Here is a 47,670-nt window from a genome sequence, read left to right on the forward strand (position 1 = left end):
TTTCAACAGAAGTGGTTTTCTTATGTCTCATTTTATGGAGCTAGTACCATATATCTAAGTTTTTTTATATGTTTTTTATCAATCATGGTATTCGCCGCGATCCCATTTGGCATTTTCTTCGTCAAAGATATGATTATTTTTTGCAATTTCAGGGTTTACTTCAATGACCTTGTCAATTTTTTCAATTAATTTTTGATTAGTTTTTGTTGGTTCGTATTTGGTTTCTAGAAAGACATCAACAATGTTGTTAATGAGATTTTGTCCCAGGATGCGTCCGCCGAAAGCAATGATATTGGCATTAAGCTCTTTTTTGGCATATCGTGCTGTTAAGACATCTCCAACGAGGGCAACACGTGTACCAGGAACTTTGTCGGCAGAAGCAGAAATTCCGACACCGGTTCCACAAAGAGCAATTCCAAGATCGGCATTTCCGGAAACGACATTTTCTGCGATTAGGCGACCAAAGATGGGATAATGAGTACGGTGAAAGTCATAGGTACCGACATCAATGACTTCATGTCCAAGCTCTTTTAGGTGTTCAGAGATTTTCATTTTTGTATCTGTGACAATGTGATCACAACCAAGTGCAATTTTCATAGCATTTCCCTCCTAGCACAATTTATTTAACATATCAATCCGTACTTGGTGACGACCCGCATCATAATCTGCAGTTAAATACGCATCCACGCAGGCATTGGCTAATTCTTCACCAAGAATTGCAGATCCGAGAGTGATGATACGAGTAGAATTGTGACGAATTGTCATCATGGCCGAATGTTCATCTGAAACAGCAGCACAGATAATACCTCTATGCTTATTTGCGACCATGTAAGAGCCGACAGCAAAACGGTCAAACAAAATACCACGAGTAGTATCATCTTTTCGTAATTCTTCTACAAGGGCAACTGTTGAATCTATAAAATCAACAGCCCCTTCTTGCTCATTAAGGTCTTTTATCTCATAACCGAGCTGAAGCAAATGAGTTTTCACTTTATTTTTTAACTCAAAACCATCAAGGTCTGTCCCTAGTATAACTTTCATGTTTATACCTCCTTTTTTATTTTACAACAATATTATAACGCCTGAAACAAACAATGTCAAATATAAAACAACAAAACAAAACACAATAAACTATTGACAACGCTTTCAAATAATTATATAATGATTTTGTAAACAAAATAGAACAAACAAACAGAAGGAGAAGATAAGATGGGACTTAATCATTTTTTTGATAAAGATTTAGTCTTTTGTCTGCAAGCTGACAATAAAGAGCATCTTTTTAGCCAAGTTGCGGATCTTCTTGAAAAAAGGAAGATTGTGACCTCTTCTTATAAAAAGGCTTTGATTGAGCGAGAAAAGTCATTTCCGACAGGACTTGACATGGAATTTTTGGGAAAAGATTTACCTAATGTAGCTATTCCACATACGGATATAGCACACAATTTGGCAGAAAAAGTAGTAGTGGTACGGTTAGAACAATCAGTCATCTTTCATAATATGATTGCTCCTACAAAAGAAGTGGAGGTTTCGCTCTTATTCTTTATTATCAATAATTCTAATGCGAGCCAGACCAATATTTTAGCGCAGCTAATGGATTTCTTTACAGCAGATGGAAATTTGTATGCGCTATCACAATTAAACAATTCTGAAAAAATATTTCATTATTTATCAGAAACAATCAAGGATTAAACTATTAAAAATAAAAAACGGAGGATTTTAAAATGATTAAAATTTTAGCAGCCTGTGGAGCGGGGGTAAATTCTAGCCATCAAATCAAGAGTGCTCTTGAAGAAGAACTTTCTAATCGTGGTTATGATGTCCAATGTGATGCTGTCATGGTCAAAGATGTCAATGAAGACTTGATAAAAGGTTATGATATTTTCACGCCGATAGCAGCGACAGATTTAGGCTTTGAACCAGGAATTCCTGTTATTGAAGCAGGGCCTATCTTGTTTCGGATTCCAGCTATGAGCGCGCCTGTCTATGACAATATTGAGGCAGCTATCAAAGAGCATGGTTTGCACTAAATTCTTTAATAGAGCTTAATAAAATAAAAAATACAATTCAATAAAATATGATCGGGAGGATTTATTTATGAATGTCATTATTGACTTAGCTAATAAATTTTTTAAACCCATACTAGATATGGGTGCACCAATTATTATGCTGATTGTTTTGACTGCTTTGGCTTTGCTTTTTGGAGTAAAATTTTCAAAAGCACTTGAAGGCGGTATTAAATTGGCTATTGCTCTTACTGGTATTGGAGCCATCATCGGAATGTTGAACGGTGCTTTCTCTGTTTCATTGACAAAATTTGTTGAAAATACAGGGATTAAATTGAACATTACAGATGTTGGATGGGCGCCTTTGGCAACGATTACTTGGGGTTCGGCTTGGACACTTTATTTCTTGCTCATCATGCTCATTGTAAATGTAGTTATGTTAGTTACCAAGAAAACAAATACTCTAGATGTTGATATTTTTGACATTTGGCATTTGTCAATTACTGGTCTGTTGATTAAATGGTATGCTGATAATAACGGTGTGAGTCAGGGTGTTTCTCTCTTTGTTGCCACCTCAGCGGTTGTGCTAGTCGGAGTGATGAAAATCATCAATTCAGACTTGATGAAACCAACTTTTGACGACTTGCTCAATGCACCAAGTTCTTCGCCGATGACTTCAACTCACATGAATTATATGATGAATCCAGTTATTATGGTGTTGGATAAAATTTTTGATAAATTTTTTCCATGGCTTGATAAATATGACTTTGACGCTGCAAAGCTCAATAAGAAAATCGGTTTCTGGGGTTCTAAATTTTTCATCGGTTTTATTCTCGGTATTGTTATTGGAGTGATGGGAACACCGCATCCAGTTGCAGGTGTAGAAGCAGCTAAATCATGGGAATTGGTTATCAAAAGTTGGTTATCGCTTGGTTTGACTGCTGGTGTCTGCTTGGAATTGTTCTCATTGATTGGTTCTTGGTTTATCGCAGCCGTAGAACCACTGTCGCAAGGTATTACAAATGTTGCAACGAAACGTTTGCAGGGTCGTAAATTCAACATTGGTCTTGACTGGCCATTTATCGCTGGTCGCGCTGAAATTTGGGCATGTGCTAATGTATTGGCTCCAATCATGCTCGTTGAAGCTATTCTTTTATCAAAAGTTGGAAATGGAATTTTACCGTTGGCAGGAATTATCGCTATGGGAGTCACGCCAGCCCTTCTGGTTGTCACACGCGGTAAATTGATTCGGATGATTGTTTTTGGAACCTTACTGCTTCCATTGTTCCTTCTTTCAGGAACCCTTATTGCACCATTTGTTACTGATTTAGCGAAAGGTGTAGATGCGTTCCCTAAAGGTGTAGCAAGCACACAATTAATTACTCACTCTACTCTTGAAGGACCGATTGAAAAGCTATTCGGTTGGACAATTGGAAATGCGACAACAGGTGATGTTAAAGCGATTATTGGAGTGCTTCTTTTCTTAGCATTCTATATCGGAATTTTTGCTTGGTATAGAAAGCAAATGATTAAGCGAAATGAAGAATACGCTGCAAATGCAAAATAAAATAACAATAAGCTAGGCTATTCCTTTTGAAATAGTCTGGCTTTTATGTGAAAAAGAAAGGAAAAAAGATGATTCATTTGGTTTGTCCCAATCCAGCTTTGGATCGGACTGTTTTACTTAGCCATTTTAAAGAAAATGTGGTCAATCGACCAATTCAAGTGCACGAAAATGCTGGCGGAAAAAGTTTTAATGTTGCTTATGTTTTGAATTGCGAGAAAGGCGAAGAGCAAGTGAATTTTTGTATTCACACAATGCTAGGCGGCAAAATGGGGGAATATCTTCAGCAACTAAATAAAGAAAATCAAATTCCATTAGTTGTGACAGAAGTTGATAAGAATACACGTACGTGCACGATTATGGTTGATACAGAATCAGGAAAAAACTACCTTGTGTACGAAGCAGGATTTGAGCTGAGTGAGAAATTGTTAGAACATTTTACGACAAAGCTTCTAAGCCACGTTCAATCTGGTGATAGTGTTGTTTTTTCTGGTTCTTTGATGAAAGGGATGCCGGATGATTATATCGCGCAAATTGGTCGTCTTTTGCCAGAAGATGTGAATTTAGTAGTAGATACTAGTGGTGCAGCTTTGGAAGCAGCTCTTCCAGCTAAGCCTAAAGTTGTAAAAATTAACGATGAAGAATTAGCAGAATTAACAGGGCGATCAGTTGAATCGGCAGAAGAAGCAGTGAATCTTCTCAAAGAATACGCTGAAATTCCATATTTCATTGTAACAATGGGAGAAAAGGGAGTTGTTGCGCGTTTGCAAGATGATATTTTTCAGCTCACTTTTCCAAAAATTCAAGTTAAAAATCCAATTGCTTCAGGTGATTTCTTCTTAGGTAGTCTCTGTTATTCATTAGAAAATAAAGGACTAGTTGATAGAGAAGCCGTTATTCGTGCCTGTGCTTATGCAACAGCTAACTGTTTGCAATGGACTCCCAAAGTAGAGCTAGAAGATGTGAAAAGGATTATTCAGGAAATGAAACTAACAAGTTTGTAAATTTTTAGGGAACTATATAGCACTTTACCCTAATCACAATATATAGTATCTTAAAATAAGATTTTTGTAAATTTGACAACTATACTTTGTAGTTGTGTAAACAGGTATATAATTCCCTAAATTTAAATGGAGCAGGAGAAAAAGGAATGTCTATTTATGCATTAAAAGGTATTTGCGAGTATAAATTTGATGTGGATATTCCAAGAATAGATTGGGATTGGCTAATTTACCCTAAAGGTCTTTATGATATGATTATGCGTATTGTTAAAGATTATCTAATTATAAGAAAATTTACATCACAGAAAATGGTTTAGGCTATAAAGATGAGTTTGTAGATAATATGGTTTATGATGATGCTCGGATTGACTATGTTAAGAAACATTTGGAAGTTTTAGCTGATGCTATTGCGGACGGCGTCAATGTAAAAGGCTACTTCTTATGGTCGCTGATGGATGTATTTTCTCGGTCCAACGGTTATGAAAAATGCTACGCTCTTTTCTATGTTAACTTTGAAACTCAAGAGCGTTATCCTAAAAAGAGTGCTTGCTGGTGCAAAAAAATAGTGCAAACACGAGAAATTCGTTAACTAAGTTGTTTTTATATTGGGTGACAGTTCAATAGAGCTGTCACTTTTCTATTGTCCTGCTTTGAAAGTATGATTTATGTAAAGATTTTCTAAAATCTGTATGATATTTTTTAAAAGTATTGACTCATAGAATCTTCTCTTTATATAATGAAATTAATTTTGTTTTTATAAGGAGGTCGTATGACTTTATCAGGACTCATTGTTTTAGCTGTATTTGTATTTCGATTGGTATTTTTGAAAATATCTATTAAAAATGAGAAAGCGATACTAGCAAATGGCGGTCAAGAATTTGGGGTACAAAATACCAAGTACATCACTATTCTTCATATTTTATTTTATCTTTCTTGCTTTGTTGAAGCCACAATACGTCAGGTTCGTTTTGATGCGCTCAGTAGCGTGGGGCTAGGACTATTAGTATTTTCCATGTTCATGCTTTATGTTGTGACACAGCTCTTAGGTGACATTTGGACTGTAAAATTGATGCTGGTTAAGAATCATAAATTTGTTGATCATTGGCTTTTCCGCTATGTCAAACATCCAAATTATTTCTTGAATATCATTCCAGAGTTGATTGGTTTAGCACTGCTTTGCCATGCGCTTCTTTCATTTTGTGTCTTGTTTCCTTTTTATGCTTTTGTTTTATATAATCGTATCAAGGAAGAAGAGAAACTTCTTCAAGAAGTCATTATTCCAAATGGGATTGCACAGAAGTGAGCTTTTTCAAATATGAAATGAAAGAGTTCAAAATTAAACATTATTATCATTTTGTATAATTTTTTAAAAACAAAGTAAGAAATTGAGCTTTACATTGACAAAAGAGACAGAGGTGACATTGGGAGTGACTGTGAAAGCAAATAAAGGTTCTTGGGGGACGATTGACGATTTGCTTTTAACCAAAGAAGATGTGGATAAAACAGATTTGGCAACAGCAATTTCTGCTGCAAAAGAAAAATTGACAAAAGGTACACATTATACAAAAGATTCGCTTGCTAAATTGAAAGTTCAAGTAGAAGAGGCGCAGGCTGTTTTACAAAAAAATGATACAACACAAGCAGAAGTTAATGCAGAAAGCGAAGCTTTACAGACTGCCATTCAAGCACTTGTACCACTAGAAAACCAGTCTTCTTCTACTGTTCAGCATGAAGATGGTAAAAAAATAAAGGAAAATTCTGATAACAGAGAACAAAAAGGAGGAAACTCTCATGCTGGATTGACAGATTCTGATTTGTCTAATAAAAACGAAGAGACCTCTCAAATAAATAAAACCAAAGAAACTTTGCCTACTACAAGCGACGAAAAATTAGCTAAATCCAATGAACTATTACCAAGTACCGTTACTAGCATGTCATATCTAGCTGGTATTGGCGTTGTTTTTCTAAGTGTATTTGTTGCTGTTCTCTCTAAGCAAAGTATTAAGGAAATCATTGCAAAAAAGTAGAAAGCAATAAAACTTTCTACTTTTTCTTATCTGCAATATATTCTAATTTTTGTTGTCGTGTTTTTCTTTTAAAGAGGGCTTCAGCTGACATGGCAGAAGGTTTATCAGGGAATTCTTCTTGGTACAAAAGCGTAACGGGTAATCGTGCACGTGTGTATTTGGCACCCTTTCCAGCATTGTGTATATGAAGTCGTTTTTTGATATCGGTCGTGTAACCTGTGTAGAGAGAACCGTCAGCACATTCAAGGACATACATAAAGGCTTTATTTTCCATAATAAATTTCGTGAATTTCTGGAGTATAACTGCCATCTTGATTGTGAATGAAAAGTGGTGGCAGGATTTTTAGTCCGTCGCGAGAGCCGTCTTTGATAGCTTCAATGAGAAGCATATTGGCTTTTCGATTTGCCTTTGGGTAAACAAACTGAATGCGTTTCGGAGCTAAATTGTGAGCTGTCATGGTCTCAATAATATCAAGGAAGCGTTCAGGACGATGGACCATTGTTAAACGTCCGTTTGATTTTAAAACCCGTTGAGAAATTTGACAGATTTCTTCCAAATTTGTCGCAATTTCATGACGTGCAAGCAAATAATGTCGGCTTGCATTGAGATTAGAATGTTCATCTACTTTAAAATAAGGCGGATTGCAGAGGATCATGTCTACTTTGCTACCACTGATATATCTGGTGAGATATTTCAAATCATCTTGAATGACCTGCATTTGGCTGGTTAGATTATTTAGCTCAATAGAGCGTTGGGCCATATCTGCGAGACGTTCTTGAATCTCAACAGCAATGATTTGGGCTTGCGTGCGCGTGCTTGCAAAAAGTCCAACAGCACCATTTCCGGCACAGAGATCCACGATAAGACCACGCTTAGGTAAGTTTGGAAAGCGGGAGAGGAGCACGCTATCTACTGAATAGCTAAAGACCTCTCGATTTTGGATAATTTTGACGTCAGTAGAAAAGAGCTGATTGATTCGCTCACCGTCTTTTAAAAGAATTTCTGCCATATACCCTTATTATATCATGATGTAGAGGAAAAGAAGCAATAAAAAAAAGCAGTAAGACAAAAATGTACGGTTTTTCTTACTGCTATAGGTTAAATTTTACAAATTCTGTTCCCGTTCATTCTGTCTGTGTGTCACAACAATAAAAGTAATTGTAAAGAGGAGCATCAGAATGAAATAGATTGGCAAACTGTTGCTGGTTAAGGTAGTGATTTCAATGTACTTTTGCAGGATAATGGCTGTTCCGAAGAAGCCAATGAGCGACCAGAGGATAAGTAGAATCCGCCAGAGATTGAGCGGAAGGCAGGCTCGGACAACAGATAGAAATCCGATAGAGCCTAATAAATAATAAAGCAAAGTTGAGATTTCTAGTTGTGACCAACTATGCAATCCACCGAAAATACTGACAAATAAAACGCTAAAGACGACCATTAGCCCGCTAGGTAGCGCCTTGAAAATTGCTTTTTTAAGGAAATCTTGTTCAACAGGTTTGATATTCCGCTCAAAGGTGAGGACAAAGGGCGGCAAACCTTCAACAAATTGGTCGATCAAGGTGATTTGAATGGGGATAAATGGAAAGACTAAGAGCCATTCTACTCGACCCAGTAAGATACTGGAAATACAAATGATTGTCAAAATGAACGAATAAGTTGTTTTAATGAGGAAAATTGGTGCAATGCGGGCGATATTATTAACGACGCGGCGTCCTTCAAAGAGAATTTCAGGTACATCGTTAAAATCAGAATTAAGCAACACCAGATTGGCAACTTGTCGTGTTGCAGGATCCCCTTCAGCCATGGCAATGGAGCAGTCTGCTTCCCGTAAGGCTAGAATATCATTGACTCCGTCACCAGTCATTGCTGTGGTATGCCCTGCTTTTTTCAGGGTTTGAATGATAAGTTTCTTTTGATGAGGAGAAACGCGGCCAAAGATAGCTGTCTTTTCTGTCAACTCAATCAATTCTTGATCCGTTACTTTTGAACAGTCAACATAACTTTGGTAATTTGAAAAACCAGCTTTTGCAGCAATGTTTGATACAGTAATTGGATTGTCACCTGAGATGATTTTTAAGCCCACTTCTTGTGAGCGTAAGTATTCCAAAGTATCAGCTGCTCCGTCACGAATCGGATCTGTGATTTCTAAAATAGCAATGGGTTGAATGCTACTTGGTAAGTGAATATGTTTATGGTCAATGCGTTCAGGACTAATAGCTAAAGCGAGCACACGCGAACCACGCTTTTGAGCTTCCTGTGCTAGCTCAATTTCTTCATGAAAGAGCATTTCAGGCGCACCGAGAAAGACAGTACCTAAGTCCGACATTTCCATAGCTCCCCATTTACGGTCACTCGAAAATGGAATCATATTACTTGTTTGATAGTCAGTCGGAGTAGTAAATTGCTTGCGAATGGCTTGGGCAGTTGGATTATTGTCATCGCTTGCAGTGATATAAGCACTAAGAATGTCAGAGATGGCTTGTTCTGAAAAATCTTCTGTGAGTGGGCTGAAGGTTTCAACGTGCATTTTCCCTTGTGTAATGGTACCTGTCTTATCAAGACAGAGCATATCAACACGGGCCAATGTTTCAACGGAGTACATTTCTTGTACGAGGACTTTTCGTAAGCCCAGCTTGATGACAGCTGTTAAAAGAGAAGTAATCGTTAAAAGAGCAATTCCTTTTGGTAGCATTCCCAGAAGAGCCGTTGAGGTATTGACAACTGAGTCTTTGACAGGTAAATGTTTTACAAAGAGAGCTTCTAGAAAGAGCGCAATTCCGAAAGGGATAATGATTTTTCCTGTAAAACCTGCAATCCTGTCCATGGATTTCATGATACGAGAATTGATTGGTTTGACAGTCTTAGCCTCTAGCATAAGTTTAGAAGCATAATTATCAGAGCCTACATGAGTGATTTTGGCAATAACACGCCCGCTGGCAAGAAAACTTCCTGAGAGCAATTGCTCCCCAATCTCCTTTTGAACAAGGTCACTTTCACCTGTCAACATGGCTTCGTTCACTTCTGCAAAACCGTCTAAAACAGTTGCGTCACTTGGAATCTGCTCCCCCGTAGCCAGTTGAATACAGTCATCCAAGACTAAGTCTTCTGGATTGATTTGACTAGATTTACCATCGCGAATGACCGTTATCTTTTCTTTGTTTAAAAGATTCAGTTTGTCGACCATGTGTTTAGCTCGCAATTCTGTCACGATACCAGAGAGGGCATTGAAGCAGATAACAGCAAAGAAAACCAAGTTGCTCCATGCTTGCACAGCAACAAGCGCCAGGGCAATTGCAAAATTTAGTGCATTAAATAGCGTAAAAACATTGCGCTTGATGATTTTCCAGGTGCTGGTACTCGTATTGGCTGTAAAATCATTGGTAAGTCCTTGAGCAATTTTTTCTTGGACTTGTTGGTGGGTTAATCCCGTAAATTCTTTCATGTTCATGAGGATAATCATACCATTTTTTTAGTAAAATTTCTAATAGAATCCATTCGGCTGCGACACTTTTATGACGAAAAAAGTTTGCGAGCAAGAATTGGATAAGGTATAATGGAAGAAATAAGAAGGGAGAGGTTATGTTCTACAGATATTTAAGAGGATTAGTGATGTTGATTTTATGGGCTATAAATGGTAATGCTCATTTACATCATCTGGAGAATATTCCTGACCAAGAGGAAAATTATATTTTGGTAGCACCGCACCGTACCTGGTGGGATCCTGTTTATATGGCTTTCGCTACAAGACCCAAGCAATTTATTTTTATGGCAAAAAAAGAATTATTCACGAATCGCGTTTTTGGTTGGTGGATTCGGATGTGTGGTGCTTTTCCGATTGACCGTGAAAATCCTGGAGCATCCGCTATCAAATACCCTGTAAAAATGCTGAAATCAAGCAACCGCTCGTTGATTATGTTTCCAAGTGGCAGCCGTCATTCTAAGGATGTTAAAGGAGGAGTAGCTTTGATTGCCAAAATGGCAAAGGTACGGATTCTTCCGGCCGTTTATGTCGGACCGATGAGCCTGAAAGGTTTAGCAAAAGGTGAGCGTGTGGACATGGATTTTGGCCAGCCGATTGATATTTCAGACATCAAAAAGATGAATGATGAAGGCCTAGAAGAAGTCGCCCGTCGTATTCAGACAGAATTTGATCGTTTAGATGCAGAAGTAGCAGCTCTTGAAGTGAAAAAAAGTCCGAATATATTATTGCTGTTGCCACGTTTGATTGCCCTCTTACTATCCCTTGTTGTTGGCTTGTTGACATTTGTTTTTAGTTTTATCGCAAGCTTTGTTTGGGATCCTGAAAAGCATAGAAAATCAAATCTCTTATAAAGGATGATAACTATACGCCTATCTGGATAGCAGCAATCGTACAGAATGAAATGGAATTTGTATATCTGGCAAAGCAAGTGTAGCAAACATTTGATCTATGTTTCTAAAAGGAGCCTCTATGAAAATAGCAGTTTTACTGTATCCAGCGTGCTCATTGCAGGAAATCACAACTTTGACATCCATTCTTTGTCTTTCTTTTGGGCAGTCTTTGGACTATCTTGCTTCAGAAAAGAAAATTTATACAAGTGAAGAAGGATTACAAGTTATTCCGGATTTTACTTTTAAAGAAGTTCAAGGTGTAGTGTATGATTGTATCATATTGCCAGGTACACAGGAGCCTTTTGTTAGTCTCTATGATTCTAGACTCATCTCTTTTTTGAAAAATGTAGATATCAAGCGAACAATAGTAGCTGCCATTTCTTCGTCACCTATGTTTTTGGGAAAAGCTGGTTTATTGAGAAATCGATATTATACAGGCGGTTTATATATGGAGTTAGTAGACTATTTTTCTTTTTTGGAAAAAGAAAATATGCTCCATCAGCCAGTTGTAAAAGATAAGAATGTTATCACAGCTATTGGATTTGCCTATACAATATTTTCTCAGACTGTTTTGGATACTTTAGGATTAGAATTACCGAGCGATTTCTTTTTGAGAAAAAATTTCTACAGCCCAGAGGAATTAACTTATCATTTAGAAGCAAGCGATTACCAAAAAATACTGCAAAAGATTTCACAATATGAACGATGTATCCAGGAATGATTTCCTGGTTTTTTTATTGTAAATGTTAGGACAAAAAGAACAATCAATACATAAATTATACATGAAAGCGCTTGCTAAAATAGATTTAAAATAGTATACTAAATTTAAGGTATACGGTTTTAAAAAGGTGATAAGAGTGTGCATTGCTCTTATTTATAAAAAGTTGATGTATTCAACATGCAATGATAAAAGGAGAAATATATGAAAAAATTGATTTTTCGTTTAACAATTTTATTATCTGCTCTCATTCTCTTTCCTTTCCAAGCAGTTGAAGCTTGTACAGGTTTTATTGTTGGGAAGAACTTGACAGCAGATGGTTCGACTTTGTATGGTCGTACAGAGGATTTGGAGCCTCATCATAATAAAGTCTATAAAGTCCATCCAGCTAAGGACAATAAAGCAGGTGCAAAGCTGATTGATGAAGCCAATGGTTTTGAATGGCAGTTACCTGCTCGGAGTTATAAATACACTTCGGTTTCAGACGTCACGCCAAAAGAAGGTATTTTTGACGAAGTAGGCTTCAATGAACATGGAGTATCTATATCAGCCACTGTTTCTGCAAAAGCAAATAAAGCTATTCAAAAAGTTGATCCTTATGTTGAAAAAGGCTTAGCAGAGTCTATTATGACTACAGTCGTTTTACCACATGTAAAAACGGCTCGTGAAGGTGTGGAACTCATCGCGGAGATTGTCAAAAAGCAAGGTGCTGCTGAAGGCAATATCGTGACAATTGCGGATAAGACGGGTGTTTGGTACATGGAAATCCTCTCTGGCCACCAATATGTTGCCATTAAATATCCCGATGATAAATATAGTGTTTTCCCTAATACTTTCTTCTTAGGAAGTGTTGATTTTAATGACAAGGAAAATGTCATTGCTTCAGAAAATGTGGAAAAGGTAGCGCGTGATGCTAATTCTTACAAGGAGATTGATGGTAAATTCCATATTTCCCAATCTTATAATCCACCAATGTCAGAGGCAGATCGTTCGCGTGCTTGGGCAGGTATTAAGGCTTTGAATCCAGACGCACCAGTCAATTATGATGATAAATATTTTGATTTGTTGCAATCTAGCAATAAGAAAATCAGTGTTGCAGATGTGATGCGGATGCAGCGGAACCGTTTTGAAGGAACGCAATTCAAACCACTAGACCAAATGGAATTAGACGGTAAAGGCATTCCTCAACGTGGAAAAGTAGATCCAGTCTATAAATATCCGCTTGGCAACCCAAACGTAATGGAAGCACACATTTTCCAATTGAAAGATAATATCCCTGCTAGCATGGGTGGTGGTACGATGTGGCTTTCCGTTGGAAGTCCTCGTTTCGCTCCATACCTACCATATTATGGAAATATTACCAATACGTATTCAGCTTACCAAGTTGATACAACGAAGTACGACAAAAATTCGTGGTATTGGGTTGCATCTCACATTTACGATATGGCGGCCAAACACCAAAAATTATTTGGCAATAGTGTACAGGAAAAATGGAAAGCTTTAGAAGCACAATGGATTGAAGAACAAGCTAAGGCTGACGAACAATACGCAGCTGCAGGCGGAGCTTCGTCAGAAGAAGTGACTGCAGCTAGTATGGCACGTGCGGAAAAAGTCTTTAAAGAGATGAAAGCTCTAGAAGCTGAAATGGAAGAAAAGATCAAAAATGAGCAAACACCGCCAAGTTCTAGCACAGAACCATCTTCAAGTACAAGTGAGTCATCTTCAACTTCGTCTACATCTCAATCTTCGTCAAGTACAAACGAAACTTCTACATCTAGTTCATCAGATGTTGAAAAACCAAAACCAAACGATACTTCTGATACCTTAGTGGATACAGCTACAGGTGTTCGTTTGCAAAATGCAGATTTAGTAAAGGCTAATCTCAAATTAGCAGTTAAAAAGACAATTGAAGAAAATGCAGATAGCTATGATATTACTTTGACCAATCCAAAAGGTGAAGCAGTGTCACAAGTTAGCTCCACATTAGTGACAGTACCAGTGAAACAAGGTGCTACGGTGGAATCTGTTTATGCTATGAAAGATGGTAAACAAGCAGAAAAATTTGACTTTGTTCTCAATAAAGATAAAACGATTAGCTTTAAAACAACTCACTTCTCTACTTACAAAATAAATTATAAAGTTGTAAAAGAAGCGCCAAAGCAAAACAAACGTGGTTTTCTTCCATCAACTGGTGAAAAAGTGACTTTCCTTGATTTAGTAGGGATCGTTATTTTAGGAATTGTGATCTTTATCTTAGCAAAACGTTCAAAAAAGAATAATGAATAGTTGAAGCAAGAAAGTCAATATCATCTTGAAGAATTCCTTCAAAGTTGGATACAAACTAACTTTGGGGGATTTTTATATGGATTGGATAGCTGTATACTATAAATTGAAAATGATAATATTTATTTTGATAATAATAATTGTCAAAATGACAAATATATGTTGTAATAAAATTGTGAAAGGAGAATATGGTATGAAGTTGAGAAATCGGCTCAAGGAACTTCGAGCAAGAGATAGGCTCAATCAAACAGAACTAGCAGAAAAGCAGGAATTTCTCGACAAACCGTCAGTTTAATCGAACGGGGAGAGTATGCTCCATCTGTTATTATTGCCTTAAAGATTGCTCATATTTTTGGAGAAAACGTAGAAAATGTAGTTTATCTAGAGGAGAATAGTAATGAAAAAATGGATGAAAATTAGTGATTTGATGATAGTCAGTGTTTTGATGGGAATTTTTGTAGCCAATAGCTGACTCGAAACTTTCCATTTTCCAACTTTTTTAAATAGTACACTTTTAGGATGGATTATTCGTTTGCTCAATCTGATTTTATTCTGCACGATGATTTATTTACTATCTTCTAGTCGGAAAATTCAGAAACAATCGGAATCAAGAAAAGAAAATGAGTTAATTGAGCAGCTTTACCAGAAGATGTTTAAAAATCTGGAATACGGCACCATTTCCCTAGATGTGATGACAATTTTGGTAATTTTTGATATACTAACTTCACTTAGTTTAGCTATCACTAAAAATAGTTTTTCACTTAGAATCAGTTTGTTTTCTTATTTAACCTTGTCTTTCGTCATATATGGGCAATATTACCTCTAAAAAACAATTGAGCAGGTTTGGCATTTTAAACTACCAACGTTTGCATTTCCTGAAGACATTTCAATATTTATGAAAACTTATGATGAAGCAGAACGAGAAGCGTATTATAAGCAGAACTTTAAAATCCTTTTTCAGTTAAATCAGTTTATTTTGCCAGTACTTTACGTTTTCGTCTTTGTCATCTCGCTTAGCTTACGTGAGATTCAATATCTTCCCATTGCAATTGTAGTATTTATCCACTATACGTCAATGTGATGAACTTTTCTATGGTGAAAAATAATTTTAAATAAGCCGTAAACACTGTAAAATAACTAGTGAGAAAGGGAGAATCTTTAATGAAAAAAATAGCCCATATAGGACTTGGAATTTTAAAATTATTGGGATTAATTGTTTTAGTTATGGTCATCAATGGCATTCCTATGTTATTCTTAGCAAAAGGACAAAATCTACCAATATATACAGAAATTTTACTGGTTTTAGCCTACCTTGTGCTCGTGTTTTTTGCTATCCGCACTTTATGGAGAAGATACCAAACACATATCTCAAAAGACGTCAAAGTTCTGTCGTTTTCTTGGGGAGATTTTGGAAAAGCCTTGTTATTCTTTTTAGTGGCGAGAGTGGTAGCAGTAGTTGGAACTTATCTAAATATTCTGTCAACAGGGCAAAGTACAACCAGCAACGATAACGCTTTACAAAATCTAGGAAAAATTATGTCAGTTGATCACATCTTTTTTGCTCTGTTATATGTGATGACGGTTGCAGTGATAGCTCCGATAATTGAAGAACTGGTGTTCCGCGGTTTTGCGACAATCTTTTTCTTTGAAAAAGATCAAAAAATAGTGGCAGCGCTCATAACATCTATCATTTTTGCACTTCCTCATATTTCAAAATGGACAGAATTTCCATTATATTTTGCAATGGGATTAGTGCTTTATGCCGCATTTGCACGTCGGGGAAATCTGAAAGATTCAATCGCTGTACATATCTTAAACAATACACCAGCAGCTATAATCATGCTGATTGCGATGTTTCAATAGTGATCTAAAAATAGTGCAATCATTACAATAAAAACACGAATGGAATTTTGGTTCCAGCTATTTGCTGGTGTTACCTCATTCGTGTTTTTATGTTATCAAATGTTATTTTAATGAGCAGGTGTTTTATAATCCATAATTGTAATCGTCATCTTGCATGGCTTCAACTTCACCAAGAAGATAACCATTTCCAACTTGAGAAAAGAAATCGTGGTTAGAAGTTCCAGTTGAGATACCATTCATGATAATCGGATTGACATCGTCAGCTGTGTCAGGGAAAAGTGGATCTTGTCCGAGATTCATGAGCGCCTTATTAGCATTGTAGCGCAAGAACGTCATAACTTCATCTGTCCATCCTATGGCGTCATAGAGTGTTTTTGTATAGAGTTCTTCATTTTCGTAGAGGGTGTATAGCAGGTCGTACATCCATTCTCGGAATGTTTCTTGTTCTTCTTCTGACAATTCGTTGAAACCAAGTTGAAACTTGTAGCCGATATAAGTACCGTGAACGGATTCGTCACGGATAATCAATTTGATGATTTCAGCGACATTGGCTAATTTGTTATTCCCAAGATAGTAAAGAGGTGTGAAAAAACCAGAGTAGAAAAGAAAGGTTTCAAGGAAAGTTGAAGCGACTTTTTTTTGGAGTGCATTTCCATTGAGGTAAATCTCATTGATGATCTCAGCTTTCTTTTGTAAATAAGGATTGGTATTGGTCCATTCAAAGATTTCGTCAATTTCTGATTTTGTGTTAAGAGTCGAAAAAATAGATGAATAGGACTTAGCATGAACAGACTCCATGAATTGGATATTGTTTAGCACAGCTTCTTCATGAGGCGTGCGAATATCTCCTCGAATAGCTTCCACACCAGATTGAGATTGCATGGTATCAAGAAGTGTCAGCCCACCAAAGACTTTACCAACAAGGTCTTTTTCTTTAGCTGATAATTTTCTCCAATCATCTAAATCGTTGGAAAGAGGGATTCGTGTGTCGAGCCAGAATTGCTCGGTTAGTTTTTCCCAAGTAGATTTGTCAATGACATCTTCGATGGCATTCCAGTTAATGGCTTTGTAGTAGGTTGACATATTTTTCTCCTGATTAAAATATTATCACTAACATCAATTGTTAGAATGAGGATAAGGCATTTCCCAATTTTTATTGTTAAAACGATTATAAATATAAGATTGTTGAGTAATATCAAACTTGTTTGTTGATATTATATAGTAATTAGCAGTATTTATTGTTGCCTTGTTGACATATTGAATTTTATCGAGCGTCATTTGAACCAATAAATTGTTTGAACTATTAATATCATCATTTTGAAATTCTAAGCAAAAATTGGGACTGATAGGAAATATTATTTGAAATCCATTTGGTTTATTTTGAGGTCCAAAAGTAGAAATAACAGGATTATCACTTGTAATAAATCCATCACCGATAGCAATATGGAAATGCATAGAATTTGGCTTTTTAAAATATTTCAAAAGATCTTCTAAGTTATTTTTTTCTTTAAAGATTTTGTTGAATTTTTGTATTTTCTCTTTATGATTTTCAATCTCATTTAGCTCAATAGGAGATTTTCTAGGTTTTGAAAAATTGTTTTCGAAATTCGTAATAATTCGGACTCTTCCAGAGTTTGTCATAATCTCTTGTAAAAACAGATATGTCCAAACAATCTTTATTTCTTCATCAGATATAGAAATTTTATCTATCTCTGTGTCTAAAATCTTTGAAACAACTTTGGAAATTTTTCCTTCATAATGGCTCAATTTTTCTTCGAGAATATTATCAGTTTTCCGTTGACCTTTTGTGTCTATTTCTTCATAAGTGTAGTTTTGATAACAAATATTTTCATAATGAACATACTGTTCTTTGTTTGCTTTGTGATTATAGACATATAATTTATTATCATTATTGGCAAAATGTTTTAGTAATGTTCTTGGATAATAATGTTGCTTTTTTGTAACCACAAAAAATTAAATCACACAACTTTCACACTGATTGGCTCCGACTTCACCGCCGTCATCTGTAAAGGTGCGGACATAATAGATAGATTTGATCCCCTTGTTAAAGGCATAGTTGCGCAGAATAGAAAGGTCGCGGGTGGTCTGTTTGCTCTCGGTTTTCCATTCATAGAGACCTTGAGGAATATCGCTGCGTAGAAAGAGAGTCAGAGAAAGCCCTTGGTCCACGTGCTCAGTGGCTGCAGCGTAGACATCAATGACCTTACGCATATCCATGTCATAGGCGCTGGTGTAGTAAGGAATAGTTTCAGTTGACAGACCTGCTGCTGGATAGTAAATTTTTCCGATTTTCTTTTCTTGACGTTCTTCAATGCGTTGGGTAATCGGGTGAATCGAAGCAGATACATCATTGATATAGCTGATAGATCCGTTTGGCGCAACAGCTAAGCGATTTTGATGATAAAGACCGTCTGTCATGACTTTCTCACGCAGCTCAGTCCAATCTTTGGCAGACGGAATAAAGATATTTTGAAAGAGTTTTTTCACTCGATCAGATTTCGGTACAAATTCGCCAGTCACATATTTGTCAAAGTATGAACCGCTTGCGTAGTCAGACTTTTCAAAGTTATGGAAGGTCATACCACGCTCATGGGCAATATTATTGGATTCAACAAGGGTCCAATAATTCATGAGCATAAAGTAAATACTAGTAAACTCAACAGATTCAGCTGAGCCATATTCTATCAATTGCTGAGCTAGGTAACTGTGCAAGCCCATGGCGCCTAGCCCAAAAGTATGAGCTAAGCTGTTGCCATGATCAATGGTTGGAACAGCTTTGATGTGAGAACTATCTGTAACGAAAGTCAGAGCACGAGTCATGGTTCGGATAGACTTACCAAAGTCTGGTGAAGTCATCATATTAACCACATTGGTAGAACCGAGATTGCAAGAAACATCCGTTCCCAGTTTGATAAATTCTTGCGCATCATTCAACAATGAAGGTTCTTGTACTTGTAAGATTTCAGAGCAGAGGTTGCTCATGATAATCTTACCATTCACTGGATTTGCACGATTAGCGGTGTCAATATTGACGACGTAAGGATAGCCAGATTCCTGCTGCAACTTGGAAATCTCGGTTTCTAAATCACGAGCTTTAATCTTTGTTTTGTTAATCTTAGGATTGGCAACCAATTCGTCATATTTTTCGGTAATATCAATATAGGCGAACGGAACGCCATATTCACGTTCGATAGAATACGGACTGAAAAGGTACATTTCTTCATTCTTGCGAGCCAATTCGTAAAATTTATCTGGAATGACAACACCTAAAGAAAGAGTTTTCACTCGCACTTTTTCATCGGCATTCTCTTTCTTGGTTGAAAGAAAAGAGATAATATCCGGATGGAAGACATTGAGATAAACTACTCCAGCCCCTTGACGCTGACCTAGTTGATTAGAGTATGAGAAACTGTCTTCAAAAAGTTTCATGACTGGCACCACTCCAGATGCGGCCTCTTCATAGCCCTTGATAGGAGCACCAGCTTCACGCAAATTACTGAGGGAAATTCCAACACCGCCGCCAATCCGAGATAGCTGCAGAGCTGAATTGATCGAGCGACCGATAGAGTTCATATCATCCGTTACTTGAATGAGGAAACAGGAGACTAGTTCTCCGCGACGAGACCGGCCGGCATTAAGGAAACTTGGAGTAGCAGGTTGATAACGTTGATGAATGATTTCATTAGCAATATCTTTGGCAATTGCTTCATCACCGTTGGCAAAATAGAGCGCATTAAAAAGAACACGCTCTTCCATGCTTTCGAGGTAATACTCGCCGTCATTTGTTTTGAGAGCATATTGATTATAGAATTTATAAGCTGCCATGAAAGACTTGAAATGGAAATCTTGCTCACGAATAAAAGCAGCCAGTTCTTCGATGTATTCAGGTTTATAAAGTTGGATAAATTCTTTTTCTAAATAGTTTTCTTGAATTAAAAAGTGAATTTTTTCAGTAATAGATGAGAATTGCTTGGTATTTGGTTCCACATTTTCTTTAAAAAATGCCTCCAAAGCTTCCTTATCTTTGTGAAGCATAATTTGTCCGTTGATTGGACGGTTGATTTCGTTATTCAGACGGAAATACGTCACGTCTTCGAGTTGTTTAAGTCCCATATTGTTCCTTTTTCTAAATAATTGAATTGTTTTACAAAAGAAAGAGCTTCTATGGTTTATAGAAGCGGCTGGATAGCTCTATGATTACAACAATTTTATGATAATTTTTTTAATTTACCTGGTTGAAAACCGGAAAATGCTTCTGTTGGAGTTTGGACAATCGGTGCAGCATTGAAACCTAAGCTTTTTACATGATCGATGTATTCAGGCTGTTCGTCCAAGTTGATTTCACGATATTCGACATGATTCGTATCTAAGAAGCGTTTTGTCATTTTGCATTGCACGCAATTATTTTTTGAGTAAATAGTTACCATAATGAACTCCTAATTTCTTTAAATTCAGTATGGATTTAGTATATCCAAAACGAGAAATTTTGTCAACTATTATATTCTAAATGTTGTGCTTATTTTTGTTTTTTGAATCCAATGATACTAGATATAGTATTTCAAAAAATGAAAAATCAAAGGGAAATCACATATTTTGTTTTGTTAAATCAAATTTTTCTCAGTGGATAATCAATTGGAAATATGTTTGTAGATTGGATAATGAAAATATCGTTTTAATAAAATTTCAGTAATTCTCATAAAAAAGGCTTGCTGAATACACATAAAATTCTTGAAAAAATTTTACAAAGATGTTATAATCTAGAATTGTAAGGGTTATCACTTATGACCCCAAAAAGATTACATTAAAGGAGAGTCCAATTATGGCTTCTAAAGATTTCCACATTGTGGCAGAAACAGGTATTCATGCACGTCCAGCAACTTTGTTGGTTCAAACTGCTAGCAAATTCGCTTCAGACATCACTCTTGAATATAAAGGTAAATCAGTAAACCTTAAATCAATCATGGGTGTTATGAGTCTTGGTGTTGGTCAAGGTGCAGATGTGACCATTACAGCTGAAGGTGCAGACGCAGATGATGCAATTGTAGCAATCGCAGAAACAATGACAAAAGAAGGATTGGCATAAAATGACAGAAATGCTTAAAGGAATCGCAGCATCTGATGGTGTTGCTGTTGCTAAGGCATATCTACTTGTTCAACCGGATTTATCATTCGAGACTGCTTCAGTCGAAGATACAAATGCAGAAGAGGCTCGTTTGGATGCAGCTCTTGAAGCTTCACAAAACGAGCTTTCTGTTATCCGTGAAAAAGCAGTAGAAACCCTTGGTGAAGAAGCAGCACAAGTATTTGATGCTCATTTAATGGTACTCTCTGACCCAGAAATGATTGGTCAGATTAAGGAAACAATCCGTGCAAAGAAAGTTAATGCAGAATCAGGCTTAAAAGAAGTCACGGATATGTTTATCACGCTTTTTGAAAATATGGAAGATAATCCATATATGCAAGAACGTGCAGCTGATATTCGTGACGTTACAAAACGTGTGCTTGCACATTTGCTTGGAGTTCGCCTACCAAATCCTGCTATGATCAATGAAGAAGTAGTAGTGATTGCACATGATTTAACACCTTCTGATACAGCTCAGTTAGATAAGAATTTTGTTAAAGCTTTTGTCACAAACATCGGTGGACGTACAAGTCACTCTGCTATTATGGCTCGTACTCTTGAAATTGCTGCAGTTCTTGGAACGAATAACATTACCGAATTAGTGAAAGACGGTGATGTGATTGCTGCAAATGGTATCACTGGGGAAGTGATTATCAATCCAACCGAAGAACAAATTGCAGATTTTAAAGCAGCTGGTGAAGCTTATGCCAAACAAAAGGCTGAATGGGATTTACTGAAAGATGCTGAAACAGTAACAGCTGACGGAAAACATTTTGAACTGGCTGCAAACATCGGTACACCAAAAGATGTTGAAGGTGTCAACGCTAATGGCGCTGAAGCTGTCGGACTTTACCGTACTGAATTTCTTTACATGGATTCCCAAGATTTCCCAACAGAAGATGAGCAATATGAAGCTTACAAAGCTGTTTTGGAAGGCATGAACGGTAAGCCAGTTGTTGTCCGTACAATGGATATTGGCGGGGACAAAGAGCTTCCTTACTTTGATCTTCCAAAAGAAATGAATCCATTCCTTGGATTCCGTGCGCTTCGTATTTCAATTTCGGAAACAGGAAATGCAATGTTCCGCACACAATTACGTGCACTTTTGCGTGCATCTGTTCATGGGCAATTGCGGATCATGTTCCCAATGGTTGCTTTGTTGACTGAATTCCGTGCCGCAAAAGGTATTTTGGAAGAGGAAAAAGCTAAATTGCTCGCGGAAGGTGTTGCAGTTGCGGACAATATTCAAGTTGGTATTATGATTGAAATTCCAGCAGCAGCTATGTTGGCTGATCAATTTGCAAAAGAAGTTGACTTCTTCTCAATTGGTACTAATGACTTGATTCAATACACAATGGCTGCAGATCGTATGAATGAACAAGTTTCTTACCTTTATCAACCATACAACCCATCTATCTTACGTTTAGTGGATCGAGTGGTCAAAGCAGCTCATGCTGAAGGCAAGTGGGCTGGTATGTGTGGTGAAATGGCGGGTGATCAAACTGCTGTTCCACTTCTAGTTGGTATTGGTCTGGATGAGTTTTCAATGAGTGCCACATCTGTTCTTCGTACACGTAGTTTGATGAAAAAATTGGATACGAAGAAGATGCAAGAACTGGCTCAACGTGCCCTTACAGAATGTGCAACGATGGAAGAAGTTCTTGAACTTGAAAAAGAATATCTTGATTTTGAATAATATCACAACAGAAACTATTGTCAACGAGGACAATTGTAGTGTTGATGATGGAAAGGCAGGGATAGTAGCATCCCTGCCTTTCTTTGTGATAGCAAAAAATTTTGATACAATAGCCAATTATTAAAAAGTAGTAGGAAAAATTGCGAAGCAAGTCAACCTTTTGTTCGTTTTGTAAATCTGGAGAAATACTCAATGAAAAAAGATTTATTCTATCTACAACCTAAAGTATACTTCTAATAACCTATTTAAACCTTGTGATAGTGAAGCTATGGGCTTAAAATTTTTAATATTTATTTGCTTGCCCTTTTCTATAGTAATCATTTAGACTTTCTGTGTTCCTTTTTACTTCCTTTTAGCTAATTTTGCTATAATGATAATTATGAACAACTTAATTAAATCAAAATTAGAGTTATTGCCGACTAGCCCAGGCTGTTATATCCACAAGGATAAAAATGGTACGATCATCTATGTAGGAAAAGCCAAGAATCTGCGCAATCGGGTGCGCTCGTATTTTCGCGGAAGTCATGATACTAAAACGGAAGCGTTAGTGTCTGAGGTTGAGGATTTTGAGTTTATTGTCACTGAGTCTAATATTGAAGCTTTGTTGCTTGAAATCAATCTGATCAAGGAAAATCAACCCAAATACAACATCATGCTTAAGGACGATAAGTCCTATCCTTTTATCAAAATTACCAATGAGACATATCCGCGGCTTATAATCACACGTCAGGTTAAGAAAGATGGTGGTTTATATTTTGGTCCGTATCCTGATGTAGGTGCTGCGAATGAAATTAAGCGCCTGCTGGATCGCATTTTTCCTTTCCGCAAGTGTACCAATCCACCTGAGAAAGTTTGCTTCTACTATCATATCGGACAGTGTCGAGCTCATACTATCTGCCATAATAATCCACATTTCTTTCAAGAGATGGCTCAAGAAGTAGCAGATTTCCTCAAAGGTCATGATAATAAGATTATTGATGAATTGAAAGGAAAAATGACTAGTGCTGCTGAAAAGATGGAATTTGAAAAAGCGGCTGAATACCGAGATTTGCTTCAAAGTATTGCGACACTTCGCACCAAGCAACGAGTGATGGCAAGGGATTTACAGAATCGGGATGTCTTTGGCTATTATGTGGACAAAGGATGGATGTGTGTGCAGGTTTTCTTTGTCCGTCAAGGAAAACTCATTGAGCGAGATGTAAATATGTTTCCTTATTACAATGACCCTGACGAGGATTTTTTGACCTATATTGGACAATTTTATCAGAATACATCTCATCTGGTGCCCAATGAAATTTTGATTCCATCTGATATTGACGAGGAATCAGTACGGGCTGTGGTGGATACAAAAATTCTCAAGCCTCAACGAGGAGAAAAGAAACAGCTGGTCAATCTGGCAATTAAGAATGCTCAAGTTAGTTTACAGCAGAAGTTTGACTTATTAGAGAAATCTGTTGAAAAAACGCAAGGAGCAATTGAAAATCTAGGCCGACTCCTCAATATTCCCACTCCAGTTCGAATTGAGTCGTTTGATAATTCCAATATTATGGGAACAAGTCCTGTTTCAGCTATGGTGGTTTTTATCAATGGCAAACCCAGCAAAAAAGATTATCGCAAGTATAAGATTAAGACAGTTATCGGTCCGGATGACTATGCCAGTATGCGGGAAGTCATCAAGCGTCGCTACAGCCGAGTTATGCGAGATGGTTTAATACCACCTGATCTGATTGTCATTGATGGTGGTCAGGGCCAAGTCAACATTGCTAAAGACGTCATTCAACATCAATTAGGTTTAGATATTCCTATCGCTGGTTTGCAAAAGAACGACAAGCATCAGACTCATGAATTACTTTTTGGTGATCCATTGGAAGTGGTCGAATTATCTCGCAATTCACAGGAATTTTTCCTTTTGCAGCGCATCCAAGATGAAGTCCACCGCTTTGCCATTACCTTCCATCGCCAGCTCCGGTCTAAGAATTCCTTCTCATCACAACTAGATGGCATTGAAGGACTGGGGCCCAAACGCAAGCAAAATCTGATGCGACATTTTAAATCTTTGGCCAATATCAAGAAAGCTAGTGTTGAGGAAATTGTCGAAGTAGGCGTACCGCGAAAAGTTGCAGAGGCTGTGCAGAGAAAATTGAGAGAGCCTAGAGTAGAACTAGAACAGTAAGAATAAAAATACTCCTTAACTGATTTTATTTTATTATTTTACAAAAATATGAAAATAATAAGAGTAAAATGCTTGACAATATATATATATATATAATAAAAAGAGACTATTTTAAGGAGAATTTTTATGAATCAAAATGATGCTTATGCTGTAGTTATACAGACAATCAATGCTGCTAGCCAACTTCCATTTGTGAAGGTAGATAGAGAAGAATTTCTACGTAAACAATTTAAAGATAGTAGATATCTTGATAGTATTTTAGAACATGGACCTCAAAAAGTTTTCACACCAGAGGCATTGAGAAAACGAGCTGAAAAAATAATCAAAGATAGCACCACTAAAACTTCTTTCACTTCTTTTGTTGCTGGATTACCTTCAAATCCGGTAACAGCTGCCGTTGCTGGGGGAGCAGATGTTGCTCAATATATGGGCTTTGCTCTAAATTTAGCTCAACAAATTGCTTACTTATTTGGAGAAGACGACTTATATGAAGGAAACTATAAGGAACTACCTGAAGAAGTACAAATACGAGTTATCTCTTACCTTGGAATAATGTTCGGTGCGAGTGGAGCGAGTGCATTGATTGCAAATGTTTCTAAGGCAGCAGGAATGAATCTTGGGAAAAAGGTGGCTCAGAAAGCATTAACTAAAACGGCTTGGTATCCTCTTGTGAAAAAAGTCGGGACAATTATTGGCGTAAACATTACAAAAAAATCAGTTGGTTCTATAATTACAAAAACAATTCCAATTATAGGAGGATTAGCTTCAGGAGGAATTACTTACATTACATTTAAACCAATGGGAGCAAGACTTGCTGATACATTTGAAAAAATATTAAATGGAGAATTTGAAGTAGAGTTTGATATTGAAGACGAGCTAAAACCAGAATTCAAAGATAGATTAAATGACAGTGAAATAATTGATGCCGAGTTTTCTGAAATCAAAGAATAAATGTTTATCTTGAATTATAATCATTCACAAACTAAGACCGTGCAAACGGTCTTTTGTGATATAACCTGCTTGAATTTCTAACTTTAAAAAATTTTTAACTAAAAGCAGAGAATTATATAGTTGTTTACACAAATACAAAGTGTAGTTGTCAAATTTACAAAAATCTTGTTTTAAAATACTACATATTGTGATTGATTTAAAGTGCTATATAATTTCCAAATATTATATTATCTGATAAGATGATAGTAAAAAAGTTTCCAAATAGAGTTTTAAAAAATTAATAAAGAAAAGTGATTATGACCTCCAAATAAAATATTTTAGTTCTCACAAAACCCCTGCAAGCTCTTCCAATTTATGGTAAAATGGAATGAGTATAATAAGAAAAGGAAAGTCCTTATGAAATTTCTTGAATTAAATAAAAAGCGTCATGCAACTAAGCATTTCAATGATAAAGCAGTTGATCCAAAAGATGTGCGAATGGCGATTGAAATTGCAACTTTAGCGCCAAGTGCTCATAATAGCCAGCCTTGGAAATTTGTAGTTGTGCGTGAGAGAAATGCAGACTTGGCTGAGATTGCCTTTAATGCTAATCAGGAGCAAATCAAAGAAGCGCCTGTGACGATTGCTCTCTTTACAGATACAGACTTGGTGCAGCGCGCTCGTAAGATTGCTCGTACTGCTGGTATAAAAAATATGTCTGAAGAAAAATTGCAATATTACATGCAAAATCTTCCGACTCAGTACAGTCATTACACTGAACAGCAAAAGAGTGATTATTTAGCTCTCAATGCTGGATTGGTAGCTATGAATTTAGTGTTGGCATTGACTGACCAGGGCATTAGTTCCAATATTATCCTTGGATTTGATAAGTCAAAAGTCAATCAAGTGTTAGATATTGATGAGCGCTTCCGTCCAGAACTTTTAATTACTGTTGGCTACACAGACGATAAACTGGATCCAAGCTATCGTTTGCCAGTGGATGAGATTATTGAAAAACGTTGATAGAAAGGAATATGATTTTATGACGATTGATTTTAAAGCAGAGGTTGAAAAACGTCGCGATGCTTTATTGGCTGACTTATTTAGTTTGTTGGAAATCAACTCCGAGCGAGATGATACGAAAGCAGATAAAGAACATCCTTTCGGGCCTGGACCTGTTAAGGCTTTGGAAAAATTCTTAGAATTAGCTGCGCGTGATGGTTATTCAACGAAGAATGTGGACAATTATGCAGGGCATTTTGAATATGGCGAAGGAGCTGAAGTTCTTGGAATTTTTGCACACATGGATGTGGTGCCGGCTGGAAGCGGTTGGGATACAGATCCTTATACACCAACAATTAAAGATGGAAAACTCTATGCGCGTGGTGCGAGTGATGACAAAGGGCCAACGATGGCTTGCTATTATGGACTGAAAATCATCAAAGAATTAGGTTTGTCGACGTCTAAGAAAGTTCGTTTTGTAGTTGGTACAGATGAAGAATCTGGTTGGGCTGATATGGACTATTATTTCAAACATGTTGGTCTTCCAGAGCCAGATTTTGGTTTTTCGCCAGATGCAGAATTTCCGATTATCAATGGTGAAAAAGGAAATATTACTGAATATCTTCATTTTGCAGGGGAAAATAGCGGAGCTGCGCGCTTGCATAGCTTTACTGGCGGACTTCGTGAAAATATGGTTCCTGAATCTGCAACAGCAGTAGTATCAGGAAATATGCCAAATCTTGTAGATAAATTGGACGAATTTGCCAAAAAACATGGACTTCGCTTTGAATACCAAGAATTACCGAATGGGCAAATGGCAGTAATGATTATTGGGAAATCTGCTCACGGAGCATCTCCACAATCCGGTGTCAATGGCGCGACTTATCTGGCGAAATTCTTGACCCAGTTTGATTTTGCAGATTCTGCTAAAGACTATCTTGAAGTGGCAGGAAACATTCTTTTAGAAGACCATGAAGGGAAATCCTTAAAAGTGGACTATGTAGATGAAAAAATGGGTGCTCTTTCTATGAATGCAGGGGTCTTCCGATTTGATGAAACAAGCGATGACAACACCATTGCTCTTAATTTCCGCTATCCACAAGGAACCAATCCAGCATCAATCAAATCTAAATTGGAAAACTTACCTGTGGAAAATGTGACATTGTCAGAGCACGAGCATGTTCCTCACTATGTTCCAATGGAAGATCCGCTTGTGAAGACACTTTTAGATGTGTATGAAAAGCAAACAGGGCTGAAAGGTTATGAGCAAATCATTGGTGGAGGAACATTTGGTCGTCTCTTGAAACGCGGTGTTGCTTATGGTGCCATGTTCCCAGGCTATACAGATACCATGCACCAAGCAAATGAATTTATAGATATAGAAGACCTGTTCCGAGCTGCTGCTATTTATGCAGAAGCAATTTATGAATTAATCAAATAAAGCATGTAAACTCAGCTAGAAATAGTTGAGTTTCTTTCAAAGAAAGGGGAACATTATGATTTATACAATTACGAGTGCGACAGGTCAATTGGGGCAAAAGGTCGTTGCCGAAGCACAGAAACAGTTAGACACTAATGAAATTCGGTTATCTGTTCGGAGTCCCCAAAAAGCGAGTCAATATGCAGCAGCAGGGATTGATGTCAGAGAAGCTGATTATTTAGATGTAGATTCTATGGTCGCAGCTTGGCGTGGAACGGATATCTTGATTTACATTCCAAGTATTTCTCATCCAAGCATTGTGCGTGTGCCAGAATTTGAAAATTCAGTCGTTGCAGCAGAAAGAGCTGGAGTTAAGCACTTTATCTTTGTTGGATTTTTTGCTGATCAAGTCAATAGTCCATTTCACATGGCAGCTTTCTTTGCTTATGCAAATACTCGTCTAGCATCGGCTGGATTTTCTTACAGCATTATCAAAAATGCTATGTATGCTGATCCATTGGTGCCTTACTTACCTGAGTTAATAGAGCGCAAGGCTGTCATTTATCCAATGGGAAATGCCAAAATGAGCTTTATTTCGAGGGAAGATAGTGCAGAAGCTATTGTCAAACTGGCTATGTTACCTGCCTTGCAGGGAAAGACGTATGTTTTGACTCAAGAACGCAATTACACAATGTTGGAGCTGGCTAATCTTTTGTCCGAGGTTTCTGGTCACGAGATTAGCTACCAACCAGTGACAGTTGAGGAATTTGCTGCTCTTTATGATCAGCCCAAAGGATTTGGAGTTGTGCTGGCTTCTCTCTACCAAGCTGGGAGTCAAGGCTGCTTGGACATTGTGACAGATGATTTTCGGACAATCACAGGACGGCAGGCAACTGATTTGAAAATTTATATGAAGAAAAATTATCAAAAATAGAGGCAAGGAATGGAAACGCTAGAAGACATTAAGAAAGCTATTATGGTTGATCCACAAAATCAAGTATATACAGAGCGAGGAATTGAGCCGCTTTTTGCAGCTCCTAAGTCGGCGCGGATCAATATTGTTGGTCAAGCTCCGGGTATTAAAGCGCAGGAAACACGTTTATATTGGAATGATAAGAGTGGTGATCGTCTGCGTGAATGGATGGGTGTTGACTATGATACATTTTATCATTCTGGCTATTTTGCTGCGATTCCGATGGACTTTTATTTTCCAGGGCATGGAAAATCAGGTGATTTGCCACCTCGCAAGGGTTTTGCTGAAAAATGGCATCAACAGATTTTAGAATTGTTACCAGATCTGGAATTGACTATTCTTATTGGCCAATATGCTCAGAAGTATTATCTTCATCAAAAGGGAACTGTAAAGTTAACCGATACGGTAAAACATTATCAAGATTATTTGCCAGAATATTTCCCACTTGTTCACCCATCTCCACGAAATCAAATCTGGCTGGCCAAGAATCCTTGGTTTGCAGAGCAAGTGATACCAGATTTGCAGGCGAATGTTCAACAGATTATTTCAAGATGAGCACTTGCTCATCTTTTTTTTTGAAACCAAATCTTTGACAAAAAAGGTTCGATATAGTATTATAAATAAACTTCTATATCGTATAATTTTAGAGGAAAAAACAGTTGGATAGAAAAATAATTAATAGTGGGTTTTACATTGGAAAAATTCATCGTTTATCTAATCGATTAATGAATCATATTTTGTTAGAACGAGGGATTCAAGCTTTTAATGGAGAACAGGGACGTATTTTACACGCGCTTTGGCAAAAAGATTATCAAAGCCAAACCGAACTGTCAGAGCAGACCGGTTTGACGTTGAACACTCTGACCAAAATGATTGACCGAATGATTCGCATGCGGCTTGTGGAACGGTGTTCTCATGAAAAAGATAAGCGGAAAAAGATGATTTGTCTGACAGATTATGCAAAAGGATTAAAAGTAGAATATGATGCAATTTCTGATGAAATCATTGAAATCTTTTACAGTGGTTTTTCTGATCTGGAAATCAGTGAATTTGAGATTTATTTAGAGCGTATTTTAGTAAATTTAAGCCAATCAAGAAAGGATGAAGCATGAACGAGTTAATCAAATTAGTCACCAATCAATGGCAGTTTCTGTTAGGTCTTATCTGGGATCATGTCTGGATATCAGGTTTGTCTATCTTACTTGCTTTGATTTTTGGAGTTGGACTTGGGATTTTTATTAGTTTCAAAAAAAGCTGGGCTGGAGTCGTTATCGGTTTAGTGAATACTCTTTATACAATTCCCTCTATTGCACTTTTAGGGATTCTGATTTCGATTACGGGGATTGGTAACAAGACAGCAATTGTAGCACTAACCTTATATGCCCTGTTACCAATGGTACGAAGTACTTATACAGGCATTTCTGGTGTTGACCCGCTTCTCATTGAAGCAGCAGAAGGAATGGGTTCTACACGCAAGCAGATTTTAACCAAGGTGCAACTGCCCCTTGCCTTTCCAGTTATGATGGCAGGTTTCCGTAATATGGTTACAATGACCATAGCTCTTGCGGGGATTGCTTCTTTCGTTGGTGCTGGCGGTCTTGGTGTAGCAATTTACCGTGGGATTACGACTAATAATCAAACCCTAACTTTGGTCGGAAGTGTTTTAGTCGCCCTGTTGGCATTGGTCTTTGATTTTCTTCTTTCTTTGGTTGAAAAATCAATCTTACGTCATAAAAAAGTATCTAAAAAATGGTTAGCTGTTTTCAGTTCTATAGTTCTTTTGATGGCAGGAACCATCGCATTTTTCCAAATGAGTCCAATGGGCGGAACCGTGAAAATTGCGACCAAACCACAGACAGAAAACTATATCTTAGGTGAAATGCAAAAGCAAGTTATTGAACAATACACCAATCTTAAGGTCAAAATGACTAAAGGTGTTGGTGGTGGGACTGCCAATATCCACCCTGCTATTACAAAAGGGGAATTTGATATTTATGCCGAATACACTGGTACAATCTGGGAAGTTATTCTCAAAAAGTCAGGTTCTTATGATGAAAGTCAATTTAAGATACTTGAAAGTCAATATCGTAAAAAATATCAATTAGAATGGGCAAATACATTTGGATTTAATAATACGTATGGTTTGGCAGTTCGTAAGGATATTGCAGAAAAATACAATATCAAAACCTTTAGTGATTTAGCTAAAGCAAGTCCCAATTTAACTTTTGGTGCAGAGTATGACTTCTTTGGTCGAGAAGACGGTTTTGCCCGATTGCAATCAACCTATGGTATGAAATTCAAGTCGCAAGTAGATATGGATAGCGGACTGAAATATCAGGCAGTTAAATCTGGCAGAGTGGATGCAATTGATATTTTCACTACAGATGGACAGCTTCATGGAGCAAATCTCGTCGTTTTGAAAGATGATAAAAAAATCTATCCTTCTTATCAGGCAGGAACAGTTGTTCGGTCAACAACTCTTAAAAAATACCCTCAATTGAAAAGAGCACTGGCTAAATTAGATGGTATTTTGAACGATAGCAAAATGGCAGAATTGAACCACAAAGTAGAAAATGATAAAGAAGAACCTGCTAAAGTTGCTCATGATTATCTTGTAGAGAAAGGGATTTTGAAGAAATGATTGAATATAAAAATGTCAGCAAATTTTACGGAAACCGCGACATTATCAAACAATTAGACTTAAAAATTGAAGATGGAGCCTTTCTGACGATTGTAGGAACTTCTGGTTCAGGAAAAACGACATTGTTAAAAATGGTAAATGGTTTGGTCAAGCCGAACCAAGGGCAAATCCTTATCAATGGTCAAGATGTTCAAGACACGGATTTGATTGAATTGCGGCGGAAAATTGGTTATTCTATTCAGGGAAACGGCTTGTTTCCGCATTTGACAGTTGCTGAAAATATTGCTTACGTCTTAAATTTGCAAAAGAAAAGTCAAGCAGACATTGACCGGATTGTAGATAAAAAATTAGCTATGCTAGGCTTGGAAAATGATTTGAAAAATCGTTATCCGTCTGCTCTTTCTGGTGGACAGGCTCAACGAGTGGGGATCGCACGTGCATTAGCTGCAACTCCTAATATTTTGCTAATGGATGAGCCTTTTGGAGCAGTGGATGCTATTACGCGCTATCAACTGCAGCATGAGTTGAAATCCTTGCATGAAGAAACAGGAATTACCGTTATTTTTATCACGCATGATATAGCAGAGGCTCTAAAATTAGGCACTAAAATCTTGGTGTTAGATATGGGAGAAATTCAGCAATATGGCACGCCAGAGGAAATCAAACAACAGCCAGCTAATGAATTTGTAAGAAAATTGCTCGAATTAGCTAGTTAAAATCTATGTTTGCGAATAGGGAATAGGAGGTTTAACTAATGAGAAATAAAATGAAAGCAATGGTGACTTATGAGCCAGGCGGTCCAGAGAAATTTGTTCTAGAAGAACGAGCTATCCCATCTGTAAAAGAAGGATGGACCTTAGTCAAAATCAAAGGTTTTGGTATCAATCATTCAGAAATTTTTACTCGGAAAGGTTTATCTCCAACTGTTCAATTCCCTCGTATTTTAGGAATTGAGTGTGTAGGACAAGTAGTTGAAACGACAAGGAGAGATTTGCAGGAAGGGCAAAAAATTGTTTCTATTATGGGCGAAATGGGACGTGCGTATGACGATTCTTATGCTGAATATGTATTGCTTCCAAATGAGCAGATTTACCCTGTAGACAGTCAATTATCTTGGGCGGAATTAGCAGCAATACCGGAGACCTACTATACAGCTTTTGGCTCCTTCAAAAATATGCAGATAAAAGAGGGAGACTCAATCTTAGTCCGAGCTGCAACGAGTGGTGTTGGGTTAGCCTTTTTAAAGTTAGTAAAAGCACAATTCCCACAGAATCGTGTAGTTGGTGCAGTTCGTTCTCTTGCTAAAAAAGACTTGCTTCAACGGCAAGGCTTTGATGAAATTATTTTAGATGAAAGAGGAGTTTTGCAAACTGAGGAAAAGTTTGATAAAATCCTTGAATTAGTCGGTCCGGCTACTCTAAAAAATTCATCTGACCATATTCAAAGTGCAGGAATTATCTGTAACACTGGTTAATTAGGTGGCAAATGGTATGTAGAGGAGTTTGATCCAATCGTAGAAATAAGAAACAATAGTTATTTGACTAGTTTTTATTCAGGAAATGTGCATCAGCAGCTTATTGATGAACTTTTTAGCTATATTGATGCTTATAAAATCAATGTATCTCCTCAACGAATCTTTTCGTTAGAGCAAATCCCAGCAGCCCATTCTTATATCGAAAGTCAAGCGGGATTTGGTAAAGTGGTTGTACTAAATAATTAACTATAAAAAAATTAAAAGTATGCAATTGCATGCTTTTTTGAATTGACAGATAGTATATCTACGCCTATAATGAAAATTAGTAAATTCTATAAATGAGGCGATACAGATGAAAAAAAGGATTGGCATTTTATTGTTAGCGAGTTTGTTTCTTTTGACAGCTTGTGGAGGAAAGAAAACAAATGTGGAAACGAAACAAGAAGGAAAAGCTGTATCTGCAAAAGTTAGATCCTCTGAGCAAACAAAGAAAAAAACAAAAGTTCATTATAATGGTTCTTACTATAGTGTAAAAGGGAAATACGATGAAATTGTTATCGCAAATAAACATTATCCATTATCTTCAGATTACAACCCCGGTGAAAATCCTACTGCTAAAGCAAAATTGCTGGAATTGATTGCTGCCATGCAAGGTGAGGGTTATCCTATCAGTCATCAATATAGCGGTTTTCGTAGCTATCAAATGCAAGTGACACTTTATCAAAATTATGTCAATAAAGATGGAAAAGAAGCAGCGGATCGGTATTCTGCTCGGCCTGGCTATAGTGAACACCAAACAGGATTAGCTTTTGACTTGATTGGCACCGACGGAAATCTAGTGACAGAAAAAAAGGCTAGTCAATGGCTTTTGAAACATGCAGCCGAATATGGATTTGTTGTGCGTTATCTAAATGGAAAAGAGAATGAAACTGGATATATGCCAGAGCAATGGCATCTTCGTTATGTTGGAAAAGAAGCAAAAGCGATTGCAGATTCAGGACTATCTTTAGAAGAATATTACGGTTTTACTGGGGGAGGTTATAAGGATTAAAACGTTTCAGCATTAGAAGAGTACAATAAGAAATGGTAGATAGGAGAAGAAAGAATAGTTCCTAAACACAAAGCTGATGCTTTGACGACTGTTGTCTGTCTAGAAGGAAAGATTGATTTTACAGCATCTGGAGAAATAGTCCAACTTGTTCCCAGAAATTTTTTAATCATGGGATCCAATGAGCCTCATAGTTTATAGGGTTTCAAAGATAGCCATATATTGATTATTCAACAATTAAAATACTGAATGCGAAGAAAGAGTAAAAACTTGGAAATCATAATGTAGTGGATTCCAAGTTTTTTGATTGTACTAAAAAACCTTTCCCAAAATGGAAAAGGCTTAATATCAACATTTTTTGTAATGTGAATATGATTCTTATTTGAGACCGTATTTTTTGTTGAAACGATCCACACGTCCGTCTGCTTGAGTGAATTTTTGGCGTCCAGTATAGAATGGATGTGAATCTGATGAAATTTCCACACGGATTAGTGGATAGGTATTTCCATCTTCCCATTCAACAGTTTCGCTAGAATACTTAGTAGAACCACTAAGGAATTTGTAGCCAGTTGAAGTATCCATAAAGACAACAGGACGGTATTCAGGATGAATATCTTTTCTCATTTTAAAAAATTTCCTTTCTGCCATGGTCTCTCTGCGAGCCATAGATTCATTACTTTGATAGTTTACCAAATTCTACCGATTTTGACAAGTCTTTTCTCTCAATTTTAATGTCTTTTTGCCAATTCTTTTAATTCTTGGTAAATTTTTTCGATTTCTTCTGTAGAGTAAGCATTGGCACCGCTAGCAAGTGGATGACCGCCTCCATCATGTTTTTTAGCCACTTCATTGATAGGGATAAATTTACTCCGTAGACGAACTCGGTAATTGCCATTTTCTTGTTCAACAAAAATTCCCCAAAGTTCAACACTGTCAATCCGCCCTGGAGCTGAAACGATAGCAGAAGTATCGGCATCTGTTAACTGATTGGATTTGAGAAGTTCTTGAGTTAAAATAACACGAGCTGCACCATTTTCATCGACTTCTAAATGATCGTAAACGTAGCCTTGAAGTTTAGCGATTTGATAGCTGAAAGAGTCCATTTTCCGAGCCAAAGCAGCAAAGTTAAAAGGGTATTCGCGAAGTTTGCTGGCGATAGCCATAGTTCGGGCAGTTGTGGCAGGATATAGGAAACGTCCAGTATCACCAACGATTCCAGCATAAAGTAACTTAGCAGAATAATCATCTAATTTTAGATGATTTTCTAATGCAAAGAGAGCAATTAACTCACTAGCGCTACTTGAGCTAGTATCTACCCAAGCAATGTCTCCATAAATATCATCGTTTGGATGATGATCGATTTTGATGAGAAAGTCTCCTTTGCTGTAGCGTTCATCATCAATTCGTGCAGTATTTGCTGTATCGCAAACAATCACTAAAGCATTTTTGTAATCATCGTCTGAAACATTATCCATTTTGGCCAACCAAGCAAGAGTTGGTTCAGTTTTTCCTGCTGTTTTAATCTTTTTCTCTGGAAAATTGACTTGAAGTAATTTTTTTAAACCGACTTGACTTCCTAATGCATCGGGATCGGGCCGCATGTGACGATGGATGATGATTGTATCATATTCTTTAATTTTATGTAAAATTTGCTTGAAAATTTCCATATTCTAACCTCCACTCTACCTTCTATTTATTGTATCATAAGGTAGCTATTTTAAAAAGTAAAAGTGAGGAGCAACCAACCTTCAAGAGGTTTCAAGTGCAACTATTTGTTCAATATGTTATAATAAATTGATAGAATTTTTTGGAGGAAATTATGGCGTTAGCAAAAATTGTATTTGCGAGTATGACAGGAAATACAGAAGAAATTGCAGATATTGTAGCTGATAAATTAAAAGAACTTGGTTTAGAAGTAGATATTGATGAATGCACAACGGTTGATGCAGAGGAATTTCTAGAAGCAGATATCGCAATCATTGCTTCTTACACATATGGTGACGGCGAGTTGCCTGATGAAATTGTTGATTTTTATGAAGATTTAGCTAGTCTTGACTTGACCGGAAAGATTTATGGTGTTGTCGGATCGGGCGATACATTCTATGATGAGTTTTGTAAGGCCGTAGATGACTTTGATCGTGCTTTTGCGGCAACAGGTGCTGAAAAAGGTGCTGAAAATGTCAAAGTCGATCTATCAGCAGAAGATGAAGATATTGAAAATCTGGAGAAATTCGCTGAAGCATTAGCCGAAAAAGTACGGTAATCATGTAAGAAGGCTGGGAAATTTTCCTAGTCTTTTTTAGCTTAATTTATTATATTTTAGGCATATATTCTGACATTTCTAATATAGAATAGTATAATAAGAGAAGATAATTTGTATCAATGGGAGGAATGAGATGACGAAAGTACGAGATTATGCTTTTGGATTTCATGACGATGTGAAGCCTTTGTTCTCGACTGGTAAGGGTCTGACAGAAGAGGTTGTTCGTGAAATTTCTGAAATTAAAAATGAACCGCAATGGATGCTGGATTATCGTTTGCGTTCTTTAGAATTGTTCCATAAATTGCCCATGCCTGATTTTGGACCAGATTTATCCGGCATACGATTTGATGATATTATCTATTATCAAAAATTAAGTGGAGATCGGGCTAGAAGTTGGGATGAAGTGCCAGATGAAATAAAGAAAACCTTTGAGCGTTTGGGTATTCCTGAAGCAGAGCGCCAATTTTTGTCAGGAGCTGTTGCTCAATATGAATCTGAGGTAGTCTATCATAACATGAAAGAAGAATTTGCCAAGCAAGGCATTATCTTTACCGATACCGACACGGCAGTACAAGAATATCCGGATTTGGTGAAAAAATACTTTGGCACAGTCATTTCTAATGCAGAGCATAAGTTTTCCGCTTTAAACAGTGCAGTTTGGTCGGGTGGGACCTTTATCTATGTGCCAAAAAATGTTCAATGCCAAGTGCCGGTTCAGACATACTTTCGTATCAATGGAGAAAATGCTGGTCAATTTGAACGCTCGCTCATTATCGTAGAAGAGGGTGGCTCTATTCAATACATTGAGGGCTGCACAGCGCCGACTTATACGACCAATAGTCTTCATGCTGCAAATGTAGAAATTATTGTTAAAAAGGATGCTTTCTTCCGCTATACAACGATTCAAAATTGGTCGGACAATGTTTATAATCTGGTGACCGAGCGTGGAACGGTTGAAGAAGGCGGTACTCTGGAATGGATTGACGGAAATCTAGGCAGCAAGGTTAATATGAAATATCCTTGTAGCATTCTTAATGGTCGTAATGCAAGAACTTCGGTTCTTTCTATGTCCTTTGCTAATTATGGTCAGCATTTAGATGCAGGCTGTAAAGTTTATCACAATGCGCCAAAGACTTCTAGCACATTAATTTCTAAATCTGTTGCAAAAGACGGAGGTAAGACAGATTATCGCGGTCAAGTCCGTTTTGGCAAGAATAGTGCTGGTTCAAAGTCTCACATTGAGTGCGACACGATTCTTATGGATGGTGAATCCAGCTCAGATACCATTCCATTTAATGAAATTCACAATTCGAATGTTGCACTGGAACACGAAGCTAAAGTTTCTAAGGTTTCGGAGGATCAGCTTTATTATCTCATGAGCCGTGGCATTAGCGAAGAAGAAGCAACGGCTATGATTATCAATGGTTTCATGGAACCGATCACCAAAGAACTTCCAATGGAATACGCAGTGGAGCTCAACCAACTCATTAACATGAGTATGGAAGGCTCAGTAGGATAAAAATAAAAACAGTCGTAAGGCTGTTTTTTTGTGTTCTTGATTGAAATAAAAAAGCACCGAATCGGTGCGCATAACTGATTATGGATAACCATATTTTAACTCAAAAGAAATAATCCTTTTGGCTGTGTTGTTTCGAAACAACACAGCTCTAAAACAGGTCTATGGGCAAGCTATCATGGATAGAAGTTTTGGAACCATTCGAATGCTTCCAAAACTAACCTATTCTTTTCTTCCAAATTCCCAAAATTTCCAAAAATTCAGACACAAACCATCTGATTGTAAAGCTTGCAAATTTTTTTAATCGTGCTATAATATTTCTTAGAGACATACCGCTGGTTGGAATTTTTTAGAGAACGCGTGGGGCTGGAAAGCGTGTAGAGGAAGGCAGTTGGGACTACTCTAAAGTAACTTTTATGCAAACATAAAACGGTGGCTACGTTAAAGCCAGTCTGAGGTGTAGGTCTTTTTGATATGCACGAATGAAGGTGGAACCACGTTGCGACGTCCTTTTGAGGATGTCGTTTTTATTTTGTCAGAAGGAGGAAAAATGATGCTTTATATGATTGGCGGGTCGCCTTGTAGTGGGAAGTCAACAATTGCTTCACTTCTCGCTAGACAGTATCAGCTGCTTTATATAAAGCTGGATGATTTGGTGGACGAGATGATGAGTCAAGCAAGTGTAGATTCACAGCCGATTTGCCTTCTTAGACAGGACAGAAATCCGGAACAAATCTGGATGAGAAATCCAGAAGAGATGGCAGATGAAGAATGGCGCTTTTATGAAGAGATTTTTCCTTACGTAAAATCTTACTTGATAAAAAATCAAGATAGACCACTCTTGGTGGAGGGGGCAGGACTTTTGCCTCACTTGGTAAAGGAGCTTGAATGGCCAGCGTCTTCCTATCTATGCTTGCCTCCGACAGCTGATTTTCAGAAAAAGCATTATAAACAGAGAGAATGGGTTCCTTATGTCTTAGAGGGAACAACCAATCCTGAGCAAGCTTTTGAAAACTGGATGCAGCGAGACATTCTTTTTGCCCAAATGGTTCGGAAGGAAACGATGAAATTAGGCTATCCTAGCCTCATAGCAGATGGTAGTCAATCAGAAAAGCAGACTGTGGAAGAGGTTGCTCGGCTCTTAAAATTGTCCAATATAAATAGAATAGATATTAAAGGAGAAAATTATGATTAACATTACTTTCCCAGATGGCGCTGTGCGTGAATTCGAATCTGGCGTAACAACTTTTGAAATTGCTCAATCTATCAGCAATTCTCTTGCTAAGAAAGCCTTGGCTGGTAAATTCAACGGCAAACTCATCGATACCACTCGTGCCATTACAGAAGATGGATCAATCGAGATTGTGACACCTGACCACGAAGACGCTTTGGATATCTTGCGTCACTCTGCCGCTCACTTGTTTGCGCAAGCTACTCGTCGTCTCTTCCCAGAGATTCACTTAGGGGTTGGTCCTGCTATTCAGGACGGTTTCTACTACGATACGGACAATACAGCTGGTCAAATTTCTAACGAAGACCTGCCTCGTATCGAAGAAGAAATGAAGAAGATTGTCAAGGAAAATTTCCCGTCAATCCGCGAAGAAGTGACAAAGGATGAAGCACGAGAAATTTTCAAAAACGATCCTTACAAGTTAGAATTGATTGAGGAGCATTCAGAAGACGAAGGAGGTCTTACAATTTATCGTCAAGGTGAATATGTGGATCTCTGCCGTGGACCTCACGTACCGTCAACTGGGCGTATTCAAATTTTCCATTTGCTCAATGTAGCAGGTGCTTACTGGCGTGGGAACAGTGACAATGCTATGATGCAACGGATTTATGGAACAGCTTGGTTTGATAAGAAAGACCTAAAAAACTATCTTCAAATGCGTGAAGAAGCCAAGGAACGTGATCACCGTAAGCTCGGTAAAGAGCTTGATCTTTTCATGATTTCTCCTGAAGTTGGGCAAGGTCTTCCATTTTGGCTTCCAGATGGTGCGACTATTCGTCGTATCGTAGAACGTTATATTACAGACCGTGAGGTTAATGATGGTTACCAACATGTTTATACTCCACCGCTTGCAAGTGTAGAATTATACAAGACTTCTGGTCACTGGGAACATTACCAAGAAGATATGTTTCCACCGATGGATATGGGAGATGGTGAACAATTTGTTCTTCGTCCGATGAATTGCCCACACCATATTGAGGTTTATAAAAACCATGTTCATTCTTATCGTGAGTTACCTATTCGTATTGCGGAACTTGGTATGATGCATCGCTTTGAAAAATCAGGTGCACTTTCAGGACTCCAACGTGTTCGTGAAATGACCCTAAACGATTCTCACTTATTTGTCATGCCAGAGCAAATTCAAGAAGAATTTAAACATGTGCTGGATTTGATGATTGACGTTTACAAAGACTTCAATATTACAGACTATCGTTTCCGTCTGTCTTATCGTGATCCGAATGACAAACATAAATATTTTGATAATGATGAAATGTGGGAAAATGCTCAACGCATGCTAAAAGGAGCAATGGATGATTTAGGTTTGGACTATTTTGAGGCAGAAGGCGAAGCTGCTTTCTACGGTCCTAAGTTGGATGTTCAAGTAAAAACAGCTCTTGGAAATGAAGAAACTCTTTCCACTATTCAATTGGACTTCTTGCTACCAGAACGTTTTGATCTTCATTATATCGGAGCAGACGGTGAAGACCATCGTCCAGTCATGATTCACCGTGGTATTGTGTCTACGATGGAACGCTTTATTGCTTACTTGATTGAAACTTACAAAGGTGCGTTCCCAACTTGGCTGGCACCTCATCAAGTGACGGTCATTCCAATTTCTAATGAAGCGCATGCTGATTACGCTTGGAAAGTAGCGAAAGAACTGCGCAATCGTGGTGTCCGTGTGGATGTCGATGAACGCAATGAAAAAATGCAATACAAGATTCGTCAAAGTCAAACTCATAAAGTTCCTTATCAATTGATTGTAGGGGACAAGGAACAAGCAGATGGTACGGTGAATGTCCGTCGTTATGGCAGCAAACAAACGCATACAGAAACACTTGCAGAATTTGTAGACCATATTTTGGCTGATATTGCTAGAAAATCACGCATAGATGATAAGGACAACTAAGCTAAAAAGTAGATGATAGGTTGCAATGATGACATGACTGGTTATAAAGATATGCAATAGAACATCATAGTCTGTGTGCTGTCGTCTCACTTTACAACCTTTCAATTTCTGAGCTTTAGAAAAAATGTATATCAAAAACTCTATTTCTAATTGAGGAAATCCCTTTTATAGAAATAGAGTTTTTTAGTTTACAATCGCCAAGCATCGTAATTAAAGGTTTGTAAAATCATATTCGTCATTTCTTCAGGCGTTTCTTTAGTGCCGCTTGAAATCCAGAGTGAGATAATGCCCTCTATGCTAGATAGAAAAACTTCAAGTGCATATTTTTCAGAAATGGGGAAATTTTCTTTTAAAAAGTGTTCGGTTTGAACTTTGTGCTGATCGTTCGTTAAAATACTAAGCATAAATTCACGGATTGTTTCACGGAAATTGAGGTAATGACTTTGAGAAACAGCATAAATTAGGTCGTGGTTTTGTTGGAGATAGCTTAGATTGGTAATGATTAGGTCATGTGTGTTTGTAGTTTCTTCAAAATTTTTACGTAATTGGGTAATAATTTCTTCTTTTAGTGTTTCAATTAGGTCGAATTTATCAAGATAGTGAAGATAAAAAGTTCCACGGTTGATACCTGCTCGTTGACAGAGTTTACTAACGGAAATTGTTTCAAATTTTTCTTCTAACAAGAGCTGAATGAGGGCTTCTCTGATATGCTGCTTGGTTGCTGTTTGTCGATTTTGTACCATAACACTCCTTAAATGAACACTCTGTTGATAATTGATGATTGCCTTTATGTTAAGTCTATTTTATAATAAAGATAGGATCTAATCAACAGCTTGTTTATTTAATTGGACATGGAAACTGAAAGAGGAAAAGACGATGGCTTATATTGAAATGAAGCATAGTTACAAACGATATCAAATGGGAGACACAGAAATTATTGCCAACAATGATATCTCTTTTGACATCGAAAAAGGAGAATTGGTCATCATTCTTGGAGCTTCTGGTGCTGGAAAATCGACGATTCTGAACATTCTTGGTGGAATGGATAGTAATGACGAGGGAGATGTCCTGATTGATGGGCAAAATATAGCGCATTACAACGCTTATCAACTGACAGACTATCGGAGAAATGATGTTGGTTTCGTCTTTCAATTTTATAATTTAGTTCCTAATCTGACGGCGTTAGAAAATGTTGAGCTGGCTTCGGAAATTGTTCAAGATGCACAGGATGCAGCAGAGGCGTTAGCAGCAGTTGGTTTGGGAAATCGGCTGCATAATTTTCCTGCTCAATTATCTGGCGGCGAGCAGCAACGGGTTTCCATTGCGCGTGCCGTGGCAAAAAATCCTAAAATTTTGCTTTGTGATGAACCAACAGGTGCGCTAGATTATAAAACAGGTAAGCAAGTACTGCAAATCCTTCAAGATATGTCGCGCAAGCAAGGTGCGACAGTGATTATCGTGACTCACAATGGTGCGTTAGCTCCGATTGCAGACCGCGTGATTCGTATGCATGATGCACGGATTCAGTCCGTCACTTTGAATGAACATCCTCAAGATATCGCAAGTCTAGAGTATTAGTGAGGAGTGGTGATATGAAAAAATCCATTCTAAATAAGGACATCAGGCTCTCTTTTCGTCAGTCCAAAGGACGCTTTCTGTCTATTATGTTTTTAATGATGTTAGGTTCTTTTGCGTTAGTAGGACTGAAAGCAGCCAGTCCAGACATTGAAAATTCAGCCAATCGTTATCTTTCGCAGATGAAAATGATGGATGTGGCAGTGATGTCAGACTATGGTATTAGCAAAGCTGATCAAAAAGAACTGAATGCAATTCCAAATACATATGTGGAATATGGCTATTTTACGGATACGGTGATTGGGGACAGCTCTGCGTCTGTCCGCGTTTTCTCCAAAACAGATAAAATATCCCAATTTAAACTGGTTTCAGGTTATTTTCCAACCAAGGAAGACCAAGTTGCTCTGGCTAGTTTTTGTCAAAGGAAATATAAGATTGGTGATAGCATTACTTTAAACGAGGAAGGGACCAATGAGTATGCTTTGAAACGACATACCTTTACAGTGACAGGATTTGTCAATTCAAGTGAATTGGCTTCAACTATTTCTCTTGGCAGTTCTAACTCAGGGAGTGGTACCTTGTCTGCTTATGCAGTTGTGACGCCCAAAACGTTTCAAAGTTCAGTCTATACGGTCGCTCGTTTGAGATATAACAATTTAAAAACACTCAACTCCTTTGGGGATTCCTATCGAAAAAAGGTAAAACAGCATGAAGATGAGTTAGAAAAGCTACTAGCTGATAATGGAAAAAAACGTTTATCAGAGATAAAAGCCCAAGCACAGACAAAAATTGCGGACGGAGAAGCAAGAATTCAAACTTCTCAACAAGCATTGGCAGATGCCCAGCAGCAACTAAGGAATGCGCAGGATCAAATTGATCAAAAAAGAGCAGATTTAGAGGTTGCTCAAGGTCAACTAACTGAAAAAGAAAGCTTACTTGCACAGGGCGCAGCTCAAATTGCACAGGCTGAACAAATTTTAGCAAGCTCGAAAGCAAAATTGGATACAGCCGCTGCTCAACTTTCTTCAGGTTGGGCACAATTGAACCAAATGAAAGCCCAATTAGATCAGGCAGCTAGTCAGTTGTCTGCTGCAAAAGAAAATGTAACAAATACTCAAGCTACATTAGCCATAGCGCAGGCGGAATTGGAAAAAGGTCAAGTTCAATTAGCAGCAGCTAAAGCGGATTTGCAGAAAAAAATGACCGCGCTTCAAGCACAAGGAATTGATCCAGCAACAGTGCCTGAAATTGTGGCAGCACAAACTCAACTAGCACAAGAAGAAGTGAAATTAAATCTTGCTCGTGCAGAATTAGAGAAAAAGCAGGCTGAATTTCAAGCTGGATTGTCACAGTACCAAAGCCAAGAAACGGTTTATCAAACGGGACTTGCCCAATACCAATCTGCTGTCGTGACATTGCGTGCGAAACAAGCTGAATATGACGCAGGCTTGGCTCAATATCAAAGTGGTCAGGCAACCTTAAGAGATAAGCAAGCTAAGTACCAAGCAGGCCAAGCCCAATTGGCGCAAGCAAAACAACAAATTGCAGATGGTCAGACGCAATTAAACCAAGCTCAGGCGACATTGAACGATAAAAAAACTGAATATGCGAAGCAAAAGGAAGATGCTGGAACAAAAATAAAAAATGGTCAAGCGGACATTCAAAAGGCAAAAGATGAAGTAGCTGGTTTGTCTGTGCCAACCTACCATGTGTATACACGCCGTACATTTCCAGGAGCGGACGAGTACACAACAACTGGCAATCGTGCTTATGGCATCTCAGCCGTAGGGAATGCTTTTCCGATTGTACTGTATCTGGTAGCGGCCCTTGTAACAGTCACAACGATGACACGTTTTGTCAGCGAAGAACGCACAAATGCTGGCGTTTTAAAAGCCTTAGGTTATCGGAACCAAGATGTCATTAAAAAATTTGCCGTCTATGGCTTGGTTTCAAGTTTAATCGGTTCAGTAATTGGAATTTTAGCGGGGACTTATTTCTTGCCTTATATTTTAGGGAAAACTATTTTTAAGACATCAACTTATCCAGTTTTGCGATTAGACTTTTATTGGGAAATTAGTCTCATTGCTCTTTTATGCTCGGTCTTGTGTGGCGTCGCACCAGCCCTCTATATTGCACATAAAGAATTGAAAGAAAAGCCGTCTCAATTATTGTTGCCTAAGGCACCTAATAAAGGCTCTAAGATCTTGCTAGAGCGGATTGGTTTTATTTGGCATCGCCTTAGTTTTGCGCAAAAAGTAACAGCTCGAAATATCTTTCGCTACAAGCAAAGAATGCTGATGACTATTTTTGGTGTGGCAGGCTCCGTCGCCCTTTTATTTGCTGGTCTCGGTTTGTCATCTTCTATGGCAGGTATAGGAAATCGTCAGTATGGAGAAATTATCAAATATGATGCTGTCATTTCGCAAAAACATCATCTCAAATCAGACGAGCAAGCAGCAATTAATCATTTATTAGCAGATAAAAAAATAGCTAAAAAACGCGGTATTTATCAAGAAACATTTACCAAAAAAATCAAGGGTGCTAAAGATGAGCAGTCTCTCGCGTTATTTGTGACAACAGGCAAGGATTTTCATCATTTCATGGAGCTTAATGAGAGTCGAAGCAAATCGAAATTGATGTTGTCTTCGCATGGAGCGATCATTTCTCAGAAATTAGCAACCATTATGCATGTTTCTGTTGGGGATACTTTTGAGGTGACTTCTGATGAGGGGAGACGCTATAAAATCAAAGTTTCTGCTATCGCTGAAATGTATGCAGGGCATTTTATCTTTATGAATCAGGACTATTATCAAACAGTATTTGATCGCAAGTTCCAAGAAAATGCTTATCTGATAAAATTGAAAGATTCCTCTAGTAAAAATATACAAGATACTGCAGCAGCATTCATGAAATTAACAGGTGTACGAGCAGTTGTACAAAATACGGGGATTTTGGAACAAATTGATGTTATTGTCAAGTCTCTTGGCTTTGTGATGCAGATTTTAACTGTTGCCTCTATTTTACTAGCCATTGTGATTCTTTATAACTTGATGAACATCAATGTTGCGGAGCGGATTCGAGAATTATCAACGATTAAAGTGTTGGGGTTCCATAATAAGGAAGTCACACTTTATATTTATCGAGAGACCATTCTTTTGTCTATTATTGGCATTATTGTAGGCTTGTTTTTAGGAAATATTTTACATCGTTCTCTTTTAGAGACAATTGCTCCGGATGCCTTTCTGCTCAACCCGACAGTATCGGTGTTTGTCTATCTTGTACCAGTCTTTTCTATCATCATGATTTTGATTGTCTTAGGATTTATGGTCAATGCAATATTGAGACGTATTGATATGTTGGAAGCGTTGAAGTCAGTAGATTGATGAGGCAGTAAAACTTTCACTCAAACTTGGGAGTGGAAGTTTTTTCTTGGTTTGTTATAATATTTCTATAAAGGACAAGTAAAATGAGATGATGAAACGAAAAATTGCTTTATTATCAGATATTCATGGAAATGTAACGGCATTAGAAGCTGTTTTAGCGGACGCCAAAAAGGAACAGGTGACCGATTACTGGTTTTTGGGAGATTTATTGGCACCCGGAACGGGTCGAAGGAAGATTCTTGACTTAATGGCTGCTTTACCGATTAGTCTTCAAGTGCGGGGAAATTGGGAAGATAGCATTTGGAATGCTCTTCATGGGAAATTAGATATCAGTCGCCCTAGTCATTTATATATGGTTTGTTTATGCCAGTATCTTTTGGAAGAAGTCACACCTGAAGAACTAGATCGATTGCATGAGTTGCCTTTGCAGCTTTTGACAAAAGTTGGCGATTTAGAAATTGCTGTGACTCATCATTTGCCAGATAAAAATTGGGGACGAGAGCTGATTCATATTGGTCAACAAGAGAATTTTGATCGCTTGTTTGAAGGTAACAATTGTGCCATTGCCATTTATGGTCATATTCATCAGCAATTTCTTCGTTATGCGACGGGGGGACAGATGATTATCAATCCGGGCTCTATCGGTCAGCCGTTTTTTCTAGATGCTTGTTTACGAAAGGATCTGCGAGCTCAGTATGCTATTTTAAAAATTGATGAACAGGGATTAGCAGATGTCGATTTTCGACGAGTGGCTTATGATGTAAATAAAGAATTGGAAATGGCTAGAACATTGAAGTTGCCTTATTATGAAGTATATTACGAAAGTCTGGTCAATGGAATTCATCATACGCATAATCATGATTTACTTCGAGCAATTAGTGAGCGAGAAGATTATGTTGCACATCTCAAGGAGTTTTTTGAGAAGTAACACTTGAAGTTACAACGTAAATAAAGTATACTAGTAATAGAATCAGCAAATGAAAGGAGTTTTACATGCAAATTTCGAGTCGTTTTACCATTGCCACGCACATGTTGACTGTTATAGCACTAGAATGTCAAGAACATAAAGTGACTAGTGATTTTTTAGCTGATAGCGTTGGAGTAAATCCTGTCATTATTCGCAAGACTTTATCTCAGTTGAAAAGTGCGGGCTTGATTTCCGTTGCGCGTGGGAGGGGAGGAGCTATCATTAGGAAAGATTTAAAAGACATTACCCTCTTGGATGTCTATCAGGCAGTAGAAAGTCTGGGCAAATCTGGGCAACTCTTTAGCTTTCATGAACATCCAAATCCATCTTGTCCCATTGGCAGAAATATTCACTTAGTTTTAGATGACAAATTAGCAGAAATTCAAGCAGCAATGGAAAAAGAACTGAGCAAGACCAGTCTGGCAGATGTCGTTGCATCTGCCCAAGAAAAGATAAAAAAATAGAGTCTGAGACAAAATAGTTCTCAGTCACAAA

Annotated in this window: 43 protein-coding genes and 4 pseudogenes; 35 read left to right on the top strand and 12 right to left on the bottom strand. The window is 37.6% G+C overall.

From position 1 onward, the window contains the following. Nucleotides 1-78: 78 nt before the first annotated feature. On the bottom strand, nucleotides 79-597 hold the full coding sequence (lacB, locus tag HMPREF2542_RS00785) for a galactose-6-phosphate isomerase subunit LacB (RefSeq protein WP_006269641.1): 519 nt from the start codon (nucleotides 595-597) through the stop codon (nucleotides 79-81). Nucleotides 598-609: 12 nt separating this feature from the next. Next, complete coding sequence (gene lacA / locus HMPREF2542_RS00790; RefSeq protein WP_037598516.1) at nucleotides 610-1,041, bottom strand: galactose-6-phosphate isomerase subunit LacA; 432 nt, start codon at nucleotides 1,039-1,041, stop codon at nucleotides 610-612. Nucleotides 1,042-1,209: 168 nt separating this feature from the next. Between lacA and HMPREF2542_RS00795 the strand changes: the two genes are divergently transcribed. From HMPREF2542_RS00795 to HMPREF2542_RS00830, 7 genes and pseudogenes are all read left to right on the top strand, one after another. Next, complete coding sequence (locus HMPREF2542_RS00795; protein WP_058669739.1) at nucleotides 1,210-1,689, top strand: PTS sugar transporter subunit IIA; 480 nt, start codon at nucleotides 1,210-1,212, stop codon at nucleotides 1,687-1,689. Nucleotides 1,690-1,721: 32 nt separating this feature from the next. Next, nucleotides 1,722-2,027 (top strand): PTS sugar transporter subunit IIB, encoded by a 306-nt coding sequence (locus tag HMPREF2542_RS00800; protein ID WP_037598519.1) that lies wholly within the window; start codon nucleotides 1,722-1,724, stop codon nucleotides 2,025-2,027. 67 nt (nucleotides 2,028-2,094) lie between these two features. After that, nucleotides 2,095-3,570 (top strand): PTS galactitol transporter subunit IIC, encoded by a 1,476-nt coding sequence (locus HMPREF2542_RS00805; RefSeq protein ID WP_058669738.1) that lies wholly within the window; start codon nucleotides 2,095-2,097, stop codon nucleotides 3,568-3,570. A gap of 68 nt (nucleotides 3,571-3,638) precedes the next feature. After that, a complete protein-coding gene (locus HMPREF2542_RS00810) occupies nucleotides 3,639-4,571 on the top strand; it encodes a 1-phosphofructokinase family hexose kinase (RefSeq protein ID WP_058669737.1) in 933 nt (310 codons plus the stop codon). A gap of 125 nt (nucleotides 4,572-4,696) precedes the next feature. After that, nucleotides 4,697-5,157 (top strand): annotated as a pseudogene (locus HMPREF2542_RS09405) (family 1 glycosylhydrolase); the annotation flags it as partial. Between the two features lie 180 nt (nucleotides 5,158-5,337). After that, entirely contained in the window at nucleotides 5,338-5,871 is a 534-nt protein-coding gene (locus tag HMPREF2542_RS00825) for an isoprenylcysteine carboxyl methyltransferase family protein (RefSeq protein ID WP_037598530.1), read from the top strand. A gap of 130 nt (nucleotides 5,872-6,001) precedes the next feature. Beyond that, entirely contained in the window at nucleotides 6,002-6,595 is a 594-nt protein-coding gene (locus HMPREF2542_RS00830) for a hypothetical protein (protein WP_261674365.1), read from the top strand. Nucleotides 6,596-6,611: 16 nt separating this feature from the next. Here HMPREF2542_RS00830 and HMPREF2542_RS00835 read toward each other — a convergent pair whose 3' ends face one another. From HMPREF2542_RS00835 to HMPREF2542_RS00845, 3 genes are all read right to left on the bottom strand, one after another. Beyond that, complete coding sequence (locus tag HMPREF2542_RS00835; RefSeq protein ID WP_003068423.1) at nucleotides 6,612-6,869, bottom strand: GIY-YIG nuclease family protein; 258 nt, start codon at nucleotides 6,867-6,869, stop codon at nucleotides 6,612-6,614. Next, nucleotides 6,859-7,605 carry a tRNA1(Val) (adenine(37)-N6)-methyltransferase gene (locus HMPREF2542_RS00840; RefSeq protein ID WP_006268464.1) on the bottom strand — a complete coding sequence of 249 codons (747 nt, stop codon included), beginning with the start codon at nucleotides 7,603-7,605 and terminating at the stop codon, nucleotides 6,859-6,861. Before HMPREF2542_RS00840 ends, HMPREF2542_RS00835 begins: the two co-directional genes overlap by 11 nt. 96 nt (nucleotides 7,606-7,701) lie before the next feature. Beyond that, nucleotides 7,702-10,056, bottom strand: coding sequence for a cation-translocating P-type ATPase (locus tag HMPREF2542_RS00845; protein WP_070484111.1), 2,355 nt, complete (start codon nucleotides 10,054-10,056; stop codon nucleotides 7,702-7,704). A gap of 119 nt (nucleotides 10,057-10,175) precedes the next feature. On the opposite strand from HMPREF2542_RS00845, the gene HMPREF2542_RS00850 reads away from it, so the two are divergent. The 6 genes and pseudogenes from HMPREF2542_RS00850 to HMPREF2542_RS00875 all read left to right on the top strand — a co-directional run bounded on the left by HMPREF2542_RS00850 (nucleotide 10,176) and on the right by HMPREF2542_RS00875 (nucleotide 15,831). Next, nucleotides 10,176-10,928 (top strand): lysophospholipid acyltransferase family protein, encoded by a 753-nt coding sequence (locus HMPREF2542_RS00850; RefSeq protein ID WP_039677286.1) that lies wholly within the window; start codon nucleotides 10,176-10,178, stop codon nucleotides 10,926-10,928. 118 nt (nucleotides 10,929-11,046) lie between these two features. After that, complete coding sequence (locus tag HMPREF2542_RS00855) at nucleotides 11,047-11,688, top strand: DJ-1/PfpI family protein (RefSeq protein WP_058669732.1); 642 nt, start codon at nucleotides 11,047-11,049, stop codon at nucleotides 11,686-11,688. A 201-nt stretch (nucleotides 11,689-11,889) separates the two neighbouring features. After that, a complete protein-coding gene (locus tag HMPREF2542_RS00860; protein ID WP_058669731.1) occupies nucleotides 11,890-13,971 on the top strand; it encodes a C69 family dipeptidase in 2,082 nt (693 codons plus the stop codon). A gap of 190 nt (nucleotides 13,972-14,161) precedes the next feature. After that, a pseudogene (locus HMPREF2542_RS00865) lies at nucleotides 14,162-14,388 on the top strand (helix-turn-helix transcriptional regulator). A gap of 475 nt (nucleotides 14,389-14,863) precedes the next feature. Next, nucleotides 14,864-15,049 (top strand): DUF3169 family protein, encoded by a 186-nt coding sequence (locus HMPREF2542_RS10030; RefSeq protein ID WP_127502338.1) that lies wholly within the window; start codon nucleotides 14,864-14,866, stop codon nucleotides 15,047-15,049. An 80-nt stretch (nucleotides 15,050-15,129) separates the two neighbouring features. Continuing rightward, a complete protein-coding gene (locus HMPREF2542_RS00875) occupies nucleotides 15,130-15,831 on the top strand; it encodes a CPBP family intramembrane glutamic endopeptidase (protein WP_058669730.1) in 702 nt (233 codons plus the stop codon). A 123-nt stretch (nucleotides 15,832-15,954) separates the two neighbouring features. Here the strand turns inward: HMPREF2542_RS00875 and nrdF are convergent, their stop codons facing one another. The 4 genes from nrdF to nrdH form a co-directional block, all read right to left on the bottom strand. After that, nucleotides 15,955-16,914, bottom strand: a complete 960-nt coding sequence (gene nrdF / locus HMPREF2542_RS00880; protein WP_020997963.1) for a class 1b ribonucleoside-diphosphate reductase subunit beta — start codon at nucleotides 16,912-16,914, stop codon at nucleotides 15,955-15,957. A gap of 33 nt (nucleotides 16,915-16,947) precedes the next feature. Next, on the bottom strand, nucleotides 16,948-17,799 hold the full coding sequence (locus HMPREF2542_RS00885; RefSeq protein WP_058669729.1) for a DUF4238 domain-containing protein: 852 nt from the start codon (nucleotides 17,797-17,799) through the stop codon (nucleotides 16,948-16,950). Nucleotides 17,800-17,805: 6 nt separating this feature from the next. Then, complete coding sequence (nrdE, locus tag HMPREF2542_RS00890; RefSeq protein WP_058669728.1) at nucleotides 17,806-19,965, bottom strand: class 1b ribonucleoside-diphosphate reductase subunit alpha; 2,160 nt, start codon at nucleotides 19,963-19,965, stop codon at nucleotides 17,806-17,808. A 95-nt stretch (nucleotides 19,966-20,060) separates the two neighbouring features. Next, nucleotides 20,061-20,279 carry a glutaredoxin-like protein NrdH gene (nrdH, locus tag HMPREF2542_RS00895; protein ID WP_006269677.1) on the bottom strand — a complete coding sequence of 73 codons (219 nt, stop codon included), beginning with the start codon at nucleotides 20,277-20,279 and terminating at the stop codon, nucleotides 20,061-20,063. A 392-nt stretch (nucleotides 20,280-20,671) separates the two neighbouring features. On the opposite strand from nrdH, the gene HMPREF2542_RS00900 reads away from it, so the two are divergent. From HMPREF2542_RS00900 to HMPREF2542_RS10255, 14 genes and pseudogenes are all read left to right on the top strand, one after another. Further along, a complete protein-coding gene (locus HMPREF2542_RS00900; RefSeq protein WP_003023815.1) occupies nucleotides 20,672-20,935 on the top strand; it encodes a phosphocarrier protein HPr in 264 nt (87 codons plus the stop codon). A 1-nt stretch (nucleotide 20,936) separates the two neighbouring features. Further along, nucleotides 20,937-22,670, top strand: a complete 1,734-nt coding sequence (gene ptsP, locus HMPREF2542_RS00905; protein WP_003068445.1) for a phosphoenolpyruvate--protein phosphotransferase — start codon at nucleotides 20,937-20,939, stop codon at nucleotides 22,668-22,670. Between the two features lie 379 nt (nucleotides 22,671-23,049). Next, nucleotides 23,050-24,843 (top strand): excinuclease ABC subunit UvrC, encoded by a 1,794-nt coding sequence (uvrC, locus tag HMPREF2542_RS00910; protein ID WP_058669727.1) that lies wholly within the window; start codon nucleotides 23,050-23,052, stop codon nucleotides 24,841-24,843. Nucleotides 24,844-24,969: 126 nt separating this feature from the next. Further along, nucleotides 24,970-25,794 carry an ABC transporter ATPase gene (locus HMPREF2542_RS00915; protein ID WP_070484114.1) on the top strand — a complete coding sequence of 275 codons (825 nt, stop codon included), beginning with the start codon at nucleotides 24,970-24,972 and terminating at the stop codon, nucleotides 25,792-25,794. Between the two features lie 396 nt (nucleotides 25,795-26,190). Beyond that, complete coding sequence (locus HMPREF2542_RS00920) at nucleotides 26,191-26,796, top strand: nitroreductase family protein (protein ID WP_003068452.1); 606 nt, start codon at nucleotides 26,191-26,193, stop codon at nucleotides 26,794-26,796. Between the two features lie 19 nt (nucleotides 26,797-26,815). Continuing rightward, nucleotides 26,816-28,216 carry a dipeptidase PepV gene (pepV, locus tag HMPREF2542_RS00925; RefSeq protein ID WP_070484120.1) on the top strand — a complete coding sequence of 467 codons (1,401 nt, stop codon included), beginning with the start codon at nucleotides 26,816-26,818 and terminating at the stop codon, nucleotides 28,214-28,216. Between the two features lie 55 nt (nucleotides 28,217-28,271). Next, nucleotides 28,272-29,129 (top strand): SDR family oxidoreductase, encoded by an 858-nt coding sequence (locus HMPREF2542_RS00930; protein ID WP_070484117.1) that lies wholly within the window; start codon nucleotides 28,272-28,274, stop codon nucleotides 29,127-29,129. Between the two features lie 9 nt (nucleotides 29,130-29,138). After that, nucleotides 29,139-29,723: a uracil-DNA glycosylase family protein gene (locus HMPREF2542_RS00935; protein WP_003068457.1), complete on the top strand. Its 585-nt coding sequence runs from the start codon at nucleotides 29,139-29,141 to the stop codon at nucleotides 29,721-29,723. Between the two features lie 104 nt (nucleotides 29,724-29,827). Then, entirely contained in the window at nucleotides 29,828-30,280 is a 453-nt protein-coding gene (locus HMPREF2542_RS00940) for a MarR family transcriptional regulator (RefSeq protein ID WP_058669725.1), read from the top strand. Further along, entirely contained in the window at nucleotides 30,277-31,809 is a 1,533-nt protein-coding gene (locus HMPREF2542_RS00945) for an ABC transporter permease/substrate-binding protein (RefSeq protein WP_058669724.1), read from the top strand. Before HMPREF2542_RS00940 ends, HMPREF2542_RS00945 begins: the two co-directional genes overlap by 4 nt. After that, nucleotides 31,806-32,525, top strand: coding sequence for an ATP-binding cassette domain-containing protein (locus HMPREF2542_RS00950; protein WP_003068463.1), 720 nt, complete (start codon nucleotides 31,806-31,808; stop codon nucleotides 32,523-32,525). The genes HMPREF2542_RS00945 and HMPREF2542_RS00950 overlap by 4 nt, the downstream gene beginning before the upstream one ends. Nucleotides 32,526-32,575: 50 nt before the next feature. Next, a pseudogene (locus HMPREF2542_RS00955) lies at nucleotides 32,576-33,529 on the top strand (zinc-binding dehydrogenase). A gap of 106 nt (nucleotides 33,530-33,635) precedes the next feature. Beyond that, nucleotides 33,636-34,334: an LD-carboxypeptidase LdcB/DacB gene (gene ldcB / locus HMPREF2542_RS00960; RefSeq protein WP_003068467.1), complete on the top strand. Its 699-nt coding sequence runs from the start codon at nucleotides 33,636-33,638 to the stop codon at nucleotides 34,332-34,334. A gap of 57 nt (nucleotides 34,335-34,391) precedes the next feature. Next, nucleotides 34,392-34,532 (top strand): annotated as a pseudogene (locus HMPREF2542_RS10255) (cupin); the annotation flags it as partial. Nucleotides 34,533-34,709: 177 nt separating this feature from the next. On the opposite strand, the gene HMPREF2542_RS00965 reads toward HMPREF2542_RS10255, so the two are convergent. Next, entirely contained in the window at nucleotides 34,710-34,955 is a 246-nt protein-coding gene (locus HMPREF2542_RS00965; RefSeq protein WP_003023866.1) for a type B 50S ribosomal protein L31, read from the bottom strand. A gap of 104 nt (nucleotides 34,956-35,059) precedes the next feature. Beyond that, a complete protein-coding gene (locus HMPREF2542_RS00970; protein WP_049476754.1) occupies nucleotides 35,060-35,998 on the bottom strand; it encodes a DHH family phosphoesterase in 939 nt (312 codons plus the stop codon). Nucleotides 35,999-36,150: 152 nt separating this feature from the next. On the opposite strand from HMPREF2542_RS00970, the gene HMPREF2542_RS00975 reads away from it, so the two are divergent. The 4 genes from HMPREF2542_RS00975 (at nucleotide 36,151) to thrS (ending at nucleotide 41,250) form a co-directional block, all read left to right on the top strand. Further along, nucleotides 36,151-36,594, top strand: a complete 444-nt coding sequence (locus HMPREF2542_RS00975) for a flavodoxin (protein ID WP_003023869.1) — start codon at nucleotides 36,151-36,153, stop codon at nucleotides 36,592-36,594. Nucleotides 36,595-36,727: 133 nt separating this feature from the next. Continuing rightward, nucleotides 36,728-38,113, top strand: a complete 1,386-nt coding sequence (gene sufB / locus HMPREF2542_RS00980; protein ID WP_003036119.1) for a Fe-S cluster assembly protein SufB — start codon at nucleotides 36,728-36,730, stop codon at nucleotides 38,111-38,113. A gap of 550 nt (nucleotides 38,114-38,663) precedes the next feature. Next, a complete protein-coding gene (locus tag HMPREF2542_RS00985) occupies nucleotides 38,664-39,305 on the top strand; it encodes a nucleoside/nucleotide kinase family protein (protein WP_082663117.1) in 642 nt (213 codons plus the stop codon). Then, on the top strand, nucleotides 39,298-41,250 hold the full coding sequence (thrS, locus tag HMPREF2542_RS00990; protein ID WP_058669720.1) for a threonine--tRNA ligase: 1,953 nt from the start codon (nucleotides 39,298-39,300) through the stop codon (nucleotides 41,248-41,250). The genes HMPREF2542_RS00985 and thrS overlap by 8 nt, the downstream gene beginning before the upstream one ends. 188 nt (nucleotides 41,251-41,438) lie before the next feature. Here the strand turns inward: thrS and HMPREF2542_RS00995 are convergent, their stop codons facing one another. Continuing rightward, nucleotides 41,439-41,993, bottom strand: a complete 555-nt coding sequence (locus HMPREF2542_RS00995) for a TetR/AcrR family transcriptional regulator (protein ID WP_048800573.1) — start codon at nucleotides 41,991-41,993, stop codon at nucleotides 41,439-41,441. A 133-nt stretch (nucleotides 41,994-42,126) separates the two neighbouring features. Between HMPREF2542_RS00995 and HMPREF2542_RS01000 the strand changes: the two genes are divergently transcribed. The 4 genes from HMPREF2542_RS01000 (at nucleotide 42,127) to HMPREF2542_RS01015 (ending at nucleotide 47,639) form a co-directional block, all read left to right on the top strand. Then, nucleotides 42,127-42,828, top strand: a complete 702-nt coding sequence (locus tag HMPREF2542_RS01000; RefSeq protein WP_003023878.1) for an ABC transporter ATP-binding protein — start codon at nucleotides 42,127-42,129, stop codon at nucleotides 42,826-42,828. A gap of 14 nt (nucleotides 42,829-42,842) precedes the next feature. After that, entirely contained in the window at nucleotides 42,843-46,208 is a 3,366-nt protein-coding gene (locus HMPREF2542_RS01005; RefSeq protein WP_058669719.1) for an ABC transporter permease, read from the top strand. Between the two features lie 91 nt (nucleotides 46,209-46,299). Further along, nucleotides 46,300-47,136 carry a metallophosphoesterase family protein gene (locus HMPREF2542_RS01010; protein ID WP_058669718.1) on the top strand — a complete coding sequence of 279 codons (837 nt, stop codon included), beginning with the start codon at nucleotides 46,300-46,302 and terminating at the stop codon, nucleotides 47,134-47,136. 65 nt (nucleotides 47,137-47,201) lie between these two features. Then, entirely contained in the window at nucleotides 47,202-47,639 is a 438-nt protein-coding gene (locus tag HMPREF2542_RS01015; protein ID WP_058669717.1) for an Rrf2 family transcriptional regulator, read from the top strand. Nucleotides 47,640-47,670: the final 31 nt, after the last annotated feature.

The organism is Streptococcus sp. HMSC034B05, assembly GCF_001809055.1.
In the GTDB taxonomy this organism is placed as follows: domain Bacteria; phylum Bacillota; class Bacilli; order Lactobacillales; family Streptococcaceae; genus Streptococcus; species Streptococcus constellatus.

Excerpts from the sequence above, each read along its gene's own strand:
- lacB (WP_006269641.1), bottom strand. The coding sequence starts at position 597 with ATGAAAATTGCACTTGGTTGTGATCACATTGTCACAGATACAAAAATG.
- lacA (WP_037598516.1), bottom strand. The coding sequence starts at position 1,041 with ATGAAAGTTATACTAGGGACAGACCTTGATGGTTTTGAGTTAAAAAAT.
- HMPREF2542_RS00795 (WP_058669739.1), top strand. The coding sequence starts at position 1,210 with ATGGGACTTAATCATTTTTTTGATAAAGATTTAGTCTTTTGTCTGCAA.
- HMPREF2542_RS00800 (WP_037598519.1), top strand. The coding sequence starts at position 1,722 with ATGATTAAAATTTTAGCAGCCTGTGGAGCGGGGGTAAATTCTAGCCAT.
- HMPREF2542_RS00805 (WP_058669738.1), top strand. The coding sequence starts at position 2,095 with ATGAATGTCATTATTGACTTAGCTAATAAATTTTTTAAACCCATACTA.
- HMPREF2542_RS00810 (WP_058669737.1), top strand. The coding sequence starts at position 3,639 with ATGATTCATTTGGTTTGTCCCAATCCAGCTTTGGATCGGACTGTTTTA.
- HMPREF2542_RS00825 (WP_037598530.1), top strand. The coding sequence starts at position 5,338 with ATGACTTTATCAGGACTCATTGTTTTAGCTGTATTTGTATTTCGATTG.
- HMPREF2542_RS00835 (WP_003068423.1), bottom strand. The coding sequence starts at position 6,869 with ATGGAAAATAAAGCCTTTATGTATGTCCTTGAATGTGCTGACGGTTCT.
- HMPREF2542_RS00840 (WP_006268464.1), bottom strand. The coding sequence starts at position 7,605 with ATGGCAGAAATTCTTTTAAAAGACGGTGAGCGAATCAATCAGCTCTTT.
- HMPREF2542_RS00845 (WP_070484111.1), bottom strand. The coding sequence starts at position 10,056 with ATGATTATCCTCATGAACATGAAAGAATTTACGGGATTAACCCACCAA.
- HMPREF2542_RS00850 (WP_039677286.1), top strand. The coding sequence starts at position 10,176 with ATGTTCTACAGATATTTAAGAGGATTAGTGATGTTGATTTTATGGGCT.
- HMPREF2542_RS00855 (WP_058669732.1), top strand. The coding sequence starts at position 11,047 with ATGAAAATAGCAGTTTTACTGTATCCAGCGTGCTCATTGCAGGAAATC.
- HMPREF2542_RS00860 (WP_058669731.1), top strand. The coding sequence starts at position 11,890 with ATGAAAAAATTGATTTTTCGTTTAACAATTTTATTATCTGCTCTCATT.
- HMPREF2542_RS10030 (WP_127502338.1), top strand. The coding sequence starts at position 14,864 with ATGAAAACTTATGATGAAGCAGAACGAGAAGCGTATTATAAGCAGAAC.
- HMPREF2542_RS00875 (WP_058669730.1), top strand. The coding sequence starts at position 15,130 with ATGAAAAAAATAGCCCATATAGGACTTGGAATTTTAAAATTATTGGGA.
- nrdF (WP_020997963.1), bottom strand. The coding sequence starts at position 16,914 with ATGTCAACCTACTACAAAGCCATTAACTGGAATGCCATCGAAGATGTC.
- nrdE (WP_058669728.1), bottom strand. The coding sequence starts at position 19,965 with ATGGGACTTAAACAACTCGAAGACGTGACGTATTTCCGTCTGAATAAC.
- nrdH (WP_006269677.1), bottom strand. The coding sequence starts at position 20,279 with ATGGTAACTATTTACTCAAAAAATAATTGCGTGCAATGCAAAATGACA.
- HMPREF2542_RS00900 (WP_003023815.1), top strand. The coding sequence starts at position 20,672 with ATGGCTTCTAAAGATTTCCACATTGTGGCAGAAACAGGTATTCATGCA.
- ptsP (WP_003068445.1), top strand. The coding sequence starts at position 20,937 with ATGACAGAAATGCTTAAAGGAATCGCAGCATCTGATGGTGTTGCTGTT.
- uvrC (WP_058669727.1), top strand. The coding sequence starts at position 23,050 with ATGAACAACTTAATTAAATCAAAATTAGAGTTATTGCCGACTAGCCCA.
- HMPREF2542_RS00915 (WP_070484114.1), top strand. The coding sequence starts at position 24,970 with ATGAATCAAAATGATGCTTATGCTGTAGTTATACAGACAATCAATGCT.
- HMPREF2542_RS00920 (WP_003068452.1), top strand. The coding sequence starts at position 26,191 with ATGAAATTTCTTGAATTAAATAAAAAGCGTCATGCAACTAAGCATTTC.
- pepV (WP_070484120.1), top strand. The coding sequence starts at position 26,816 with ATGACGATTGATTTTAAAGCAGAGGTTGAAAAACGTCGCGATGCTTTA.
- HMPREF2542_RS00930 (WP_070484117.1), top strand. The coding sequence starts at position 28,272 with ATGATTTATACAATTACGAGTGCGACAGGTCAATTGGGGCAAAAGGTC.
- HMPREF2542_RS00935 (WP_003068457.1), top strand. The coding sequence starts at position 29,139 with ATGGAAACGCTAGAAGACATTAAGAAAGCTATTATGGTTGATCCACAA.
- HMPREF2542_RS00945 (WP_058669724.1), top strand. The coding sequence starts at position 30,277 with ATGAACGAGTTAATCAAATTAGTCACCAATCAATGGCAGTTTCTGTTA.
- HMPREF2542_RS00950 (WP_003068463.1), top strand. The coding sequence starts at position 31,806 with ATGATTGAATATAAAAATGTCAGCAAATTTTACGGAAACCGCGACATT.
- ldcB (WP_003068467.1), top strand. The coding sequence starts at position 33,636 with ATGAAAAAAAGGATTGGCATTTTATTGTTAGCGAGTTTGTTTCTTTTG.
- HMPREF2542_RS00965 (WP_003023866.1), bottom strand. The coding sequence starts at position 34,955 with ATGAGAAAAGATATTCATCCTGAATACCGTCCTGTTGTCTTTATGGAT.
- HMPREF2542_RS00970 (WP_049476754.1), bottom strand. The coding sequence starts at position 35,998 with ATGGAAATTTTCAAGCAAATTTTACATAAAATTAAAGAATATGATACA.
- HMPREF2542_RS00975 (WP_003023869.1), top strand. The coding sequence starts at position 36,151 with ATGGCGTTAGCAAAAATTGTATTTGCGAGTATGACAGGAAATACAGAA.
- sufB (WP_003036119.1), top strand. The coding sequence starts at position 36,728 with ATGACGAAAGTACGAGATTATGCTTTTGGATTTCATGACGATGTGAAG.
- HMPREF2542_RS00985 (WP_082663117.1), top strand. The coding sequence starts at position 38,664 with ATGCTTTATATGATTGGCGGGTCGCCTTGTAGTGGGAAGTCAACAATT.
- thrS (WP_058669720.1), top strand. The coding sequence starts at position 39,298 with ATGATTAACATTACTTTCCCAGATGGCGCTGTGCGTGAATTCGAATCT.
- HMPREF2542_RS00995 (WP_048800573.1), bottom strand. The coding sequence starts at position 41,993 with ATGGTACAAAATCGACAAACAGCAACCAAGCAGCATATCAGAGAAGCC.
- HMPREF2542_RS01000 (WP_003023878.1), top strand. The coding sequence starts at position 42,127 with ATGGCTTATATTGAAATGAAGCATAGTTACAAACGATATCAAATGGGA.
- HMPREF2542_RS01005 (WP_058669719.1), top strand. The coding sequence starts at position 42,843 with ATGAAAAAATCCATTCTAAATAAGGACATCAGGCTCTCTTTTCGTCAG.
- HMPREF2542_RS01010 (WP_058669718.1), top strand. The coding sequence starts at position 46,300 with ATGAAACGAAAAATTGCTTTATTATCAGATATTCATGGAAATGTAACG.
- HMPREF2542_RS01015 (WP_058669717.1), top strand. The coding sequence starts at position 47,202 with ATGCAAATTTCGAGTCGTTTTACCATTGCCACGCACATGTTGACTGTT.